The following is a 57671-nucleotide window of genomic DNA, read 5'->3' as shown; positions in this document are numbered from 1 at the left end:
CTTTAGATATTGATACTTTGGGTTTTCATTACAGCAAAGAAATTGATCATATCGAATTGGACGAAGTAATGCGTCAGGAAGAAAATTCTGGAATTTTATACAATGCGACAGAATTACGCGAATTGCTCAAAGAAAGCTTCATTACCGAGTTTCGATTTAATGTAAAGAAGTTTAAAGACATTGTTCGCCTGACGGATGGTTATGACATTCAAGATGCGATAAATTCAGCATACAGCAATTATAGCATTGAAGACACTGCCTTTATTGTCCGTTCTAATAAAAGGGCAAATCAATATAATGAACAGATTAGAAGCCGAATTTTATTTAAAGAAAGCGAACTTTCGGTTGGTGATTTCTTAATGGTAGTGAAGAACAATTATTTCTGGCTAAAAGAAACCGACGAAGCTGGATTTATTGCCAACGGAGATATTATTGAAGTTTTAGAGCTTTTCGGAATTAAAGAATTATACGGATTTAAGTTTGCGAAAGTAAAAATTAGAATGGTCGATTATCCAGAACAAAAGCCTTTTGAAACGGTTTTAATTTTAGATACTTTAACAAGCGAATCACCTTCTTTAACCTACGAAGAATCGAATCGTTTGTACGAAGAAGTGATGAAAGATTATGAAGATGAACCGACTAAATATAAAAGATTCCAAAAGGTAAAGGAAAACGAATATTTCAACGGATTGCAGGTTAAGTTTTCTTATGCTATAACGTGTCACAAATCGCAAGGTGGGCAATGGAATACGGTTTTTATAGAACAGCCATTTCTGCCAAACGGAATTGATACTGATTATATTAGATGGCTTTACACCGCTATGACACGTGCTAAAAATAAGCTATATTTGATAGGATTTAAAGACGAGAGCTTTGAGGAATAGTTTTTTTGATAGCCACGAATTCACGAATTAATCCAAATACTTTGCGTATAGATTTTAAAAAATAAAATTCGTGAATTCGTGGCGGAAAATTTTACCGTTTTAAATGCGAAAAAAATGACAACACTAAACGAACTACATTCGATTTCGTCGACGTTTTCGAATACAGATAAAATGCCAGTTCTGTTTTTGGGACATGGCAGCCCAATGAATGCTATTGAAGAAAATCAGTTTGTGACTGGTTTTCGTAATCTGGCAAAAACACTGCCGCAACCCAACGCTATTTTATGCGTTTCTGCACATTGGTTTACAAAAGGAACAAAAGTGACTTCTATGGAAATGCCAAGAACCATTCATGATTTTGGAGGTTTTCCGCAAGCACTTTTTGATGTGCAATATCCAGCAAAAGGTAGTCCAGAATTGGCAGTTGAAACCAAAAAGCTTTTAGATCCCGTAATGGTCGAATTAGACGAACATTGGGGATTAGACCACGGCGCTTGGAGTGTCATTAAACATTTATACCCAAATGCCGATGTTCCCGTAATTCAATTGAGCATCGATTATACAAAATCGGGACAATACCATTTTGAATTGGCTCAAAAACTGCAGGCACTACGTTACAAAGGCGTTTTAATCATCGGAAGCGGCAATATTGTCCACAATCTAAGAATGGTCGATTTTAGAAATTTTGATAAAGACAATTACGGTTACGATTGGGCTATAGAAGCACGCGAAACGGTAAATAATTATTTATTAGATGGAAATTTCCAACCTTTAATTGATTTCGAAAAACTAAATAAAGCCGTTCAATTGGCGGTTCCAACGCCAGAACATTATCTTCCGTTATTGTATACTTTAGGTTTAAAAGATAAAACAGACGATTTAAGCTTGTTTAATGATAAGTTATTGGCAGGGTCATTAAGTATGACCTCAGTAAAACTCATGTAATATACTTTGTGTATCTCTGCGAAACCTTTGCGAATCTTTGCGGTATAACTATTACACAGAGATTCACCAAGAATTACGCAGAGATTCGCTAAGGTTATTTTTCTTTTTTCAAATTATAAGCATAAAGATAGCCATCTGCACTTCCGTAAAAAATAACATTATTGCTGATGAATGGAGATGAAACAATGGAACCTAATTTGTAAAATTCATTCATGACTTTTTGATTTTCAGCATAAATAGACAAGTCGGCTTTTTTGGCTGCAAATCCAAAATCTAGATGATTATTGTTGAGAGTGCTGGCGGCATATTTGTTTCTGTTTTCTGTTGAAATAGTAGTCGATTCTTTTCCATCAGAAAGCAAGTTTAAGTCAAAGAAATTCCCCGAAAAATCACCGAAATAGATTGTGTTTCCTGCAATTGCTGGCGAAGAATAAACATATCCGTTTCCTTTAAATCTATATTTTTCTTTCCCTGTTTTGGGATCCAATGCCAACAAAGCGTAAGTATCAGATGTTCCAACATAAAGTATATTGTTTTTGATAACAGCTGTACTCAAAATCCAAGAATTTTCGGCGTTGTATTTCCAGATTACTTTTCCTGTTTCGGTATCTAGTGCAAACAAATAAGGATCTCTTGCGCCAAAATAGACGATTCCGTCATAAATAGTGGCAGAAGCTTGAATTCCTGTAAAACCTGTTTTAACTTCTGTAGAAAATTTCCATTTCTCTTTTCCCGTTTTACAGTCCAAAGCATAAAAGACACCATCCCATCCGCCAAAATAAACGGTATTTTTTTCTAGAATCGGGGTACTGTGTATAGCCGCTTTTGTCTCGAAATTCCATTTCAAAGTTCCAGTTTTAGCATCAACAGCATATAGGTTTCCATCACTGCTTCCAAAAATTGCCAAAGCCGATTTATTGTCCAAATAAATAATGGGTGTTGAAAGATAAAAGTCCCATAAATCGGCCATAAGTAAGTCACTTGGTTTCATGCCCCACATTCCAACTTCGCTATACCAGTGCTCGCCTTTGGTTTTAAAACGCCATATTTCTTTTCCTGTTTTGGCATTTACAGCATAATAATGGCCATCAAAACTTCCAAAATAAACAATATTATTATAAAGGCTTGCAGAACTGTGAATTGCGCCATTAGTTTTAAATTTCCATTTTAGAGTGCCAGATTTTTCATTGACAGCATACAAATAACCATCTTCGCTACCGATATAAACTGTTCCGTTTTGAACGATTGGAGAAGAAAAGATTTTGCCCTCCGTTTTAAATTTCCATTTTAAATCTTGTAAAGGCTGATATCCTTTTCCTGAAAAAATGCGATTAGAAAACGGGTTTAAAATATCCGATTTGTTCTGAGAAAAAGCATTGGAAGTAAAAATTAAAAAGAAATAGAGCAGGAGAGAAGTAAAGTTTCTTTTCATAGTTTTTCTTATAAAAGTAAAAATATTTATAAGATATTAAAATACAATGCTTTGAGAAATATGTTATAAATATATTTTAGAAAGCTCTTTGTGAATAGTATATCTGTTTTTTGATTGAAATAGCCAAAGAAGGCCTCAAAGTTTTCCAATCGTTTTCCATTTAATTTGTTTATTTTTGTGTAAGTAATTGTTTGTCAGTTAATTATTTGTTGTATATCTTCTTTTTAAGTAGTTTTTTAATGCCTTTTTGTGATTAACTGGTGATAATTTAAAAAATGATAGAAGATGTTTACAAATTAGGTAAAAGTGCGGCATCAGCACTATAATCACTGATAAAATTAAGATGAATCCAAACAAAGCATTATGGGAAAAAGGCGATTTTACGCGCGTTGCAGAATCTATGAGAGAGAGTGGTGCGGAATTGGTTGCTAAAATTGGAATTAAAGAAAACAGTAACGTTTTAGATCTAGGCTGTGGCGATGGTACTACGGCAATACCTTCGGCAAAATTAGGAGCCAATGTTTTAGGTGTTGATATAGCAAGAAATTTAGTTGAAGCGGGTAATCTTCGAGCAAAAAAGGAAGGATTGGTTAATGTTGTATTTCAAGAAGGTGACGCAACCGATTTGAATGAATTGAAAAATCAATCTTATGATGTTACAATGAGCATTTTTGGAGCAATGTTTGCGCCAAAACCTTTTGATGTTGCTAAAGAAATGGTTCGTGTCACACGACCTGGAGGTAAAATTATTATGGGTAATTGGATACCAGGAGATCCAACGTTGATTGCGCAAATCTTGAAAATTAGCGCTGAATTTACACCTCCGCCTCCCGAAGGTTTTGTAAGTCCAATGCTCTGGGGTATTGAGGATAACGTAATCGAAAGATTCACAAATGCTGGTGTTCCTAAAGAAAGTATTTCTTTTGAGAGAGATACCTTTACATTTAAAGCCACATTCCCGCCTTCGGAGTGGCTAAATCGATTAAAAACTTACTATGGTCCAACGATGAATGCTTTTGAAGCTGCCGAACAAAACGGTAAAACTTCGGATTTGTATGCTAAACTTGAAGGATTAGTTAATAGCCAAAACCAAAGTAATGACAATTCTACATTAATTCCAGCAACTTATCTTCGTGTTACAGTTTCGGTTTAATTTTTTGTCTTAATATTCTTGAACATGATTTTCATCTTTTACAGAAATAGAAAACAGAGAATTTAAAAGTAATTTTTGCATATTTGCAAACACTTAAAAGCAGTGAAAATTAAATTATTAAATTTTGAGTTTTTTAAACTCAGTAAAATATAAGAATGAAAATAATAGCGGTAATTCCAGCCAGATATGCATCAACACGTTTTCCAGCAAAATTAATGCAGGATTTAGGTGGCAAAACAGTAATTCTGAGAACCTATGAAGCAGCAGTTTCGACAGCATTGTTTGATGATGTTTTTGTAGTAACCGATTCTGATTTGATTTTTGATGAAATTGTTTCGAATGGCGGAAAAGCCATTATGAGTGTCAAAGAACATGAATCAGGTAGTGATCGAATTGCTGAAGCTATTGCTGATCTTGATGTTGATATTGTGGTAAATGTACAAGGCGATGAGCCTTTTACTGAAGCAGAACCTTTAGCACAGGTTTTATCTGTTTTTAAAAATGACCCAGATAGAAAAATAGATTTGGCTTCGTTAATGCGTGAAATTAGAGACGAAGACGAAATCAATAATCCTAATAATGTGAAAGTGGTGGTTGATCAGTCGCAGTTTGCATTGTATTTTTCTCGCTCTGTAATTCCGTATCCTAGAGAGAAAAATGTTGGAGTACGATATTTTCAGCATATCGGAATTTATGCTTTTAGAAAACAGGCGTTATTGGACTTTTACAACCTTCCGATGAAATCTTTAGAAGCTTCTGAGAAGTTAGAGCAATTGCGTTATTTAGAGTTTGGAAAACGCATTAAAATGGTTGAAACCACTCATGTTGGAATCGGGATTGATACGGCTGAAGATTTGGAAAGAGCGAGAGCTATGCTAAAGGATCTTTAATTCGTCGTATAGAACGCGGATTTGACAGATTCGCTTTCGCGAAAGCGCGGATTTGAACGGATTTTTTCCAATCCAGTTTTGTCATCCTGAGGAACGAAGGATCACACTCGTAAATAGACAAAGATTGGCGATATTCTTTATGGAACTTCTAGTGTGATCCTTCGTTCCTCAGGATGACAAAATAAAAAAAAGCTCCAAATTCTTGGAGCTTTTTTAATATCTAAAACAATCTAAATTACTGGTATAAAGCAGGGAATTTAGAAGGGTTAACTTCGTGCATCATATCGTAAATTTTCTCATAAATATCTTCTGCAGAAGGTTTAGAGAAATAATCGCCATCAGTTCCGTATGCAGGTCTGTGTGCTTTTGCTGCTAAAGTCTGTGGTTTGCTATCCAAATGTTTGTAAGCATCTTGTTCTTCTAAAATCTGCTGTAAGATGAATGCTGAAGCTCCTCCAGGAACATCTTCGTCAATTACTAAAAGACGATTTGTTTTGGCAATACTTTTTACAATGTCTTTGCTAATATCAAACGGAAGTAAAGATTGGACATCGATAACTTCGCAATCAATTCCTTTTTCTGCTAATTCATTAGCCGCTTGCATAACCAATCTTAAAGTTGATCCGTAAGAAACTAAAGTAATATCAGAACCTTCTCTTAAAGTTTCTACAACTCCGATTGGTGTTTTGAATTCACCAAAATTCAAAGGCGTTTTTTCTTTTAAACGATATCCGTTTAAACATTCGATAACTAAAGCAGGCTCATCACATTCTAACAAAGTGTTATAAAAACCAGCTGCTTGCGTCATATCTCTTGGAACCAAAACGTGAATTCCACGAATCGCATTGATAATCATTCCCATTGGAGAACCAGAATGCCAGATTCCTTCCAAACGGTGTCCACGAGTTCTAATGATTAATGGCGCTTTCTGTTTTCCAACAGTTCTATATTGTAAAGTAGCTAAATCGTCACTCATGATCTGAATAGCATACAATAAATAATCTAAGTACTGAATTTCAGCAATCGGGCGTAAACCTCTCAATGCCATCCCGATTCCCTGACCAATAATAGTCGCTTCACGAATTCCGACATCGGCAACACGAAGTTCTCCATATTTTTCTTGCATTCCTTCTAGACCTTGATTTACGTCTCCAATGTTTCCAACATCTTCACCGAAAATTAAAGTTTCAGGATATTTTGCGAATATAGCATCAAAATTATCGCGAAGTATCATTCTTCCATCTAAATCTGGTTTTGCATTTTCAGCATATTTAGGAAGAACTTTTTGTACAGAATATACATTTTGCTCAGACTCTGAATGCAAATTACTGCTGAATTTTTCCTGCGTTTCGGCTAAGAATTTTGTAATCCAGTTAGATAAAAGAACCTTGCTGTTAGGAACTTCGATAAAACGCAGAATCTTTCTAGCATAAACTAATAATTCCTTTTTTAACGGCGCTTTAATTGCGGCTAATTCAGAAATTAATTTTTTGATTCTTTCTTTATGATTAATGCTTGCTTCGGCAATTTGCTCCAATAAAGCTAAAAGATTCTTTTGCTCATCAATAATTGGATTGATGAAGCTATTCCATGCTTCTTTTTTAGCTTCTAGAACTTCTTTCTTTAATTCGAAATCAAGTTCTGCCAATTCCTCTGGAGAAGCAATATTAATAGCAATCATCCAAAGACGCATTTGGCGAATACAGTCAAAATCTCTTTCCCAAGCCAGTCTTTCTGCACTTTTGTAGCGTTCATGAGAACCAGAAGTAGAGTGACCTTGAGGTTGTGTCAATTCGTTTACGTGAATTAAAACTGGAATATGTTCTTCACGAGCAATGGCTCCAGCTCTTTCATAAGTCGAAACCAATTCGGCATAATCCCAACCTTTTACTCTAAAGATTTCATAACCTTTAGAATCTTCATCGCGTTGGTATCCTTTTAAAATTTCAGAGATATTCTCTTTAGTAGTTTGGTGTTTAGCGTGAACTGAGATTCCGTATTCATCATCCCAAACACTCATTACCATCGGAACTTGTAAAACTCCCGCAGCATTTATAGTTTCAAAAAATAAACCTTCAGAAGTACTTGCATTACCAATAGTTCCCCAAGCCACTTCATTTCCGTTAACAGAAAATTTATCTTTAATGGTAATTCCGTCAACGTTTCTGTAGATTTTTGATGCTTGAGCCAAACCAAGTAATCTTGGCATCTGACCCGCAGTCGGAGATATATCTGAACTTGAATTTTTTTGTTTTGTTAAATCTTTCCAAGAGCCATCTTCGTTTAAACTGTGCGTTACAAAGTGTCCTCCCATTTGTCTTCCTGCAGACATCGGATCAAAAGCTAAATCAGTGTGACCGTATAAACCGGCAAAAAACTGTTTAGCGTCCAATTCGCCGATAGCCATCATAAAAGTTTGATCGCGATAGTATCCAGAACGGAAATCTCCGTTTTTAAAAGCTTTTGCCATTGCCAGCTGCGGAACTTCTTTTCCGTCTCCGAAAATTCCAAATTTAGCTTTTCCTGTTAATACTTCTTTTCGACCTAAAAGACTACATTCACGGCTGGTTACCGCAATTCTATAGTCATTCAATACCTCAGTTTTGAAATCTTCAAATGTCAGTGTAGTATTGTTTTTTTCTTTTATCATAATCTTGTAGGGTCATGTTGTTTATGTCGCGAAATTACTTAAAAACAATCAATAATCATAATTCTTTGAAATAAATATAATTTAATTATTTGTATTCAAATCTATAAACTAAGTACTTTATATGTGTTATTTTTATGTAAAATTTAATTTTATTGATAATTTCGCAAGTTTTTGTTTAAAATTCATTTGATTAAAACCATTTTCGGGTGAAAAGAGTAACTAATGTTTTTGGTGAGAAAGTGATGATAAATCGTATTTTTTCATTGTATTTAGGTTGTGTTATTTCCCATCCATTATTAGAATAAACAGGAAAATAGAGTTCAAAGTAGTCAGGAACAAGGTTTAAGCGCACTCCAGAATCATATGCAAAGAACTCACCTTGATGCTTGTTTTTCAAGAAACCAATATCTCCGTAAAGTTCTACCCAGTTCCATACTGCATAACTTGCATTTAAAGTTGCCATCCATTGATTGGCGTAAGAAGGTTCTAATTGTGATTTAAAACCTCCTTCAGCAATAACATATTGTTGGCTAAAAAAACCTGTACTTTCGGATCTTCCAAACAAATTGTAATCAAATAAATAATCTGTTGGACGGTCTAAACCAAAACTAAAATAGTCTGAGTTTGTTGTGTTGTACAAGAAACTTCCAGCGTATAATCTTAAATTTAACTTTTTGTTGTTTTGAAATAATCTTCTGTATTCTACTTCTCCAGAAACTTTTCCAAATCCGCTAGAAAACTGCAAATCGGTCATAAAACTAAAATGATCGATTAATTCTGTTTTTGTGTTAGAATAGCGTGCATTAAAAATAGAATAATTAGGTGACGAATTGTCCGTAATATAATCGCTTGCTTCACGGTTCACAATAACCTGTCGGAACATAAACATTTGTTTTCTATTATCTCTGAAATCTTTTTCGCGAATGCGGAACACTACCATTGGATTTAATCTCAAATAAGTAGCATCTGGGGCATAATGAAAATAATTCTGACTGAGAGAATATCGAACATTATACAAAGTGCTGTTTCGATAATATTGATTCCATGAAAAAGCTGATGAACCCGAAATTGTTCCTGCTTTTATAGAATATGCGGGATTAATGTCAAAATTAAAAGGCTTGTCTAAAATGGTTTTATTATGAAAACGAACTCCAGGCGTAAAACCATCATAATAATTATAATTTAAAGTCGGGATATATAGAATCTGATTGTAATCTGGGTCTTCTAAATCTTTAGCAAAATTAAATTTTATAGGACGATTCAGAGAAACATGTTTTAGAGATCTCCAGTTATTTCTCTGATTGTATTCTGGAACTTCGTTATCGTAATTAATGACGATTTTGTCCGCATTTTTTCGGCTGAACTCATAAACAGAATCTTTTTTGGTAGGCTCAATCCATTCTTTAAATACGACTTCTTTCTTTTTAATGCCGTAAATCGGAATAGGAGCGTAGATTCCAGTTTTATTTTTAACCGAAAATGTTATGCTGTCTGCAGTTCTCGAAACATTAGAAAATTTATAATCAATAATATCTCTCGAATCGATAATAGTTTTAAAGAACCAATCGATATTTTTTGGACTTTTTTGAGTTAAGATTTTTTCAAAATCGTATCGATTCGATTGTCCAATCTGGTTGAGGTTGTAAAACTCTTTGACACTTTTAGGAACAATGTCATGATTAAGATAATCATCTAAATAGCTCAAACTTAAACCTGCACGATATTTACTCGCAATCTGTTCGTTAAATTTTATCAGCGTATTTTTTGGATCTCCAAGTGGTTGATCTAGATTTTTGCGCGCCATCAGCATATAATAATAGCTGTATTGCTCATTAAAAGTCAGATTTGTGATATTATAACTTTTAAAGAGTTTCATTTCTGAAAGCCTTCCCAGCATTTTTTCGTCCTGATGATGTTCTTCCATGTATTTCATCATCGTATAAATTTGGATGCCGTCATAAATCCAATTGTCTTTTCTCGGATCTAAACGCAGACTATTCTTTAGATAATTATTTAGAAAAGTCTTTAAAAATTGAATCTCAAACATGAAATCGTCCTGAAACGGACTAATAAAAGAGGGCAACTGATTTAGACCATAAAACGGATTTCGGTCATAATCTGCTTGAGAAACCGTAATTTTTTCATGCGGATATTTACCAATAAATTTTTCGGCATAAGAAACCACGCGATCAATAATAATAGCCTTCTGAAAATCGTCTATTTTTTTATTTTTTAAATTCGTCAAGACCTGTAAAGAACCGTTGTCATAGCTTCTAAAACTGTTTTGTTTTTCGATGTAAAGACTTAAATCGGTTCTGTTTTGTGCTGAAAAATAATAAATAGTATAGTTCTGATTTGTTGAATCTTTCGAAACGGAATTTAGATCGGTAGTAATAGAATACTGATTGGGAATTTTAATTTCAACCTCATAATCACTCACCGCATTGGCAATGTCATCCAGATTGAAATTGTTGTACTTTATAAAAAGACCATTTTCAAAACGTGCAGGACTTAAAAACCAATTTTTTAATAACATGCCACCATTTTGATCAAACCCAAAATGAGTGAATTTATCATTCGGTATTTTTACAATATAATTAAGATGTAAATCGATTTTTTCGTTTGGAAGAAGTTTGCGAGTCAATCGAACGGTAATATAATCAGGGTCTTTGTCACTTCTTTCCCATTCCAGAGCTGAAAAATCGGTATCTGTGAGATTTATTATCGTGGTTTTCCCTCGATCTGCTGCTTTTGCCAAATGAAAACCTTTGTAAAATTCATCAGAAAAACGTCTTGCCAGAGGCGTGTTTTTGTCTGCAAAAGCATTGTTCCAATCATTCAAAACAATTGAAGTCAATGTGTCATTTGTAGTATTATGATATGTAATATCCTGTTTGATGTTTAGTGTTTTAAGCTCAAGATTTACCGCCACTTCCATCTTAGATTGATGTTGTGCAGTTAGTTTTATCGAAAATGATAAAACTAAAAAGAGGCAAATAATTTTAGAAAGTGCTTTCAAATAATGGCTTAAAAATTATAAGATGTATTTATACTATAGACATATTGAAGTTACGGATTTTTGTAAAAATAGTATAAAAAAAGCTGTTTAAAAAAACAGCTTTCAATTTTTGCGTATTTGCAGTATATTTTAACCATATAACCTATTTAAGTGTATTTAAGCGTAAAGCTTAAAACAATACTTTTAAATGAACTTATATTGCTTATATGGTTTAAAAATTAAAAATTCGGACTTAAATCGTACTTTTTGTAGAATTTATCCAATGCTTCTACAACTTCGTCTTCTGTGTCTACAATTTTAAATAAATTCAAATCTTCAGGGCTCACTGTATGCATTTTTTCAACCAAAACAGTTTTAACCCATTCGATCAAGCCAGACCAGAATTCAACTCCAACTAAAATAATCGGGAATTTTCCAATTTTCTTAGTCTGAATCAAAGTGATCGCTTCAAACATTTCGTCTAAAGTTCCAAAACCTCCTGGCATAACCACAAAACCTTGCGAATACTTTACGAACATTACTTTTCTCACAAAGAAATAGTCGAAATTCAAGTTTTTATCATGATCAATATACGGATTAAAATGCTGTTCAAACGGAAGTTCGATATTTAAACCAACTGAAGTTCCTCCGCCCAAATGCGCGCCTTTATTTCCAGCTTCCATAATTCCGGGACCACCTCCTGTAATCACACCGTAACCTGCTTTACTGATTTTATAAGCGATTTTTTCTGCCAATTGATAGTACTTATCATCTGGTTTTGTTCTTGCCGATCCAAAAATAGAAACACAAGGACCAATACGCCCCATTGCTTCGTAACCATTTACAAACTCAGACATAATTTTAAAAATTGCCCAGCTATCATTGGTTTTAATTTCATTCCACGTTCTTTGTTTCAAACGGTCTTGAATTACTTTATCTTCATCATTATCAAAATCTTCTAATCTCATTTTAGGTATTTTAATTTATTATTATGTTTTATTTAATCGGAAGAAGGAGCTTCCCGATAGCTATCGGGACTGCCTGTCCGCTATATTCCCGATAAACAAAAACTACGGCTAAAAAGCCTTGTTTTTCTAAATCGGGAGATGCCGCTCCCATCAGGGCTAGGGCATTTGGGTTCAAATAAACATTTGGTTTAATTGGAACATGTTCTCTTTAAAAAGCGTGAATTTTTCAAAAAAAGCGGACACTAAATTAACGCTTTTTTCTAGAATTGTTACAAAAAGCAGTAATTATAATCCAAAAGTAATGTTACGATAATAATCAAATTCGGTTTTTTGATTCATTATCAGGTGTATAGTGTGTATGTAAGCAGGAAGTTTTTTGGACTTAAATCTTTGTCAAAATTTTAAACTTTGACAAAGATCATTCTTACTCTAGCTCTTTTTTCAAAAACTTAGCCGTATAACTCTTTTTATTCTGAGCCACTTCTTCTGGAGTTCCTTTGGCAACCAATTGTCCGCCGCCTTTTCCACCTTCTGGACCAATATCAATAATATAGTCAGCAAGTTTTATAACATCCATATTATGCTCGATAACAAGAATGGTATTTCCTTTATCAACCAATTTATTGATTACTTCGATCAAAACTCGAATGTCTTCAAAGTGTAAACCTGTGGTTGGTTCATCAAGAATATAAAATGTATTTCCTGTATCTTTTTTAGACAATTCACCCGCCAGTTTTATACGTTGCGCTTCACCACCCGAAAGCGTTGTACTTTGCTGTCCAAGCGTAATGTAACCTAAACCAACATCTTGAATGGTTTTGATTTTTCTATAAATCTTCGGAATGTTTTCAAAAAACGGAACAGCTTCATCAACCGTCATATCCAAAACATCAGAAATAGATTTTCCTTTATATCTAATTTCTAAAGTTTCTCTGTTGAAACGTTTTCCTTGACACGTTTCACATTCTACGTAAACGTCTGGTAAAAAGTTCATTTCGATTGTTCTTACACCAGAACCTTCGCAAGTTTCACAGCGTCCTCCTTTTACGTTAAAACTGAAACGACCTGCTTTATAACCGCGAATCATACTTTCAGAAGTCATGGTAAATAGATTTCTAATTTCTGTAAAAACTTCGGTATAAGTTGCAGGATTCGAACGTGGTGTTCTTCCAATCGGACTTTGGTCAATATCAATTACTTTGTCGATATGTTCTAAACCTTCAATCTTTTTGTAAGGTTGCGGTTTTTTTACGCCATTAAAATAATACGCATTTAAAATCGGATATAGTGTTTCATTAATCAAAGTAGATTTTCCACTACCAGAAACTCCCGTAACGCAGGTTAATTGCCCTAGCGGAATTTCAATCGAAACATTTTTTAGATTGTTTCCTGTTGCTCCAGTCAGTTTCAAGAATTTACCGTTTCCTTTTCTTCTTTTCTTCGGAATATCAAATTTCATTTTACCATTCAAATATTGAGCGGTAATAGTGTCTGAAGCTAAAGTTTCTTTCGGAGTTCCGATACTGATGATTTCTCCGCCATATTTCCCAGCTTTTGGACCAATATCAATTACATAATCGGCTGTTTCGATCATGTCTTTATCGTGTTCAACTACAATAACAGAGTTTCCGATATCGCGTAATTGTTCCAAAGAATGAATCAGTTTTTCATTATCTCTTTGGTGTAAACCAATACTAGGTTCGTCCAAAATATATAAAACTCCAACCAATTGTGAACCAATTTGAGTTGCCAGACGAATACGTTGCGCTTCACCACCAGAAAGGGATTTTGAACTTCGACTTAAAGCTAAATAATTCAAACCAACATTCATCAGGAAGTTCAAACGATCTTTAATTTCTTTTACCACTTCAGAAGCAATTAAAAGCTGTTTGTCTGTCAAATGGCTATTTAAATCTTGAAACCAAGCTGTCAAATCCGAAATATCCATATCACACAACTCGGTGATATTTTTTTCATTTACTCTAAAAAATAAAGCTTCTTTTTTAAGACGTGAGCCATCGCAAACAGGACAGTTAATTTCGTCCATAAAATCTTTTGCCCAGCGTTTTATGCTGGTTGTGGCACTTTCGTCATATTGATTTTTAATGAAATTAGAAATTCCCTCAAAATCGATTTTATATTCTCTTGTAACGCCAAGATCTTTAGAATTGATAGAAAATTTATCTTTTCCGCCACACAAAATCATTTGCATTGCTTCTTCGGGAATTTTTTCAATTGCATCGGTTATTTTAAATCCGAATTTTTCTCCAATGGTTTCCAATTGCTTGAAAATCCATGAAGATTTATATTCGCCAAGAGGCGCAAAACCACCAGCTTTTATAGATAATTTCGGATTCGGAATAATCTTTTTAACATTGATTTCGTGTACTGTTCCCAATCCATTGCAATGTGGGCAAGCTCCTTTTGGAGAGTTGAAAGAGAATAAATTCGGTTCTGGATTTTGGTACGATATTCCTGTTGAAGGACACATTAAATTTCTACTGAAATAACGCACTTCATTAGAATCCTGATCTAAAATCATCAAGACATCTTCACCGTGATGCATCGCAGTATTGATGCTTTCAGATAATCTTTTTTGGGTATCAGGATTATCTTCAATTACCATTCTGTCTACAACAATCTCAATATCGTGTGTTTTATAACGATCCAATTTCATTCCCGCAACTAAATCTTGAACTTCGCCATTTACACGAACTTTCAAGAATCCTTGTTTGGTAATTTGTTGGAATAATTCGGCATAATGACCTTTTCTGGCTTTAATTACCGGCGCTAGAATATTGATTCGTTTTCCGTTATAATCCTGAATAATCAGATCTTTAATTTGTTCATCAGAATACGAAACCATTTTTTCGCCTGTGTTATAACTGTAGGCATCTGCGCCACGCGCGTATAAAAGTCTTAGGAAATCATAAATTTCAGTAATAGTCCCAACTGTAGAACGAGGACTTTTACTGGTTGTTTTTTGTTCAATTGCGATTACTGGAGAAAGTCCGTCAATTTTATCAACATCAGGACGTTCCAATCCGCCAAGGAATTGTCTCGCGTAGGCAGAAAACGTTTCAACATAGCGACGCTGCCCCTCAGCATAAATCGTATCAAAAGCCAAAGAAGATTTTCCCGAACCTGATAAACCGGTAATTACAACCAGTTTTTCACGCGGAATAGATATATCGATATTTTTTAGATTATGAACTCTTGCACCAAGAACTTCAATAGTATTGTCTTTATCTAGCATAATTTTGAGCAAAAACGCAAAGTTACCACTTTGATTTGTTCTTTTAGTGCTCGATAGCAAAACTTTATGTTACAATTAGTAACAAAAAACACTAGTTTAAACTAGCGTTTTCTTTTTCGGGTTGCCATGTAGTTTTCTATAGCTTCTTTTGTGGTGTACCAATTTCGACCTTCTTTGTAAGCGTCGATTTTTCCTGTTCGAGCCAATAAACTGACATATTCTTGGCCGTAAGGCGTGTCAGGTTCACTAACGATGTTCTGAATCGATTGATAATCATAAGGACTTCCTGGCATTGCGCCTAGATAAATATTAAGTGTTCTTTCTAGCGCTTGGCACATTAAAAGAGTTAGTTTCTGATAATTGCCATTATTAGCTTGATTGAGTGCTTCGTAATATTTTTTTCTGTCATTTTTTAGAATAATCGCTGGCGGAAAACCACATCGCATCAATAGTAAATTCATGCTTAATCGAACCGTGCGCCCATTTCCATCAAAAAAAGGATGAATCCAGACTAATTTGTGATGATAAATTGTTGCGAGTTCAATATCGTTTAACCCTAACGGATTTGTATTGATAAATTCGATTAATTCATCTAAATAATCGGATACTTTATTAGCATTTGGAGGCATAAAACTAGCTCCTGAAATTCGAACTCCTCCATTGCGAATTCTTCCTGCAAAATCTTCTTCGATAGAGCGCATTACCAAACCATGAATAGACAGAATATCGATACTTCTTAGTTTATAATTCTCATCAACAATAGTGTAGAGGTAATCAATAGCTTTGTCATGATTATGTGTTTCAAAATGCTCACGAAGTGATTTTCCTTTAATGGTAATTCCTTCTTGAATAACCATTTGGGTTTCTCTTAAACTAAGTGTATTTCCTTCAATACTGTTTGAGTTGTAAGTCCATTCTAGAGAAAGACTTTCTCGTATTTTATTCAAGGCAATATTAGGCAATGGTCTGCTGTTTTGCAGTTCTTGCCTTTTTTGGTACAATCGATCAAAGGTTGATTGAAATTCTTCTCCGTATGTTAGGTCAATATTAAACATAATCCTACAAAGATACTTCTTAATATCGGATAAATAAAATTTTTAACGTATCCGATATTAAGGCTATTCAATAGTCATGGAACGAAGTTTTGTTCTGTAAGCTTCGAGTGCTATCGATTTGGAAATGAATCCGTGGTATTTTCCGTCTCGTAAAACAGGAAGAAAGGCAGATTTTGAAGTTTCAAATTTACGCATTACAATTTCCATGCTGTCAAGTGTAGAAATTGTAGTCGCTGGAACTTTCATTACATCTCTAATAAAAGTATACTTTACGCGATATGTATTAAAAATAATCTCTCGAATATCATTAAAATGAACTACTCCGACCAAATCTTTTTCATTGTTTACAACTGCAAAAACAACTTGGTTGGAATGCGAAATAAGATCAACCAGTTTAGTCAAATTTTCATCTGGATGGACGGTCAAATAATCACACTGAATAATCGAATCGATATCTAAAGTTGATAAAATATTTGAATCTTTATTGCTTGTAAAAGCGTGGCCTTTTTTGGCTAATCCTTTTACGTCAAGCGAATACTTTTCGAAACGTTTAGAAATAGCAAAACTGATGGAAGAAACAATCATTAGCGGAATCATTAATCCGTAACCTCCTGTGATTTCTGCAATTAAGAAGATGGCAGTCAGAGGAGCATGAAATAAACCACTTAGAATTCCAGCCATTCCGACCATTGTAAAATTACTGATAGGAAGTTTAGATAAGCCGATAAGTGTAACCAATTTAGAAAAGAAATATCCCAAATAAGATCCTAAGAATAGAGAAGGAGCAAAGTTTCCTCCATTTCCGCCGCTTCCAAGAGTTAAGCCTGAAGCAAATACTTTAACCATCATAGTGGCGCCAATAAATAAAAGCAAAACCCATTGGTTGTTTCTAAAATCGGCAAATAAAGTATTGTCTAGCAATTGTCCCGGATCAGTATTAGACAGGGTTTTGATGCTCTCATATCCTTCACCAAAAAGTGTTGGAAAAATAAAAATCAACAGTGCCAGTAACGATGACCCAATCAACGCTTTTTTATATGGATTGATTTGCTGTTTGGCAAAATAATGTTCTACTCTTTGGAAATTTCTTGAGTAGTAAATAGCAGCTAACCCAGTGAGCACACCTAAAATAACATAAAAGGGGATGTTATGATAATCAAATGTTTCCTGCTTTTTGAAACTTAAAAGTATGCTTTCGTCTAGCACAATTGCAGAAACCAAAGCACCTGTTGCAGCCGAAATCATAATTGGGGTAAAAGCAGAAATACTGACATCTACCAATAAAACTTCGATTGCAAAAAGAACGCCGGCAATTGGAGCGTTAAATGCTGCTGCGATTCCAGCTGCGACTCCGCATCCAATTAATAAAGTTCGATCTTTATATTGCATCTTATAATTCTGGGCATAATTTGAACCAAATGCTGCTCCAGTAATTACGATGGGACTCTCTAAACCTGCCGAACCTCCTAAACCAACCGTTAACGAACTGGTCACAATCTGCGCGTACATTTGTTTTTTTGGGATAATGCTGGCTTTTTTGGCAACAGCATAAAGTATCTGAGAAGTTCCTTTTTGTATACTTCCGTTAAGAACTTTATTTACAACAAAAACGGTTAATGTAATACCAATAATAGGCAAAATACTGTTAATGAAACTCAGTTTTAGAATTCCATTGATGTATGTGGCAAAAGAGAAGACGCTGTGTGCGAATGTTTTAAGGACAATCACGGCAAAAGCACATGATATTCCAGTTAAAACGCTAGATAAAAAAAGGAACTGTTTTGGAGTCATTAAAGATTGAGCCAAAGCAATTATACTTTCAAGTCGTCTGAAATATTTTTTTATCATTATGTTTTAAAAATTATCTGTCTTACAAAATTAGATTATAATGTTAGATTAAAAAAATAAAAACTTAGGACTATTAAAAACCAACTGCTTTATCATCGCCTCTAAAATCGGCTCCTCCTTCTAATGTTTTGTCTGGCAATACTAAAATAGCATCTACTTTTCCGATAATTGGAGTTGGTTTTTCGTTGATAATGTAGTTCTTAGCTTTTAGTTTGTCAATAGTTTTAGTTTCAAAAGTGTTAGGTTCGAAAGTAATCAGATCTGGCAGCCACTGATGATGAAAACGCGGAGCATTTACAGCTTCCTGCATGCTTAAATTGTACTCATAAACATTTAGAATCGTCTGTAAAACAGAAGTAATAATCGTTGAACCTCCTGGAGTACCTACTACCATAAAAAGTTTTCCGTCTTTTTCTACAATGGTTGGCGTCATTGAGCTTAGCATTCGTTTTTGCGGCGCGATGCTGTTGGCTTCATTCCCAACCAAACCGAACATATTTGGAGAACCTGGTTTAGCGCTAAAATCATCCATTTCGTTATTTAAAAAGAAACCAAGTTCGTCACAATAATATTTAGAGCCATAGCCATCATTCAGTGTTGTTGTGGCTGCAATAGCATTGCCGAATTGGTCTACAATCGAATAATGAGTGGTTTCTGTGCTTTCAGCATAATTTACTTTTCCTTCTTTTATTTCGCTAGATAAAGTTGCTTTTTCCGGATTAAAACTTGCCATTCTTTCACGAAGGTAATTTTCGTCTAATAATTGCTTCATCGGAATTTTGACAAAATCTGGATCGCCTAAAAAGTAGCTTCTATCGGCATAAGCTCTTCTTTCCGCTTCAACAATTACCTGAATGGCATCTGCAGAATTATGTCCCATTTTGGCTAAATCATAAGGTTCTAGCATTTTTAAGATTTGAGCCAGACAGATTCCGCCACTGCTTGGGGGAGCCATCGAAGTAATTTTTAAACCTTTATAAGTAAACTGTAATGGTGTTCTCCATTTAGCTTCATACTTCGCTAAATCCTGCATTGTGATAATGCCACCTTTTTCCTTAAGATAATTGACTAATATTTTTGCCGTTTCACCTTTATAAAATTCGTTTCTTCCTTTTTTCTGAATTCTTTTTAAAGTTTTGGCCAATGCTGGATATTTGATGGTGTCGTTTTCTTTGAAGCTGCAAGATAAGAGCGAGTTTTCTCCATTTATTTTTACAATGCTCTCGTGATAATCTTTTAAGCTTTTCTCTTGTTTTTTAGTCACTACAACCCCTCTTTCTGCTAAAGCAATTACAGGCTCAAGGATTTTAGAAATAGGCATTGTGCCATATTTTTTATGAACAGCAAAAACGCCTGCAATTGTTCCAGGCACGCCAATCGCAAGTGCTGTCTGAGTGCTTTTTCCTTTTATTACATTTCCTTCACTATCCAAAAACATATCTTTGGTGGCTGCTAGTGGAGCTTTTTCGCGATAATCCAAAGAACCGACTTCGCCATTTGCTTTTCTATACACCATAAATCCGCCGCCGCCGATGTTTCCTGCAAACGGAAAAGCAACCGCAAGAGCTAACTCTGTTCCGACCATGGCGTCAAAAGCGTTTCCTCCATTTTTCATAATATCAGAACCAATTTTTGAGGCTTCTTCGCGGGCGGAAACTACCATTGCTTTTGTAACAACTAGTCCAGTTGGGTGTGGAGCTGTCTGTTGTGCATTGCTGCTACTTATATATAAGAGGGCGATTAAAATCGTAATTTTTTTCATGTGTAATAAAATTAAATTCACTTAAAGAGAAAGTAGTTTTTCTTTGGCTTTTGTTCTCATTTCTTCAAAGAAAAGTGTAAATTCTTCTTCAAACTCATCATAAAATTCAGTAAGTTCTTCAACAGCAAACTGCATTTGTGAAATGTTTTTAGACCTTCTGTCCATTTGCGTCAAAATATTCTGGATTCCTTCAGTGGTTCGATAACTCAAAAGCCAGTTTCTTTCAATCATATAAGGCATTAAACCTTGTGTTTTTTCGGTTAAAATATCATAATTATCATGCAAAGAATGATAAAAACGTTTAACAAAAAGCTCTAATTCTTCATTAGAATATCGCGTCCAGTTTTTAGCTAAGAAATGATCGTAAACGATATCTACAATAACTCCCGCATAATGATGGTATCGCTCGTGAAGGCGTTTAGTGCTTTTTCTAAAGATATCATGAGAATCGGTGTAAGTGTCAATGAATCGATGCAGTAAAATTCCTTTTTGTACATCTTCGGGAAAATGCTCAAACTGTTTACCGCGAATTCCATCCGCCATAAAATTCCCGATTTTAATTAAATCATTGTCTCCAGAAAGATATATATGGGCTAAGAAATTCATTTTTTGTAAGTTTCTAAGAATCTAAATGCTCTAAAGATTCTAAGTTATTTAGTAAATGTATAAAAACTTTTTTAAATCATTTTGTTATAAAATTGAGTCTTTTTGACCTGAAACGGTATTATAATTTGAAAATCTTAGAGTCTTAGTAACTTAGTAACTCAGCAACTTTTTTATATTTGTAAAAAAATAACCCTAACTCACAAAAATGACTCTAATAAAATCTATTTCTGGAATCCGTGGTACGATCGGAGGAAAAGTAGGAGATAATCTAACTCCTGTTGATGCTGTAAAATTTGCATCGGCATACGGAACTTTCTTGAAAAACAATATTGCTAAAGATAAATTGACTGTTGTAATTGGCCGTGATGCAAGAATCTCTGGACCAATGATTCATAATTTAGTTGTGAATACTTTAATTGGTTTAGGAATCGATGTAATTGATCTTGGGCTTTCTACAACGCCAACTGTTGAAGTGGCTGTTCCTTTGGAAAAAGCTGACGGCGGAATTATCTTAACAGCATCTCATAATCCAAAACAATGGAATGCTTTAAAATTATTAAATGCTAAAGGTGAATTTTTAAGTGGAGCTGACGGAGCAAAAATTCTTGAAATTGCTGAAGCAGAAGCTTTTGATTTTTCTGATGTAGACAGTTTGGGCGAAGTTATTTCTAATGACGCTTACATGGATATTCATATCGATGAAGTTTTAAATTTGCCATTGGTTGATATTGAAGCGGTTAAAGAAGCTAAATTTAAAGTGGTTGTTGACGGTGTAAATTCTTCAGGCGGAATTATTATTCCGAAACTTCTAAAATTAATGGGAGTTGAAGTGGTTGAGTTATATTGCGAACCAAACGGACATTTCCCGCACAACCCAGAACCTTTAAAAGAGCATTTAACTGATATTTCTGAGCTTGTTGTAAAAGAAAAAGCTGATTTCGGTATCGTAGTAGATCCAGATGTTGATCGTTTGGCTTTTATTAGCGAAGACGGTGAAATGTTTGGTGAAGAATATACTTTGGTTGCTTGCGCAGATTACGTTTTGAGTAAAACTCTAGGAAATACAGTTTCTAATATGTCGTCTTCTCGTGCTTTAAGAGATGTTACTAAAGCACACGGCGGAAGTTATGAAGCAAGTGCAGTAGGTGAGGTGAATGTTGTGGAATTGATGAAGAAAAATAATGCGATTATCGGTGGTGAAGGAAATGGCGGAATTATCTACCCAGAATTGCACTACGGACGCGATAGTTTGGTTGGAGTTGCTTTGTTCTTAACGCATTTGGCAAACAAAAAAATGCCAGTTTCTGCTTTGAGAGCTTCTTATCCAGAATACTACATGAGCAAAAATAAAATTGAATTGACTCCGCAAATTGATGTTGATGCGATTTTAACTCAAATGACAGAGAAATACAAAAACGAAGATATTTCGACAATTGACGGTGTAAAAATTGATTTTGCTACAGAATGGGTTCATTTAAGAAAATCAAACACAGAACCAATTATTCGTATCTATACTGAAGCGCCTTCTCAAGATGCAGCAGATAAATTAGCACTTCGAATTATTGATGAAATTAAAGTAATTGCTGGAATCTAAATTTTCAGTTTTTTAAATAACTAAGCCTCTTTGGATATATCTAAAGAGGTTTTTTTTGTAAAAAAACATTCCGTTAGGAATGTCTCGTCGGTAGAAAAAAAATGGTGTTGCGTGGGTTTGTGTCCTGTAGGGACACCTGATTTTATGAATGGAATTGATTTCGTAATTAATCAGACGTTCCTACAGAACGATACCTGATGTACATAATCTGGTTCTACCAACGAGACATTCCTAACAGAATGTATTAGTTCTTAATTATTTTAATTGATTTTTTAATCTTTCCATAGGAAGCATTTACAATGTAAACTCCTTTTGGAAGCTTATCTCCAATTTTAATATCTTCATTTGTAAAATAATCGGTAGAAGAAAAACAAATTGTTCCTTTCATATCAATTACCTTAATGCTCAAAGGTTCTGTTGTGCTAGATTTAATATGTAAAGTGGCTTGCGTTTTTACAGGATTTGGATAAATTGTAAAACTGTCTTTTTCAAGCTCATTATCTTTAAGACCAAGATTGGCAACTGCAAAATCGATGAAATTAAAATTGAAGTCATTTGATTTGAATTTGATTTTCAGATACACTTCGCCTTTTGGCAAAAAAACTTCATTTACCACTTTGTTGGTAAAAGTCTGCCAGTCTCCAGTTGGCGGAAAAGTTTCATCGGCTTTCACCACAACATCATTTACTAGAATGTCAAATTTTCCTGCTAATACAGGTGAAGCCACTCTAAAAGTTAAATTGTAGGTTCCTGCATCGGCGACATTCAGCATAAATTCGTTCCAATCTCCATTATTAATAAAACAAACATTTTGGCCCGTGCCAGAATCTGTCGTTGCTTGTAGGCCAGTTCCTTTTCTTCTATAATGTTTGTTGGCGGTAACACGTCCTGGAACATTCATTTTCTTTGTTGTATAAGGGACATTGATATATTCGGTTCCGATGGGCTTTAAAACACCACTTGTCGAGCTTAATAATTGTCCTTCTAACATATCGGTCCAAGTTGGATCTACTCTCCCAGAAAACCATGAATAGCGAAAAATATCAGGATCATTTTCATAGCTCGTTAAAATTTGTTTCATAAAAGAGGTTTTTTCGTCAGCAGTCTGAATAACTCTGTTTGCAAACTCCGTAATCCAGAGCGGACGATTGAATCTCTTTAAATTTCCAGTAACGCCTATTACAGAACCAGCACTAGCATCATAAGTGTGGAAAGCAATATAGTCTACTTTACAATTAGGACATAATTGAAAAAACTGATTGTGCCAAACAACGGGATCAGAAATTCCTCCGTAATTATTTGGCCCGTTATATGCAGGGGAGGCGCTTATAATTTCTAGATTTTTTGCGGCAGCAATTTTTTCAATATTTACCCACGCGTTCACTGCCTCTTGTGGAGTTAATCTTGCCCCATCGGTAAAATTAGGTTCATTAAAAGCTAAAAGATATTTGGCTCCTGGTTTTATTTTATTTATAAAATCTTGAACTTCATTGTCATTGATTTTTCCCCATGCCATTGGAACAAACTCAACTCCGAGAGATTCATAATTGGCTCGTAAATCGGCATCAGGTTCAGGCGACCAATTGTACCACCAAGAGATTCCTGGTTTTAAGGCTGCCATATCTGCTTGAGAGTGGTATCCGTAAGCGATTCCTCTTTTCGGACTTTGAGCAAAGAGAGGAAAAAAGAGAAATGATAATAAAAATGAAAAAAATAGTTTTTGGATCATGCTTAATTATTTTTTGGTTCTTTATTGGATAATTAGAGAAGAGCCAAATTTAAATTGTTTCCTTTTTTTATCCATTCAAAAAAATCATTACAAAAACACATCAAATCGCATATAAAGAGCGCATTTAGGTAGTATTGTCCAGTTTTAAAAGAAAAAGTCCGAAAAAGCAAATGCTGCTTTTCGGACTTTCTATTGAGTTATTTCAAGACGTTATTCAATACGGTGTTTCCATCTTTTGTGTGTCCACAAATAAAATTCGGGAGCTTCTAGAATTTGTTTTTCTACTTCTTTAAGATACATTTCAGTGATTTTAAAATTTTCAAATTCTTTCGGATTATCAGCAAGAGGAATAAACGTAGCCTCATAATAACCTCTTCTAACTTTTTTAACCTCTACAAAAAGTACTGCCAAATCATATTTTTTTGCTAATGTTTCGGCGCCTGTATGCACAGGAACTTCGACTCCCATAAATTTCATCGAATGAAAAATTCTTTCCATTTTTGGTGATTGGTCGCTTGCTAAACCGTAAAGGCTTAAAATGCCCTCACGCTGGTTTTTTGCCATTGTTGGAATCGCTTTTCTGGTTTCGATCATCTCGGTGTTGTATTTAGAACGGATTTTTCGAATTAATCTGTCAAAATAAGGATTAGCCAGCCTTTTGTAAACCGCAACCCCTTGAAATCCGAGTTTGGGATTAATGGTTAAAAGCCATTCATAACTTGCATAATGTGAAGCCACAAGAATTACGCTTTTTCCTCTTTTAGCATAATCAAGCACAAGATCAATGTTTGTTACATGAAATCTTCTTTCCATTTCTTCAGGAGACATGCTCATGGTTTTCACCATTTCCAGAAACAGGTCACACATATGTTTGTAGAATTTCTTTTCAATTACTTTTCTTTCCGCATCATTTAAATGAGGTAAAGTAAGGGCAAGATTCTCACGAACTACTTTTTTGCGATATCCGATCACTCTATATACCAAAAAACAGACAAAATCTGAGAATAAGTAAAATATCGGAAAAGGAAGTATAGAGATAAGCCAAAGTAATGGGTAGGCTAAAATATAAACAAGAAACTGCATTTAAATTTTTTTGACAAAGATAAATTAAAAATGATTAGCGATCGATATTTTGCATTCGTGCTAACTTATCTTTAAGAATGACTATATTTACAATTCACAATAATTAATACTCATGAATATTATTTTAATAGCGATTATCGTTGCGAACGTTGTTATTAGTTACAAAGGTTTTAATGATCTTTATTTTTTTAGAAAATACGAATTTCACGTAGGAAGCATTCGTTCTGGAGAGCAAATTAGAATGCTTTCGTCTGGTTTTCTGCATGTAGATATGATGCATTTGATTTTTAACATGCTGACTTTGTATTTTTTTGCTCCCGTAGTTTTAGGCTGGCTAGGTAATTTTTCTTTTATCTTGGTTTATTTTGGAAGTTTAATTTTTGGAAGCCTTTTGACCATGTTGTTTCATAAAAACGATTATAGTTACAGAGCTGTTGGAGCTTCTGGAGCTGTAACCGGAGTTTTGTATTCGGCAATATTGCTGCAACCTGACATGATGCTTGGGATATTTTTTGTCATTCCGATGCCGGCTTATATTTTCGGAATTTTGTATTTATTGTACTCAATTTACGGAATGAAAGCTAAAAATGACAATATTGGACATACAGCACACTTTGGAGGTGCTATAGGAGGTTATTTGATCACTTTGATAAAACAGCCATCATTATTTACAGACCATTCATTGATGGTTATTCTGCTTGCGATTCCGATTTTGATACTTTTTGGAATGGCAAAATTGGGGAAATTGTAAGCTTGGCACAACTTTTGGAATGCTCTTGTCAAACATTAAAATTTAACAAAAATGAAAAAACTAGTATTATTTTTAACAATCATGTTTATGACTATGTCTTACGGCCAAGAAATCAAACAAATACCTCTAATTAATGTTAATGGAGAAGGAAAAGTAAAAGTAGCACCTGATCAGGTTTGTATTTCAGCTTCGGTTGAAACAAAAGGGAATAATGCTAAAGATGTTAAAAAACAAAATGACGAAAAGATGGATGCTGTCTTAAAATTCATCAAAAAAATGAATATTCCAACAGCAGATTTCAAAACAAAACAAGTAGCTCTTAATCCGCAGTACGATTATGAGAAAAAGAAAACTTCTTATAACGCTACACAAACGGTAGAAATTGTAGTAAAAGATTTGTCTAAGTATGATGAGTTAATGGAAGGTTTGGTTCAGCAAGGAATCAATAGAATCGACAGAGTTTCTTTTGAATCATCTAAATTAGCGCAATACGAGTCTGAAGCTAGAAAATTAGCGATGAAAGATGCTAAAGTAAAAGCTGAGGAATACGTTTCTGTTTTAGGACAAAAAGTGGGTAAGGCGTTTACAATCTCTGATAACTCTCAAATTTACCGTCCACAGCCAATGTATGCTGCTATGAGAATGAAAGAAGCAGACTCAATGGGAGGAGCTTCAAATGAAACTTTAGCAATTGGCGAAATCGAAATTACGGCAAATGTTAGTGTAAGTTTTGTGTTAGATTAAACGATATAAAAATCCAATAATTAAAATCCAAATTCCAATTTATACTGGGATTTGGATTTTTTTTATTTTGTTATTGAGTTTGGAATTTGGAATTTCAGTATTGGAATTTAATTTAAAATTTAATCAATCTTTAGCGGAAGCGTAAACCTAAATGTACTTCCTTTTCCTTGTTGGCTTTCTACTGAGATTTCTCCTTTATGGATGTTTACAAACTCTTTGCAAAGTAACAATCCGAGTCCGCTTCCGAGTTCGTTTTCTGTGCCTTTTTGAAGCACTTTTCCGTTAATTTTAAATAACTTTTCTTTGATGTAATCAGGAACTCCAATTCCGTTGTCTGTAATAGAGATTTCTGCTTTCTGATTGGTCTTGGCCAGTTTTAGTTTTATTTCTCCATTCTTGTCCGTAAATTTAATGGCATTGCTTAGCAAATTACGCAGAATGGTATTAATCATATTTTTGTCTACTTCTGCCTCAACTAGAAAAGCTGATTCAAATGTGATGTTTATATTTTTATTTAAAGCTGCATTTCTGCTTAGCTCGATATTCTCTTCAATTAAAGCATTTAACAATATGTTTTTAGGATGAAAAGTAATCATTCCGGTTTGGACTTTAGACCATTCTAAAAGATTCTCAAGCAGTTTATAAATATTTTTATTGGAGTCATGCAACAGTTCTGATATCTCTTTTATTTCTTCACGGCTGTACTGTTCTATATTTTCCAGCAAAATTTCAGAAAGAGAAACCGATGATCCTAAAGGCCCTCTTAAATCATGAGAAATAATAGAGAAAAACTGGTTTCTGTCACTTAAAAGCTTCTTGATTTTATTATCCTGCCTTTCTTTTACCAAAAGCAAAAAACCTACAATTCCAATTAAGGTCAGAAGGAAGAGGCAAATGCTGTAAAAGCTATCAAAAGCATCATTGGAAATAATAAGATTTTGAGGATGCAAGTATCTGTGAAATATTCGTATTGCAATTAGAATTTCGAATCCGGTATAGCATAAAACATAGAAAGTCTTGAAAAAGCTTTTTTCTTTTTCTATAAAATAAATAATTGTAGGCAATAAATAGATAGCAAAAACACCAATGCCGCCAATGATAACACGAGTATTCATTGAGGCGTCAAACAGTGTTGAAATATTAAAAAGAAATATTGACGCAGCTGTAATAGCTATTTGAATTTGAAACTGCCTTTTTGCATGTGTTTTAATGAGCGACAGCATTGCAATGGTTTCAAAGCAACAGGCGGCAAAAATCATAGAATTGGCAATATTGATAGAGGCAAAGTCCGGGATAATATTTCGTAGAAGAGCCAGTATCCAAGCAAAAGTCAGTATTAATTTACCTAATCCAAACCATTTTAATATTTTTTTGTTGTCACTATTAGCGTATGAAAACGAAAAACTAAAAATGAGAAGGCAGGTAAAAAAATTACCCCAGAAATAAAGCAGAAAAATGGTTTTTGGATCTACTGGTAAAAGTTCAAACATTAAAAGGATTTTGCTTTTTGGAAATCGATTTTACAAATATACGAATAAAGTAAACATTCAGACCTGATTTGGCGCTTCAAGAGCTGTGTTTCTGCATATTTAACAATTAGTTCTCTTTAGAATTGTTCCTGTTTTTTTACATTTACATAAAGTTAAATTATTCAAAAAAGGAAATAATTAAAAGAAAGAATTAAATTACATATTGAATGATTTCTTAGATTTGTAAAAAGTACCACAAAACTCTTTGTTATGCCACTAATTGAACAATCAGAATATAATTCTCCTTCGATTATTCATCGCAACAGGCATGTTTCTACTATTTATGCTGCCTTGATAAAAAGGTTCGAAGTGCCTGAATATACAAGAGAAAAGCATGAATTGAATGACGGAGATTTTATCAACATCGATTACATTTTAAATGACTCAAAAAAAGCGGTTATTTTATGCCATGGCTTAGAAGGTGATTCTCGCAGAACGTATAATAACAGCTGTGCGGCTTATTTTTTGCAGAAAGGTTTTTCGGTTTTTGCATGGAACAATCGTACTTGTGGAGGAGAAATGAATCGTCTTCCAAGATTATATCATCATGGTGCTGTTGACGATCTTGATGAAGTGGTTCGGTTTGCTTTGAGTAAAGGGATTGAAGATATTTATTTAATAGGATATTCAATGGGAGGCGTGCAGCTTCTTAATTATTTGGGTTGGACAAAAATTGATCAGCGCATAAAGGCAGCGGTTTCAATTTCGGTTCCCACACATATTGCAACAAGTGCAGAAGTGCTTAAGCAAGGTTTTAATAGAGTGTATCTAAAGAATTTTACAATAGATATTAAAAAGAAACTGAAATACAAAGCAGCACAGTTTCCTGATTTTATCAACCGAGATCAAATTGATAATATTTCTACTTTTGATGAAGTCGATCAGTATTTTACGGCACCGCTTCATGGATTTGCGAGCCGAGACGATTATTACGAACGTGTTTCTCCAGAGTTTTCACTTAAAAACATTACAACTCCAGTTTTAATAATTAATTCGTTAGACGATCCTTTTTTGGGTGAAAGATGTTACCCGAGAACTATTGCCAAAGACAGCGCCTATGTTTATCTAGAAACGCCTAAGTATGGTGGGCATTGTGCTTTTCCGCTTCGTGATTCTGAATATTCTTATGCCGAGAAAAGAGCGTTTAAGTTTTTTGAATCTTTTAGGTCTAATAATACTTTGGTTTAAAAAATAAATTTATTCATCGCCCGAATTCTCAATTTCAGAAGGTGCTTTTTTTCTAATGCTGGTACTCAGATAAAAAAACAATCGTATCGTATGATTCATGTCATATTGATATCCAGAATATTTTTGCTGATATACATTCATATAACCAAAATCGTAGCTCCATTTTGGATTTATATTTTTTTTGATTCCGATAAAAAAGCGGTTTTGATCAAAAGTATTGTAAACCACTTCTTCTCCAAAATGTAGCAGAATCTCATCTGAAAGAACCATTTGTGGCCACGATTTTTTATCAGAAATTCGGAAAGTGAAACTCATCAGATAGCGAATTCGATTGGTAAAACGCCAATCACCACTGGGTTTATCGTTAACGATTTTTTCCTGCCAGCGCTGTTCATTTCGTAAGCGCTGCAAAATGCTTACATTCCCAAATTTTGTGTTTAATTGTGCCTGCTGATAAATCCTGTTTTCGTCAGAAAAAGTACTCCAATCGGGATTTGACGGAGCAAGCCACATATGCGCATATCCTAGATTTAGAGAAATATTTGAATTTGGAATATAGCTGATACCTCCTCTTATAAAATAAAAACTCGGGTCGGAAACAAAATCATTTCGTCTGATATGAAAGTCACCAATCATACCCCAATGATCTGCAAATTTGGTAACAGTATTTATAGAAACCCAGGTTTGAAGCTGCTGGTTAATTCCTTTTTCCTGTCCTTGTCCCAATACATTTAAAGAAAGCAAGAAAATCAGGATTCCGATAAAATTGGTTTTCATAAAAAGCACGATAGAAATTAATTAAAAAAGTAAATTTCTTTAAAATCGGTAATAAGTAATGAGTTGTTAAAGTAAAGATATTCTTTTTTAACGAGAAATTATGTCTTATATTTAAGTTTTAATTTGTTTTATATCAGGTTTTTATGTGTTTTGAATCAAATATATTAAACACGTTAAACAAAATTTTTAATCAAATGATTAAAAATTTTGTTTAACGTGTTTGTAAAAAACTTAACTTTGCCTTTAAAAATATTAAATATGAGTGCTTCAGCATCTGAGAAAAAAGATTCTACTACAGAAGAAAAGATAAAAACAGCAGCCAAAACTGTTTTTTATAAAAAAGGTTTTGCAGCAACGCGAACGAGAGATATTGCTGAGGAAGCAGGTTTGAATCTTGCTTTGCTTAATTATTATTTTAGAAGCAAGGCTAAACTTTTTGAAATCATTATGGCAGAAACTTTTTCTGGTTTTATAGGAAGTATGAAAGTGATTTTGGATGATGAGAAAACTTCTTTGGAACAAAAAGTAATAACTATTGCCGAGCGATACATTGATTTTATCAGTATAGAACCTGAAATTCCAACCTTTATTTTAACTGAAATTCGTAATAATCCAGAAGAACTTTTAAAAAAACTGCCCATTAAAGAAATCGTAAATGATTCTGTTTTTATTAAACAATTTCAAGAAGCAGTTCAAAATAAAGAAATAACAGAACCTAATCCGTTGCACTTTTTGATGAATCTGTTGGGATTGGTCGTTTTTCCATTTATAGTCAAACCCATTATTATGGGAAGCAGAAATCTGGAAACAGAACAGTTTGATGCGCTAATGCAAGAGCGCAAGAAAAAAATTCCGATCTGGATCAATATGATGTTTAAAGCCTAATACTAACCAGAAGTTAATTTATACTGTAATGAGAAGGAAATTATACTTTAAATATATTGGAATCTTGTCCTTTATAACAGCTCAAGCTCAGACTTTGACAATTGACCAAAGTTATCAGTTGGCTGTTGAGAATTATCCTTTAATAAAACAATATGAACTTATTGAAAAAAGTAAAGAATATACTTTGAGTAATGCCAATAAAGCTTATCTGCCTCAAATAAGTCTAACCGCAATTGAAGGATACGTTTTTGGAGATTTTCCGACTTTGGGAAGTTCAGGAAACGACAGCAAATTTAAGTTTATTGGTCTCGGACAAGTCAATCAGACTATTTGGGATGGAGGCGCTACGAAAACACAGAAGAAGATTATTGAGGCATCTTCAAATGCAGATAAGGCTTCTGTAGAAGTTTCGCTTTATGATTTACGTTCTCGAGTAAATCAGCTTTATTTCGGCGTATTGCTTATTGACGAGCAATTGAAACAGCTGCAGATACAAAATGCCATTATTGCCAATAATATTGATAAGGTTAAAAAACTTCACCAAAATGGTTTGGCGTATAAAACGGATGTTGATGAAATGAAAGCTGAACAGCTAAATCTTAGCAGACAGAAAAAAGATTTTGAATATACTAAAGCAGGTTACCAAACGATGCTTTCTTATTTGATAGGGAAAAACATCAGCCAAGAAAAATTTGGAAAACCTTTCAATTCTTCTAGTCTCGACACCATTATCAAACGTCCAGAACAATTGCTTTTTGCTAGTCAGCGCAATCTGGTAAATGCACAGTCCGAAATGCAGAAAGTCAGCCTTATGCCTAAAGTTGGATTATTGGGTGCAGGAGTAGTTTTGGCACCTGGAATTAATTTGGGGACTAATAAAATTTCTACCGTTGGAGTTGCTGGAGTAAGTGTTGGATGGGATATAAAAGGATTGTATAAAAATTCAAACGAAAAACAGCTGACACAGCAGAATTTGAAAAAAATAGAAGTTCAAGAAGAGACCTTTTTATTTAACACCAGATTTCAGATGAATCAAAAAACGGCCGACATTGAAAGACAGAAAGCCATTTTGAAAGATGATGATGAAATTGTAAAACTTCGTCAGACCATTCGAGAAGGATATCAGCTGAAATACGACACTGGCGCTGGCCCGTTGATCGATTTATTGAATGCGACAGAAAAAGAGGGAAATGCGCGAGCAGAAAAAGCATTGCATGAAATTCAGTTGCTTATGGCAGAATACGAGTATCAAACAATCAAAGGAAATTAATACTATACACTATGAAAAAGATAAAGCTTTTATATTTTCTTATTCCAGCAATATTCATGTTTTCATGCAATAATAAAGAAAATGATTTTGATGCTTCGGGATCTTTTGAAGCAGTTGAAACCATTCTGTCAGCAGAAGCAAATGGTCAGATTTTACAATTGAATGTAGAAGAAGGCCAGCAATTAGAAGCAGGACAGAAAGTAGGTTTTATAGACAGTACACAGCTTGCTATTAATAAAATGCAATTGCGCCAAAATGAAAAAGCAATTTTGAGCGGAAGACCGCAAATACAGATACAGACTGAAAGTTTAAAAAGACAGCTTGATAATGTGATTTTAGATCGTAACAGGACTGAAAAATTAGTAAAAGGCGGAGTAGCTTCTCAAAAGCAATTGGATGATATAAATTCTAAAGTAGCCGCTTTACAGTCTCAAATTAAGGCTCAGAAAAGTTCGTTGGAAACCACAACTGAAAATTTAACTCAGCAGGGGAATACAGTTGGAGTTCAGTTAAAAGGAATTGAAGATCAGTTAAGCAAGAGTATGATTGTAAATCCGATTAAAGGAACCGTTTTGGCAAAATATGCAGAACAGTATGAAATGGCGGTAATTGGAAAACCATTATACAAAATTGCCAATTTGGAAACACTTGATTTGAGAGCGTATATAACGGGAACGCAACTGCCACAAATTAAAATAGGACAGCAGGTTAAAGTGCGCATTGATCAGGGAGAAAAGAAATACAAAGAGTATCAGGGTACAATTGCATGGATTTCAGATAAATCAGAGTTTTCTCCAAAAACAATTCCGACTAAAGATGAAAGAGCCAATTTGGTTTACGCCATAAAAGTAAGAGTGAAAAATGATGGCTATCTGAAAATTGGTATGTACGGAGAAGTGCTTTGGTCAAAATAAAACAATAGTTTATGTCTGCAGTTACATTAAAAAATATTACTAAAAAATATGGTGATTTTGTCGCTGTAGATGAGGTGTCTTTTGAAGTGCAGAAAGGAGAACTTTTTGGGTTAATTGGTCCTGATGGCGCTGGAAAAACTTCGATTTTTAGAATCTTAACGACATTACTTTTGGCAGAAGGAGGAACTGCTTCTGTTGAAGGACATGATGTTGTAAAAGAGTTTCAGGAAATTAGAAACAAAGTAGGCTATATGCCTGGAAAATTCTCCTTGTATCAAGACTTGACAGTGAAAGAAAATCTCGAGTTTTTTGCCACTATTTTCGGAACTACAATTGAGGAAAATTATGAATTGATCAAAGATATTTACGATCAGATAAAACCTTTTAACGACAGACGTGCTGGAAAACTTTCGGGAGGAATGAAGCAAAAACTGGCTTTGTGCTGTGCGCTAATTCATAAGCCTGAAGTACTATTTTTAGATGAACCCACAACAGGTGTAGATGTGGTTTCTCGAAGTGAATTTTGGGAAATGCTGGGAAAACTTAAAAAGCAAAATATCACAATCGTAGTTTCGACTCCTTACATGGACGAAGCAAAATTATGCGATCGCATTGCGCTTATCCAAAACGGAAAAATAATGACAGTTGATGAACCGCAGGAAATTATAAACCGTTTTCCTAAAATGCTTTTTGCCGTAAAAGCAAAAAATATCTATAAGCTTTTACAAAATCTTAGAACCGAAAAAGAGGTGGAGAACTGTGATGCATTTGGAGAATTTCTTCATCTGACATTAGTCTCAGAACAACCAGATGTAGAGAAAGTAAAAGCGATTGCCCAAAAATACAATCCCGAAGATTTAGAAGTAAAAAAAATAGAACCCACAATCGAAGACAGTTTTATTCGTCTAATGCGGGAACAAAATCATTTGAATGAACCAAAAGAAATGCTGAATGGAAAATAAAGCTATAGTTTGTAAAGATTTGACCAAACAATTTGGCGATTTCAAAGCGGTTGACAAAATTAGCTTTGAAGTGAGCGAAGGCGAAATTTTTGGTTTTTTGGGTGTCAATGGAGCTGGAAAAACAACCGCTATGCGCATTCTCTGCGGACTTTCTTTTCCGACTTCTGGAGAAGCCCACGTGGCGGGATTTGATGTATACAATCAGCAGGAAAAAATTAAAAAGAATATTGGCTATATGAGTCAGAAGTTTTCGCTGTATGATAATCTGACCATTCTAGAAAATATTGAATTTTTTGCTGGAGTTTATGGAGTTTCAAGACCTGAAATTAAAGAAAGAAGTAAAGATTTGATTTCGACTTTAGGTTTGGAGAAAGAAGCCAAAAAACTGGTTGGAGGATTGCCATTAGGATGGAAACAAAAACTGGCTTTTTCTGTTGCGGTATTTCATCGTCCAAAAATTGTATTTCTAGACGAACCTACAGGAGGCGTTGATCCAATAACCAGACGTCAGTTTTGGGAAATGATTTATCAGGCAGCAGCCGATGGAATTACGGTTTTTGTGACCACACATTATATGGACGAAGCCGAATATTGTGACCGAATCAGTATTATGGTTGACGGGCATGTTGCAGCAATAGATTCTCCATCAGCATTAAAAAAACGCTTCGATGCCGTTTCTATGGATGGCGTTTTTTATGAATTGGCGCGAAATGCCCAAAGAACATCAGATTAGTATGAAAAGATTATTGGCTTTTATTCGAAAAGAATTTCATCATGTTTTTAGAGATCAAAGAACACTTTTGATTCTCTTTGGACTTCCTGTTGTGCAGATTATTCTTTTTGGTTTTGCGCTGAGCAGCGAAGTCAAAAATATCGGAATTGCCATTCAGGATAATTCACACGATATTCATACCGAAAAAATGATTCGAAAGATAGAATCCAGTTCTTATTTTCATGTACAAAATCCAATCTTGAATTACACTGATATTGAGAACAGATTTAAAGACGGAAGCATAAAATGCGCAGTCATTTTTCCGTCCAATTTTGGTTCTGATATTCAACGTCTCGGAGGAGCAAAAATTCAGGTAATTGCAGATGCATCAGATCCTAATACGGCAACAATTGTGACCAATTATTTAAACGCCATTATTAAAGACTATCAGCAGGAATTAAATCCGACAACGAAATTAAATTACCAAATAATTCCAGAATTAAGACAGCTTTATAATGAACAGCAGAACGGTTCGCTTAACTTTATTCCTGGCGTAATTGCCTTGATTTTTATGATTGTAAGTACAGCTTTGACTTCGGTTTCTGTTGTGCGTGAAAAAGAACTTGGAACGATGGAAATTTTGTTGGTATCGCCTTTCAAACCCATCATGGTTTTAATCGCAAAAGCAATTCCGTATTTAGTGCTTTCCATAATTAATTTTGTTATTATTATATTTCTTTCAGTATATCTGCTAGATGTCGAGATTAAAGGAAGTTTTCTGCTCCTTTTCGCAGAAAGCATCTTGTTTATCATTACTTGTCTTTCTCTAGGTTTGCTTATTTCAAATGTAACCGATTCACAACAGACCGCGATGCTGATATCCATGATGGGAATGATGCTTCCGACTTTACTGCTTACAGGATTTATGTTTCCGTTAGAAAATATGCCTTGGATATTTCAGGCTATTTCGCATTTAATTCCGTCGCGCTATTATTACATCATTGTAAAAGCTGTTATGCTCAAAGGTTTAGGTTTTTCTTATATCTGGAAGGAAACTTTAATACTTGTTGTAATGACGATTCTTCTGCTGACGATTTCTTTGAAAAAATTTAAAATTAGATTGTCATGAAAGTGCTGGGTTTTATATTACAGAAAGAATTTCGCCAGATATTTCGAGACAAAACGATACTGGCAATGATGTTTTTCGTTCCGATTTTTCAGCTGATTATTTTGCCTTTGGCGGCTAATTTTGAAGTGAAAAGCGTAAATATTGTTTATGTCGATCACGATCATAGTTCGTATTCGCAAAAACTAATTAATAAAATTGGTTCTTCTGGATATTTCCATATTGTTGGAACCCCATCTTCTTATCTAGAAGGCCTGAAATTTATTGAAAGAGCAGATGCTGACTTGATTCTAGAAATACCTTCTGGATTTGAACGAAACTTGGTAAGAGAAGGCAGCCAGAAAGTAAATATCGCCGCAGATGCCATTAATGGGACGAAATCTAATATCGGAAATGCTTATTTAAATGTTGTGCTGGCAGATTTTAGCAATGATTTGGATATTCGGTTTAAATTGCAACCACAATCGGCTTCTGTTTCGCCATCCTTGATTACTTTAAATAGCACAAATTGGTACAATCCGAGAGCAGAATATAAATACTATATGGTTCCTGGAATTCTAGTTTTATTGCTCACCTTGATTGGCGGATTTATTACAGCATTAAATATTGTAAAAGAAAAAGAAATAGGTACAATTGAACAGATTAATGTGACGCCAATTCAGAAATGGCAGTTCATTTTAGGCAAACTCATTCCGTTTTGGATTGTCGGAATGACTGTATTTACAGTCGGTCTTATTGTAATGTATCTGATTTACGGAATATTTCCACAAGGTAGTTTTTTAGTGCTATATCTTTTTGCAGGAGTTTATCTAACCGCTCTATTAGGATTAGGACTTTTGATTTCAACATTTGCCGATACACAATTGCAAGCTATGTTTATTGCTTTTTTCTTTATGATGATTTTTATGCTTATGAGCGGTTTCTTCACCAGTACCGATAGCATGCCGAATTGGGCAAGAACCATTTCAGAGTTTACTCCTGTAACGCATTTTATAAAAGTGGTTCGACTTATTGTTTTAAAAGGAAGCGGTCTGCAAGAAGTTGGAAGAGAGCTTTTATACTTATTTATTTTTGCTATTGTTTTAAACTCATTGGCGATTTATAACTATAGAAAAACAAGTTAGTATTTTGCATAAAAACATATAGGGTCTTTATTACGTAGCTTGAAAATTTTAAACTTCGGGCGAGGCAATTCCTATTTAAAAAAGATATTCTTAACATGATTAAGCGTTTTTTTTTTATTAATTTTCATAAGCTATAAATCGAGTTTCTATCTAAAACTATATGATGCTAGATATTAAAGAAGAAAAAAAAGAGCAAAATGCGGTTCATCTGCTTCCTTGGGTAACAGCAATTGCCATGTTTATACAATCATTAGACGGTACAATTCTTAATACTTCACTGCCTTCAATAGCTGGAGATATGGGATATTCACCAACAGAAATGCATTCTGTTATTGTGACTTATACTTTGACCTTGGCTATGTTTATTCCTCTTTCTGGGTGGTTAGCAGATAAATTTGGCACTAGGACTATGTTTATGATTGCTGTGTTCTTGTTCATTATGGGGTCTTTATTTTGTGCACTTTCTACCGATTTAAAATTGTTTAATTTAGCTCGTGTTTTACAGGCGGTGGGCGCTTCTATGATGGTGCCAGTTGCACGGCTGGCTATTTTATATCAATATCCAAAAAGTGAATTGCTTAAAACAATGAATTTCATAACCGTTTTCGGATTATTAGGAATGGTAGCTGGTCCAAGTTTAGGAGGTTTTCTTTCTGATAATCTAAGCTGGCATTGGATTTTTTTGGTAAATATTCCAATTGGTCTTATCGGAATTTCTATGGCGTACAAAATTATGCCTAATTTCAAACATGCAGTAGGAAGGTTCGATTTTAGAGGTTTGATGTATTTCAGTCTAGCATTGATTTCTATTACTTTGGTTTTAGAACTTATAGGAGATGAGAGGACTCATATGATTGTGATTTTGAGTTTACTATTTCTGTCGGGACTTCTTTCTCTTTTTTATTATATCCATTATAAAAGAACCGAAAAACCTATAATCGACTTGCATCTTTTAAATATTAGAACCTTAAAAATTGGGTTAGTTGGAAGTTTGATCACAAGACTCGGAATAGGCGGATTACCCTTATTATTGCCGCTAATGCTGCAAACTAGTTTTGGCTATTCGGCTTCTGTCTCGGGCTTACTGTTATTGCCTTCTGCTTTATCAAATGTAGCGGTGAAACCTTTTATGGTGAGCATTATAAAATTTTTCGGTTATAGAACAGTACTAATAAGCAACACTATTTTATTGGGAATTATATTGATTATTCTTGGTTTTGTAACAAAAGAAACACCAATTGGCTATTATATTTTGCTGATGATATTCTATGGAACTTTTACTTCTATACAAATGTCGGCAATGAATACCATAACACTTTCAGATTTAGACCAGGATACGGCAAGCGGCGGAAATACAATGCTGGTGATAATGCAGCAGCTTTCGGTAAGTTTTGGAGTTTCGGTTTCAAGTCTTGCGCTTTCGTTGTTTCAGTCAGGTATTTTTAACTTAAATACAGACAAAGCATTTAAATATACTTTTATTACATTGGCGGTATTTACTATTTTATCTAGCTATACTTTTTCTAAGTTAAGCAAAACAGATGGGGAAGGGTATATGTAAAACTGCCAGAGTTTTATGCAAGTATTTTATTTTCGTTGAAACAGTTTTAGAAAAAAGACTTGTCGAAGTTGTTTTTTATAAAAGTATGGAATCTTCACATATAACAAATCTGTACTATATTAACCCTAAATTGACCTATATTATCTGGTTTTAGGTGAAATAGTATTGCGATGAAATAATCTTCTATTTTTAATGAAATTTCAACAAAATACATGGAACCAATACAATTTATTTCAGATCATTTCATTGAAGAAAAATGCAATTTTAAAGAACTTATAGAAAGACTTCGGGCAGGATTTTCGACCTCAGATATCAATGTGCCCATGCGTCATCATCACGATTATGCTAATCCAGAAGAAGGTAAAGATTCTACACTGCTGTTAATGCCAGCATTCCAGGCGGGTAAAGATTTAGGCGTAAAAATAGTTACAGTAAGTCCTGATAACGGCAAATATGATTTGCCTTCAATTCAAGGAACTTATATTTATCTTGATGGTCACAAAGGAAATATAAAAGCAATTCTAGAAGCAAAATCACTGACTGGTAAACGCACTGCGGCAACATCTGCTTTAGCGAGCAGTTACCTCTCACGAAAAGATGCCTCGTCTATGCTGATGATTGGTACAGGAGCATTGGCCATTAATTTAATTCAGGCACATGCAAGTGTTAGACCAATAAAAGAGGTTTATGTTTGGGGAAGAACGGTAGAAAAAGCACAATTGGTTTGCGATGCGCTTAAAAACTCTTCACTGATCTGCAAACCAGTTTCAACCATAGAAGAAGTTATTTCTCAAGTTGATATTATTTCGACGGCAACTTTATCGCCAGTTCCGCTTGTTTTTGGTAAATGGCTCAAACCAGGACAGCATTTAGATCTCGTTGGGGCATATAAAAAAGATATGCGTGAAGCCGATGATGAAGCAGTCTTAAAATCAAGTCTGTTTCTTGATACCTATCAAGGCGGACTAAAGGAAAGTGGCGATATCTTGATTCCGCTTACGAATGGAATCATTTCAAAAGAAACAATCAAAGCAGATTTATTTGAACTGTGCAGTAATGCAAAACAAGGCAGAACTTCGGATACCGAAATTACCTATTTTAAATCCGTTGGACATGCGTTAGAAGATCTTGTTGCAGCTGGATATTTTTATGAAGAGTATAATTTAAAAACACAAAAAAATGTCTAATACCTACCAAAATATTTGTAATAATACTGAATATAAAGCAGATGCCTCTGTACTGCAGATCAAAACAATCGATATGCATACAGGCGGTGAGCCCTTGCGCGTTATTGTTTCTGGTTTTCCAGAGCTTAAAGGAAATACCGTTTTAGAATACCGAAGAGATATAAAAGAAAACTACGATTATTTAAGAACAGCATTGATGTTTGAACCTCGCGGTCATGCTGATATGTATGGTTGTGTATTACTTCCTCCAAATGATGAAGATGCAGATTTTGGAATTCTTTTCATGCATAACGAAGGTTATAGCAGTATGTGCGGCCATGCGATTATTGCGATAAGCACGCTCGCGGCAAAAATGAATTGGATAAAAGTACAAGAAGGTGAGAATGAATTAAAAATTGATGCGCCTTGCGGTCGAATTTTTTCATTTGTGACCGTATTAAATGGAGAAGTAACAGGAGTGAGGTTTCATTGTGTGCCAAGTTTCGCCGTAGGTTTAGATCGTGTTGTCGATGTTCCGGGCATCGGTGATGTTGTTTATGATTTGGCTTATGGTGGCGCTTTTTATGCTTATGTAGATTTGAGGAAAAATACACATTTGAATTTTGGCCTAACCGAAGAGAATTACCGAGCAATTATTCAAAACGGCATCGACATAAAACATGCTGTAATGAATCATGACAAAGAAATTAAGCATCCGTTTGAAGAAGATTTGAGCTTTTTATACGGAACTATTTTTATTGATGAACCGATGAATGTTTCAAATCACAGCCGAAATGTTTGTGTATTTGCCGATGGAGAAGTTGATCGTTCTCCAACAGGTTCTGGTGTTTCTGGAAGAATTGCGATTGAAAAGGCTAGAAATGCTATAAATGTAAATGAACCCATTACGATAGAAAGTATAACTGGAAGTACTTTTATCGGATCGCTAGTTAGGGAAGAGAAATTTGGACCTTTTAATGCCGTAATTCCGCAAGTTGAAGGAACGGCTTTTGTAACAGGAGTAAATACATTTTTAATAGATCCGAAAGATCCTATGAGGAATGGGTTTATACTTCGATAATAAAAAAGTAAAAAAATGCTATAGAATCGTTTATAAGAGATTTTATGTGGTTTTAAAAGATTAAAACTACTGTTAAATAAAAAGCTGCAAATCCTAAGATTTGCAGTTTTTTATTTTACTTCTATCCTAAAAAAAAATCCTAATCAAAGATTAGGACTTTTGTGGGGAGAGCAGGATTCGAACCTGCGAAGTTCACACAGCAGATTTACAGTCTGCCCTCGTTGGCCGCTTGAGTATCTCCCCGATCTCAGCTTGTTGTGCTTTGTTGTTCTAAGCGGTGGCAAAGATAGGAACTCTTTCTACATATCCAAACAAAAAAAGGACTTAATTTTAGGTTATTTTAAAGTTGTTTTTTAATTCGCTGGAATTGAATAAAATAAAAAGGCTATAAAATGTATTTTTTTTATCTCATTTTAAAAAGTAGGATTATGGTTACGTTTTGGGTGATATTTTTTTGAGCTTAGTCATTCATAAACGCATCAGTTATTGCTATTACAGATGTTTTGAGTAAATATTGAAGAAGAAGAAGTTTTTATGAACTGAGTTTTTATTTCGTTTTTGATGAATTTTTGTTTCTAAGTTTATGGCATACCATAAAAACAAAAAAATCTCCACTAGGGAGATTTTTTTATTTATTTTAAATGTGAATTATTTAGCTAACAATTCTTGAATTTTTGCCTTTAATTCAGCACCTCTTAAATCCTGAGCTACTACTTTTCCTGATGCATCTAGAATGAAAGTTGCAGGAATCGCTTCAACATGATATTGTTTAGCAATTGGTTCTTCCCAAAATTTAAGATTTGAAACATGAGTCCACGTTAAACCATCTTTTGCAATAGCTTCTTTCCATTTCGCGGCATCTTTGTCCAAAGATACTCCAACAATGTTTAATCCTTTAGAATGAAATTCTTTATAAAGAGCTACCACGTGAGGATTTTCTTGTCTGCATGGTCCACACCAAGAAGCCCAGAAATCGATGATAGTAACTTTGCCTAAGCTTTCTTTAAGAGAAACTACTTTTCCTTCTGGATTTGGAGCCGAAAAATCTGCTCTTCATTTAGCGCTGCCTACCGCTGGAGCTGTTGCACCAACAGATGGCATTTTTGCTTGACCAAATCTAGTTTTGATTTCTTTTCCTGGAGCAGTATTTTTTACAGACTCATCCAAACCATTGTAAAGTCCTTCTAATTTTTTCATATCAGCTGTTGGATCATTCAATAAACTTTGGATGATTAAAGCTGTAATGAAAGATTTTGGGTGATTTTCAGCATAAGCTAAATATTTCTTTTTGCTTCCTTCTTGAACTTCTTTTTGAATTTCCATGTATTGTTTCATCAAGCCATTGATAGTTGCTGTATCTTGAGCTTGTTGAGCTTGTTTCATTTTATCGTTGTTCTTTTTCTGGAAATCAATTAAACTTTTTTGAGTTTTGTTCATATCTTCCATAAAAGTCACATACTCATCATTGTTGTAAGTTCCAGAGATTTTAGATTTGTGGATACTGTCTTTATCAACAGCAATTTTAATTTCTCCAGTTTCTAAGATAAATGGAATAGGTCCATTAGCACCTTGTAATATTAATGTATGGAAAGCTGGTTCAGTAACTTTTCCTTTAATTTCAAATTTTCCGTTTTCAACTTTTACTGTATCAAGAGAAACTGGCATTCTCGTAGCAGGGTCTTGACCTTGTAAGATGATAGTTTTTCCATTTTCAATTCCTGTAGCAGTACCTGTAATTAGGTATTCTCCATCTTTAACTTTGCTGCAAGAAATGATAGCCGCAGAAGCTGTAAGTACAAAAAGTATTTTTTTCATTATAAAAAATTAATTAGTTAATTGATTTGTGTGACAAAAGTATCTAAAATTATAAAACATACAGAATTTTGTAACCTAAAATTTTGTTATAGTTTTTTTGAGTATAAAACACATGAAATCAGCTTGTTTGTTGACTTAATTTGATGAAAAACTATTAATGTGAAACATAATTCAAAGTTCTATATTTAATTTTTTAAATTTTAAGCATAAAAAAAGCACTCGTTTAACAGAGTGCTTTTTTGTAAAATATAGTATTGTAAAACTATTCTTGATTTGTTTTCTTTCTCCAAGTAAAAGAATTTAAAATATGTCTTTTAGCAAATCTTGCTGGAGAATCTGCATTTACCATTTTCACGTAAGTTGCTTTAGGAACACTGATGTATTCGTAAACACTTCCGTTAGAAAAATCAATAATTAAACGACCTTCTACAAATTTGTAATCTGTGATAGAACAAGTTGAAATTGTTTCTGTGTATTCAGGTAAATTTAGTTTGATAGTATCAGGGTGAATACTTACTAAAAAGTGGTAAGCTTCGATAATCGTTTTACTTTTTTCTTCAGCTTCTTTTAAACCAGCTTCATTTCCCACAAATTTATCAGGATGAGATTCTTTCATCGCATTACGATAAATTGTCTTTAAATCTTTTAACTCTGCAGTTTTTTCTACGTTTAGTAACTTGCGGTATTCAACTATTTTTTTCATAAATAAAAGGTAACTACTTGTCTATTAGTTTGAAATCGTTTTGTTTTGGTTCAAATCGACAAATTTTTTGCAAAGGTACACTTTTTTTTAACTTTTTAGTTTTGATAGAAAAAATATTGAGAAAAGTTAACGGTAAGTTTATTTAACCGCAAAGGATACAGGGATTTTTTTTAACCGCAAAGTTCGCAAAGAATTACGCAAAGCACGCAAAGATTTTTCTTTTGAGATTCACTAAAATGAAAAGTTCGTAAAGCTTTATATAAAAACTTTGCGAACTTTGTGTAAACCTTAGCGTTCTTTGCGGTAAAAATTATGCGTTCCAACAAAAACCTGAAACTTGAAACCTGAAACAAGAAAACTATTCCGGCTTATGATTTGCTTTGTCGAAGTTTCTTGATTTTTTAGGGTATTTATCGTAGCTCATGTCGCTTGGATTTTCGATAACAGACTTTATGGTAATCCAATCGCCAACATTAAATTTGGCTTGAACCATTTTGTAGTCTAAAAGATATTCTCCGCAGAAATAATTATTGTTTTCATCTTTTTCGATAATGCCGGTAAAAACTCCTTTTTGTGGCATTTTTTGTTCTGTATCTTTAGACATGATTCTTTTGTTTTGAATTAAAGTGCAAAGGTAAGCAATTTAGGTTTGTTTTAGGGAGTTCGTCGTAATCTGAGTATATTTGCAGCATGCAGAAAAATTTTAAGCCACATCCTAATTCTTTTAAAAATACCTTTTGCGCTTTTAATGAAGTGCTTCCAGATTCAATTCAAGGATTGAAAAAGCAGTTTGAAAGCAAAGCAGGAAGTACGTATTACTATACCGAAGAAGGAATGTACCGAGTTTCGAACCATTGGGGAAGGCTGGCCAACAGCAAATGGCGCTTGATTGCCCGTGATCCAGAAACAGAATCGAAGACTAAAATTGGTTTTGCAAAATGGACAGAATTTTACCCAGATAATGCAACTGATAAACTGTATTATATAGAAGCCGATTTCGAAAAGAATCTGGCCAATTATCAGCACAAAAATAATCCTGAATATGACGGAAAAGCAATTTTAAGAACAAGTGCTGAAACTACAAAAAGATTAAAACAGATTAGAAACTTGCAGCAGCTGACCAATTGGGCAAAGCATTTTGATTATGATGATATCGATGACCTTAGAAAGCAGCTTATTAACGAACTGATTTTTACTGAAAAAACGTTAGAACAAATTAAAAGAGAAGTGTAATGGGACGTAATAACGAAAAGAACATCAAAAAGCACAACGACAAATTGCATAAAGCCCAGGCAAAAGCAAAGCAAGCTGAAATTGCCCGAAAAGAAAAACTCAAAGAAATAGTAAAGAAGTACAACGAAAGTAAAGAGTAAATATAAGTTGCCACGAATTTCACGAATTAGCACGAATTTTATTTAAAATTTGTGTTCAATGCATTTTAAAATTAGTGAAAATTTGTGTAATTCGTGGCGAAAAAAAACACAAACAAATGAATTCAAAATTCGAAACACTAAAAGCAAACGTACAGGAAATCATTGATTTGATTGCGGCGAAAAACGACAGAGAAGCAAACAACAAATTACTTGAAGTAAGTGAAACACTTGACGAAATGATTGATTTTGCTGAAGAAGACGAAGAGGTGAGAGAAATTACTCGTTACCAAGTTTTGTTAAATCAGCTTCATGTAAAAATTAATGGAGAAGAACCAGTCGATGGCGAATAAAAAATGTTTCTGCGACACAGGATTGCCTTTTGATGACTGCTGCGGATTGTATCTCAGAGGTAATCAAAAAGCGTCTTCAGCATTAGCTTTAATGCGATCAAGATACTCGGCATATGCCACTTATAATGCCGATTATTTAATGGAAACGACTTATGTTTCAGAAAGAAAATATTATTCTAAACCTGAAATATTGAGATGGGCAGTTTCTAATAAATGGCAGAAGTTGGAAATTTTGAGTTTTACAGAAAACACAGTAGAATTCAAAGCTTACTTTTTGGATTCAGACAATAAACCACAAGTGCATTATGAATTTTCTACTTTTAAATTTGAAAATGGCGCTTGGTATTATGTAGACGGAAAGTTTGAATAATTATTATATCTAACACTGTTAGTTGGGATTTTTGGTTAAATATTTTAACTAAAAATTAATAAACGATTCGTTTTTCATAATTCCAAAATGATGTAATTTTAGATTTATGAAAAACGAATTTAAAAAAGGCTTTTATTTTAAGACTTACGAAGCTCCTTTTCAGTCTCCGTTTGACAAACTTTTTACGATTTTTAAAGAGTTGATCACCCATACTTCGGGCGATTTTGATGAAGCAATAAACTGGCTTCGGGAACTGGACAAAGAATATAAACTTACCGACGAGAATTATACTATTGACGATTTTATAGAAGACCTTAAGAAAAAAGGATACATAAAAGATGAAGTTAAAGGAGATGGAAGTTCTGGTTTTGGCATTACAGCTAAAACCGAAAGAGCGATTAGACAGCAAGCTTTGGATCAGATTTTTGGAAACTTGAAAAAATCTGGAAACGGAAATCATAAAACAAAATACGCTGGAAGCGGTGATGAGCACACAGGAGAATTCCGTGAATATAATTTTGGTGACAGTCTGGAAAGAATTTCTTTAACTGAAAGTCTTCGAAACGCTCAAGTTAATAATGGTGTCGAAAGTTTTATGCTAACTGAAAACGATTTGATCGTAGAAGATGCTCAGTACAAAGCTCAAATGAGCACGGTTCTAATGATCGATATTAGCCATAGTATGATTTTGTATGGCGAAGACCGAATTACGCCTGCAAAAAAAGTTGCCATGGCATTAGCTGAGTTAATCACAACAAGATACCCAAAAGATACGTTAGATATATTGGTTTTTGGTAATGATGCTTGGACAATTCCGATTAAAGATTTGCCGTATTTGCAAGTTGGTCCTTATCATACTAATACCGTTGCTGGTTTGCAATTGGCGATGGATATTTTGCGGAGAAAGCGAAATACCAACAAGCAGATTTTTATGATTACGGATGGAAAACCAAGTTGCGTTCGCGAACGAGATGGCTCTTATTACATGAATAGTAATGGTTTGGATGAATACATTGTCGATAAATGCTACACTCAGGCACAGCAGGCGAGAAAGCTCCATATTCCGATTACGACTTTTATGATTGCACGTGATCCTTATTTACAGCGTTTTGTGAATCAGTTTACAGAAGCTAATCAGGGAAAAGCATTTTATACCGGAATTAAAGGTTTGGGTGAAATGATTTTTGAGGACTATGAAGCGAATAGGAAGAAGAGGATTAAATAGATAGGTGCAAAGGTTCTGAGGAACAAAGGTCTTCTAAACACAACGCATATCGTAGAGACGCACTGCAGTGCGTCTACGCAAAGTGAAGACACAATGCTTTGCCTTTTGAAAAAAAAAATAAAAATCTATATTTCAACACAATGGAAATAAATACTATAAAGACATTAGGTCAATTAAAAGCCGCTGGATATAAAACTACAAGTATTAAAGATGAATTGCGAAATAATCTTCGCGAAAAAATCAAATCGGGAAAACCTGTTTTTGAAGGCGTCCACGGATTTGAAAACACGGTAATTCCTGAATTAGAAAGAGCAATTTTATCTCGTCATAATATTAATTTACTAGGACTTCGCGGACAGGCAAAAACACGTTTGGCACGCAAAATGGTCGAATTATTAGACGAATATATTCCGTTTGTGGAAGGTTCAGAGATTAATGACGATCCGTTAAATCCGATTTCTCGTTTTGCAAAGGATTTAATTGTGGAAAAAGGAGATGAAACACCAATTTCGTGGTTGCACAGAAGCGAACGTTTCTTTGAAAAATTGGCAACTCCAGATGTTACGGTTGCTGATTTAATTGGTGATGTTGACCCAATTAAAGCTGCAAATTTAAAATTATCTTATGCAGACGATCGCGTAATTCACTTCGGAATGATACCGAGAGCAAATCGCTGTATTTTTGTAATTAACGAATTGCCCGATTTACAGGCTAGAATTCAAGTAGCCTTATTCAACATATTGCAAGAAGGCGATATTCAGATTAGAGGTTTTAAATTGAGAATGCCTTTAGATATGCAATTTGTTTTTACTGCAAACCCAGAGGATTATACCAATAGAGGAAGCATTGTAACGCCTTTGAAAGATAGAATTGGTTCTCAGATCCTAACGCATTATCCGGAAAGTATCGAGATTGCCAGAACGATTACAGAGCAAGAATCTAAATTAGATCAAAATCAGACCGATGTGGTTTATGTTCCGCGTTTGGCGAGAGATATTTTAGAACAGATAAGTTTTGAAGCTCGCGAAAGCGAATATATCGACAATAAAAGTGGTGTAAGTGCGAGAATGAGCATCACAGCTTTCGAAAATTTAATCAGTACAGCAGAACGCCGAGCTTTGATTTCTGGAGCTGATAAAACGACTTTACGTTTATCAGACTTCATTGGAATTATTCCAGCCATTACAGGAAAAGTAGAATTGGTTTACGAAGGAGAACAGGAGGGAGCCAATGTGGTTGCTGAAAGCCTGATTGGTTCTGCGATTCGAACTTTATTCCCAGAATATTTTCCTAAAATAGAAAAACTAGAAAAACCAGATGAAAAGACGCCATATTCAGATATTGTAGAATGGTTTTTTGCAGAAAGCGGTTTTGAATTATTAGATGATGCTTCAGACAAAGAATATAAAAGTATTTTGGATGAAGTAACTCCATTAGACGATTTATTGAAAAAGTATCAGCCGCAGTTGGTAAAAGAAGATGTATATTTTATGAAAGAATTCATCCTTTGGGGATTGGTAGAATATAGAAAGTTGAGTAAAGACCGTTTTGCAAAAGGAAATCAGTTTAGAGATATTTACGGAAGCTATATCAGTAAATTCTAAAAAATGATATTAAGATTTTTTAACACATAGAAACATAGTTTTTGCAAACTGAGAAAAAGGCGTTTCACTAATTTAAATTCACATAGCTATGTGTTAAAGCTAGCTTTTTTTGTAATCTTAAACAGAAGCATTAAAATCTATGTTTCTATGTGTTTAAATTAAATTTTATTGAATTTGTATTAAAACTTAATCTGGTCTAATCGGTTTTTCAAAACCGGTTAGACCTTTTTGTTTTGAATAGTTTACTTTTACAATCCAAATATAAATTTATGTTGTTTCTTATTTTAAGCATTCTATGCAGCGTTACAGTTGGCGTTATATTCAAAATATCAAGAAAATATAATGCTAATCCTTCTCAGATAATTTCATTCAATTATATAGCAGCAATTGCACTTTGCTATTTTACTTTTAGTCCTAATCTCCAAGAATTAGATCATAATGCGCCATTAGAAATTTATACCTCTGTTGGAATTTTGCTTCCAATATTATTTCTGTTTCTCGCACTTTCTATAAAATATATGGGAATTGCAAAAACAGATGCAGCGCAAAGATTATCATTGTTTATTCCGATTTTAGCGGCTTGGCTGTTGTTTAATGAAGGATTTAATACTTATAAAGTTATTGGCGTTTTAGTTGGTTTTGCGGCACTTTTATTCATCTTAAAAAAGCCATCAGACAATGCAGAAAACAAATGGATTTATCCAGCAGCAGTTTTACTTGGTTTTGGAATTATAGATATTCTGTTTAAGAAAATTGCCTTATATACGGTTGTCCCTTATACAACATCTTTGTTTTTTGTTTTTCTAATTGCTTTTGCAGGTTCTATTTTAATAGTGCTGTATAAACTGTTTATCGCGAAGGAAAATTTTGTATTAAAAAGCATTCCTTTCGGAATATTGGTTGGAGTTTTTAACTTCGGAAATATATTGTTCTATTTGAAAGCGCATAAAGCCTTTGCAGAGAATCCATCAACTGTTTTTGCGGGAATGAATATGGGAGTAATTATTTTAGGAACTCTTATTGGTGCTTTTTTCTTCAAAGAAAAGCTTTCCAAAATCAATATTTTAGGTTTGTTTTTGGCTCTTATAGCAGTTGTTTTCATATTTTTATCGCAATTGAAGTAAATTTTTTTAGTTTGTAAACTTTTAAGTTACAGTTGTTTTTGTAAGTAAATAAAAAATCTTTTAAATTAACTCTACTAATTCTATAGAATTTATAAATATAATTTTGTAGCTTTGTCTCAACAATGAAAAACTTTAGTCAAAATATAAGAACGTCTTTTCCGTGCTGCTTTGCGATGTGCTGCATGATGAATCACGTTTTGAAATGGCGTTAATAGAGAAAGTACTTGTTAGTTATTTTTTTTTTTAGCCTTTCATTGCACCATGAAAGGCTTTTTTTTGAATCGTTAAAAAATCAAGATATGAGAACCAACAGAAGTATGAAAATTTTGATGCGTTGCTGCCTAATTAAGATTCCGTGTTGCATCAAATTTGAAAAATAAACAGAGAAAATGTCTTCAGAAGAAGATCGATAAGCATAAAAAAATAACCCAAACCTAAAACTATATAGTATGAGTTCAGAAATTATAAAACATAATCCGTTTCAGTCGATGATTGATCGCTTTAATATCGCTGCAGATATTTTGAATTTAGATGATTCAATCAAACAAAAACTGCAACGCCCTGAAAAACAAATTACGGTAAATTTTTCTATTACTTTAAATAACGGAAACGTTCAAAACTTTGAAGGATATCGTGTAATTCACAACACGGCTTTAGGCCCTTCAAAAGGTGGAATTCGTTATGATACGGCTGTGAATTTGGATGAAGTAAAAGCACTTGCCGCCTGGATGACCTGGAAATCTGCTGTAACTGGAATTCCGTTTGGGGGAGCAAAAGGCGGCATTATTTGCGATCCGAGAAACCATTCTAAAACAGAATTAGAAAAAATTACAAGAGCGTATACCAAAGCTTTAGCTGATATTTTTGGACCAGAAAAAGATGTTCCTGCACCAGATATGGGGACAGGTCCAGACGAAATGGGATGGCTAATGGATGAGTTTTCAATACTGCACGGAAGACCAATTCATGCAGTAGTTACAGGAAAACATTTACATTCCGGCGGATCTTTAGGCAGAGTAGAGGCAACGGGAAGAGGCGTAAGCATTATTACACTTTTGGCACTTGAAAAATTAAAAATCAGACCTGCAAGAGCTACTGCAGCAATTCAGGGATTTGGAAATGTTGGATTGCATTCTGCCTTATTTCTGCATGAAAAAGGAGTGAAAATTGTAGCAGTAAGTGATGTTTCGGAAGCATTTTACAATCCGAACGGGATTAATATTCCTGAACTTATTTTGTATTACAATTTGAATAATAAAACCATAAAAGGTTATCCAAATTCAGTTGCTATAAAACATGAAGATTTATTGCTTTTAGATGTTGATGTTTTAATTCCTGCTGCAAAGGAAGATGTTATTACACAGAAAAACGCAGGAGATATTCAAGCCAGAATTATTGTGGAAGGTGCCAATGGGCCAGTTGCTTCAGATGCAGCTCAAATTTTACATGATAAAAATATATTAGTTGTTCCTGATATTTTAGCCAATGCAGGCGGTGTTACCGTTTCTTATTTCGAATGGCTTCAGAATTCGCTTTTGGAGTCTTGGAGAATCAGCCAGATTAATAAACGTCTGGAGGATATTTTAGAAAAAGGTTTTGAAACTGTTTTTAGAGTGGCAGTAAAACACAACGTAACGCCTCGTATTGCTGCTTATATTATTGCTTTGAAAAAAGTAGCCGAAACACAATCGGTTAAAGAAGTGGCATTGGAAGCTCCTTTGTTTAAGCAGAATTAAATCAGGTTTACTTCGTAAAAGATCATTTTCGTTGATTGCGTTTTTTGTCTGCTAAAAACGTAATTGATGGAAATGTCTTTTTCGTTTGATTTATTAAAAGAGAAGAAAATTTTAAACACATAGCAACATAGTTTCTGCAAGTCTATAAAAGACGTTTCACTAATTTTAATTCACATAGCTATGTGTTAAAGCTTGCTTTTTTTGTAATCTCAAGCAGGGCAGAAACAATAAAAATCTATGTTTCTATGTGTTATAATTAAACTACTCAACACATAATTTTTAGAATCGAAAAGTATCATATTAAATGAAAAACATCAATTTTCTAGCATTTGCTATGCCGGCCTTTTTTCTTTTTTTGTTTTTAGAATATAAGCTTGCTCAACGCAGAAAAAAGCCTGAAATTTTTAATTATGAAAGTTCTGTTTCTAACATTTCCATCGGAATTGCAGAACGTTTGATTAACCTATTTGTTGCGGCCAGCTTTTATCAGTTATATTATTTGATTTATGACGATTATAGAATATTTGAGATTCCGAGTAATGCCCTAGTTTGGTTTGCACTGATTCTTGCAACCGATTTTGTCTGGTATTGGTACCATCGATTAGGGCACGAAGTCAATTTTTTCTGGGCAGCGCATATTGTGCATCATCACAGTGAAGAATTTAATTTTACTGCTGCAGCTAGAATCACAACATTTCAAGCTATAATTCGAACGGGGTTTTGGTGTATTTTGCCCTTTATTGGTTTTCATCCAAGCATGGTCATTACAATGCTGATTGTTCATGGCGCCTATTCTTTCTTTACGCACACACAGCTTATCGGAAAAATAAAATGGTTAGAATATGTTTTTGTAACACCTTCTGTTCATGGAGTGCATCATGCTTCTGACGAAAAATATTTAGATAAAAATTACGGTGACATGTTCACTTTTTGGGATCGGCTTTTTGGAACTTTCCAAACCGAAGAAGAAAAACCAAAATACGGATTAACGCATCCGCTGAAAAGCTATAGTTTCTTGTGGCAGCATTTTCATTATTACTTCGAAATATACGAATTATGGAAACGCTCCAGCGGATTCAAAGCCAGATGGAATGCCGTTTTCGGAAGTCCAGCCGATATGGATCAGGATATTCGCCCAATTCTCGAGAAACGTTTTCTGCAAGATAAAGCAGCGCCAAATCAACGACTTCGATTTAAAAATTACCTTTATATTCAGTTAGGAATCTGTACGCTTATTTTAACTGTTTTTACTTATTATTTCGATTATTTGGAAAGCTACGATAAAATATTTGTGCTTTCGCTGGTCATTATAACTTTAATAAACTGCGGTGCTTTGTTAGAACAACGCAAATGGATTTACTATTTAGAATATACTCGTCTAGCCATGATTTCGACTTATTTTCTATATGAAGAAGATTTAATCGCATTTTTCTTTGTTCCAATTGCTGTAATGATTTTTGCAGAGCAATTGTTTTCATTGAGTAGGATTTATCAGAATACTATTTTGCAGTTGGAATCTGCGGAATAATTTTTTTTAGCCACGAATTCACGAATTTTTATTGAAAATGATACGTGAAATTTATGCGCAATAATTACACGAATAGATAATAAAAAAATAATTCGTGAATTGCTTCGCCAGTCGCTATCGCTCGAGTCGTGGCTAAAAAAAACTTAGAATCTTAGCATCTCAGAACCTTAGCAACTTTTTAAATTGTCTTAATCTCCATAATCTTCTGTTCAAAAGTATCTTTAAAATCAGATTTGCTTTTAATTCTGGTTTTGTACGTATAGATTGTAGCTACAGAAAGTTCTAAGAATTCTGCCATTTGGCTGCTGTCTTGAATTCCTAATCTGTACAAGGCAAAAATTCGCAATTCCGTATTTAAAAGCTCGCCTTTTTTGACAATGCATTTATGATCGTTTGGAAACAATTTATTGAAATCGGTTACGAATGTCGGGAACAGTTTCAAGAAGATTTCGTCAAACTGATGAAACAGATTTTCACGTTCTTCCTTTACATTATAGCGTTTTAAACTTGCAATAACTTCATCGGTTTTTTTAGTAATGATTTTATGCAGCGTACTTTTCTGAATATGATCTATCTTATTAATGAAAGCCGAAGTTGCTTTGATAAAATAAGTAATATATTCTTCTTTAATGGCATTAGCTTCACTCAAACTCACATTCATTTCCTGCAATTGCAAATAAGAATCGGCCATGATTTTTCTCGCTTTATTTTTCTCTTTCAATTGTTTGAAAATGATACCAAGAAAAACAAAGATGATAACTGTGAGAATCGTCAATAGAATAATAATCTTTTCTAACTTATCATTCTTATCTTTTACATTATTAAGCTGTGCTTTTTCAATAATGGGCAAAATCGACGAAATCTCAATTTTTCGATGCCTTGCATTATAAAACGTAGCATCATCCATTGCAATATTGATGTATTCGTTTGCTTTATCCAAATAGCCCATTTTAAAAAGTTCATTGGCTAAATTTCTAAGCGCAACGGTTTCTTTCGTCGCATTTTTAACATCTGCAATGGCAGCGAGAGCCAGATATTGAATGGCTTTTTTGGTATAACCTCTTTCAGAATAAATATAACCAAGACTCGATGTTGCAATTCCGTAATAGTCTGGAGGCAGATTGTAGTTGTTTATCCAGTAACTAAATGCAAATTCGGCGCCACGCCAGTCCTGCTGTTTCAGGCGTTTCAAACTTTCGGCAGCCCAATATTCATTGGTATTGGTTCCGATTAATTCTAGAGCTTTCTTTAAGAAATGATTTCCCTGCTGCACATAATGAATATTAAAACGCTGATCACTGCTATAATCGGCCAAATCATAATAAGCACGTGCTTTGATACTATAGTACTCAAATTTATTTTTGATATCTAATTTGCTTTCATCAACCACATTTAAAGTATCAATTGCTTCTTTAAAAAGTCCAGAAGAAAGTAGAACAAAACCTTCTTTTATTCTACTTTTGGCCAAATGTTTTGGATTTTTTAAAATTTTAGCTTTGATTTTTGCTTCATCTAAATAATAATAAGCTGAATCATATTTAAAAGATTTGTATTCATCAAACAATGCCATATAGCAATTGTACAATTCTTCATTATTCTGACTAAGGGTAAACTTTGATATGTTTTTCTTTAAAGATTGAATTTTTCGATATTTCTGGTTCAGGTAAACCTCTTTTTTTAAGAGCACCTGATCTAATTCTTCTAAATAAGGATTTGTCTCTTTTGCAGTTAGAGAAAAACCGACTAGGAAGAAAAGCAGCATCAATATTCTTTGCATGATTTTGTTTTGGTTTAGGGAAAAAGGTCGGTTGATAGATATAATTAGTTAATACGTTTTAAAAATAAGAATAAGTTTGAGATTAAGCTAGACCTGTTTTTCAAGAATCTTGTATGTTTAATAACATAGCCTTTGAAGGAGATTTTCAGAGTGAAAATGAGCTGTAAATGTTAAAAACAGGTAATTTATTTGCAATTATACAATAAAAACTAGTTATATATATGCATAGTGAAAAAAATATACTGATTATTTTGCATATTGTCATTTTTACCATATAAAAACTGCTTATTTTTATCTAAACAGCATCTTGATTTTTTACTCATACTAAAAATAGTAAATATCTGTAAATCAGATTGTTGTATTTATTTTTATTTGAATTTCATCTTGATTTTTCTCGGATTTTTTTTTTAGGATTTATTTAACGGCTAGTTTCGCTGTATCCTTTTGAAGGGGATAACAAACTAACAAAAACCAAAAATTTATGAAATGTAAAAGTCTTTATTGGCTAGCTTTTATGATGTGTTTTTTTGCGATTGGATGCGATAACACAGATGACGGAAGCTACGTAGCACCAATTACCCTTTATGAAAAAGTAAATGGAAATTGGGGATTAACAAATCTGAAAATGGTTGATGAAGTTGCGAAAGCAAATAATATCGAACCAAACGAAGAAAACTTGAGTACTTATTTTAACTACGAAGATTTTAAAATCAAATTTAACGTAGATGAAAAGAACAATCCAACAAGTTATGAAGTAACTGGAGATGTCCCTCCGTTATTTGCTCCTAAAGGATATTGGTCATTGAGTTCAGATTTTCAGCAGACCAATGGTGTTGGAACAAAAATCTATTTGTACAGCGATGCGCAAAAAACGCAAAAAACTGATGAATTGAGATTGGCTTCGGTTCCAGGTAAAAACAAAGAAATGCAGATTCAATTGGTGCATTCTTCTGGCGGTGTTGCTTTCGTGTCTTACGTGTTTAAATTAAATGCTATTAATTAAAAAGTAATATGAAAAAGTTTATATATACAATTTTACTTGCCTTTTTGATGGCTCCTAATTTTATTCAGGCACAAGAAGCCGCTGGAGCTGTAGGGCCAATATCATCTTTTCCTGTTATCTACAAATATGATGAACAAGTTACCTGGTACTTTGATATGTCGGCATCGACATTTGCAGAAACAGAAGATTTGTACATCTGGATCTGGTCTCCATCTGAACCAGACGCTGGAAACTGGGAAAACTCTTCAGATTTTGCAAAACTGAAATATGAAGGAAATAAAATCTGGAGTTTTACTTTAACTCCAACCAGTTATTTTTCTAAAACTCCAGATGAAATCGCGGCAAGTGCTGGATTTTGGTTTCGTTTGAAAAACAAAAACGGATCTAAACAAAGTGATGTTGCCAATGTGCCTTATACTGATTTTTCATCTTTCTATACTTCTGGTGAATTATTTAGATCATATCCAACAAAACCTTTAATTGATAAACCAGTAAGCATCATATTTAATGCAAATCTTAATCCAGCATTTGCGGGCACTCCGAGTGTGCACATGCATGCTGGTATGAACGACTGGGCTATTCAGCAAATGTATGAAGCGGCAAAACCAGAAATTGCCGAAAAAACAAAATTGAAAGATCTAGGTAACGGTTTTTATAAAATGGATTTTGTTCCTAAGCAGTACTTCAATGCTCCAGATGATTTTGTAATGGAAAAGATAAATTTTCTAATGGTAGCAGAGAATTGGACAGCAAATTCTGGCGATCAGGTTATTTACGCAGGAGAATTTGTTCCGCCGCCACCGCCAACTTTTGCTTTCTTCCCATCTCAAATCAGTCAAAAGGATTTTCTTGGAATGTCAAGAAAAAATAATGAAACAGGTGTAAACAAATTGATCTACACGATTACAGCTGGACCAAAAACAATTTCTGGTGAGTTTACTGGAGGGACTGCAGAAATTAAAGGTTTTGTGAATTTAGTTTCAGAGTTAAATGGAGTTCCAGGTTTAAGTGAAATCCATGTTTTGGTAAAAGACAATAAAGACAAAACAATTTCGGATACGACGATTCCGCTTAAAACTTTAGATAAATAATCACTATTAAATTAAAACACCAATTCTAATGAATAGTAAAAATACAAAAAGCGTCCTGCATCAAATGTGGACTGCTAAGGGAGCGGTATTGATGATTTTTATGCTTTTTCTTTCTGCCAGTACTTTCGCGCAGACGAAAAAACAAATCTCAGGAACCGTTTATGACAATACGGGTACGGTATTGCCGGGAGCTTCTATCATTGAAGTAGGAACAAAAAACGGAACTACAACAGATTTTGATGGTAAATTTAGCCTTCAGGTAGCCGTAGGAGGTGCAATTGAAGTTTCGTTTATCGGATCGACAACACAAAAAATCCAAATTACGGGAAGTACTTCTAATGTTGAGGTACGTCTTCAAAATGACGGATATACATTGGCAGAAGTTCAGGTAGTTTCTGTAGGTTATGGAAAAGTGAAAAAATCAGATTTAACTGGAGCAATTTCTACAGTTGGAGCAGATGATTTAGTAAAAGGAACTATTTCTTCGACAGAGCAGGTTTTGCAAGGAAAAGTAGCGGGATTGAATATTATTCGTCCTTCTGGAGATCCTGCGGCGGGTTCTACAATTCGTCTTCGTGGAGGAACTTCTTTAACAGCAAGCAATAGTCCGCTAATTGTTGTGGATGGAATTGCAGGTGTAGATATTAACGTGGTTCAGCCTTCAGACATCAAATCGGTTGACGTTCTTAAAGATGCTTCGGCAACCGCAATTTACGGTTCGCGTGGAGCAAACGGGGTAATCATGATTACCACAAAATCTGGAACAAAAGGAGTTTCTGTAGTGTACAGCGGATTAACTAGTGTTGGATATGTTAATGATAACTTAGATTTATTATCTGCAAATCAATGGAGAGGTTATGTACGTCAGAACGGACTTGCCGATGCGGTTGATTATGGTGCAAATACAAATTGGCAAAAAGCAATCGAACAGACCGCAATTTCTCAGTCACATACTTTAAGCATCAATTCTGGAAAAGCAGATAGCGGTTTTAGAACTTCGCTGTCTTACTTAAACAACGAAGGAGTTATTAAAAAATCTGGTTTAGAAAGATTAAGCGGAAATGTTAGCGCTTACCAATTCTTGGGAGATAATAAAGAAGTAAAATTTGATATGGGTTTATTTGCAAACATTGACAAATGGCACCCAATTGATTATAGAATTTTTGAAAGAGCATACAACTTGAATCCGACAATTCCAGTTTATGATGCAAATGGGAATTTTAGTGTTGTAACAGGAAATCTTTACGAAAATCCAGTTGAGATTTTAACTAACAGAACTTTTGACAACGAAAGACACAGACTTTTAGGATATTTTAAAACAGATGTAAA

The 57671-nt window shown here is 34.1% G+C and carries 47 protein-coding genes, 1 tRNA gene and 1 pseudogene (2 of these 49 running past the window's edge); 30 read left to right on the top strand and 19 right to left on the bottom strand.

Annotated elements, in window-relative coordinates:
• Together DM397_RS09025 and ygiD are read left to right on the top strand one after the other, a co-directional pair.
• Positions 1-884, top strand: partial view of an ATP-dependent DNA helicase gene (locus DM397_RS09025; RefSeq protein WP_111377219.1) — the 3' portion only. Its footprint begins 526 nt before the window's first position; 884 of the gene's 1410 nt are visible here — the last part of the coding sequence; the start codon falls outside the window, past its left edge; it ends in the stop codon at positions 882-884.
• A gap of 114 nt (positions 885-998) precedes the next feature.
• On the top strand, positions 999-1829 hold the full coding sequence (gene ygiD, locus DM397_RS09020; RefSeq protein WP_111377250.1) for a 4,5-DOPA-extradiol-dioxygenase: 831 nt from the start codon (positions 999-1001) through the stop codon (positions 1827-1829).
• A gap of 94 nt (positions 1830-1923) precedes the next feature.
• Here ygiD and DM397_RS09015 read toward each other — a convergent pair whose 3' ends face one another.
• Positions 1924-3261: an outer membrane protein assembly factor BamB family protein gene (locus DM397_RS09015; protein WP_111377218.1), complete on the bottom strand. Its 1338-nt coding sequence runs from the start codon at positions 3259-3261 to the stop codon at positions 1924-1926.
• 343 nt (positions 3262-3604) lie between these two features.
• Here DM397_RS09015 and DM397_RS09010 point away from each other — a divergent pair, with 343 nt between their 5' ends.
• On the top strand, positions 3605-4414 hold the full coding sequence (locus DM397_RS09010; protein ID WP_111377217.1) for a class I SAM-dependent methyltransferase: 810 nt from the start codon (positions 3605-3607) through the stop codon (positions 4412-4414).
• 155 nt (positions 4415-4569) lie between these two features.
• A complete protein-coding gene (kdsB, locus tag DM397_RS09005; protein ID WP_111377216.1) occupies positions 4570-5304 on the top strand; it encodes a 3-deoxy-manno-octulosonate cytidylyltransferase in 735 nt (244 codons plus the stop codon).
• A 235-nt stretch (positions 5305-5539) separates the two neighbouring features.
• Here kdsB and DM397_RS09000 read toward each other — a convergent pair whose 3' ends face one another.
• The 8 genes from DM397_RS09000 to DM397_RS08965 form a co-directional block, all read right to left on the bottom strand.
• Complete coding sequence (locus DM397_RS09000; RefSeq protein WP_111377215.1) at positions 5540-7954, bottom strand: alpha-ketoacid dehydrogenase subunit alpha/beta; 2415 nt, start codon at positions 7952-7954, stop codon at positions 5540-5542.
• Positions 7955-8144: 190 nt separating this feature from the next.
• Positions 8145-10892, bottom strand: a complete 2748-nt coding sequence (locus tag DM397_RS08995; protein ID WP_111377214.1) for a gluzincin family metallopeptidase — start codon at positions 10890-10892, stop codon at positions 8145-8147.
• 299 nt (positions 10893-11191) lie between these two features.
• Positions 11192-11920, bottom strand: a complete 729-nt coding sequence (locus DM397_RS08990; protein WP_111377213.1) for an LOG family protein — start codon at positions 11918-11920, stop codon at positions 11192-11194.
• A gap of 424 nt (positions 11921-12344) precedes the next feature.
• Positions 12345-15176 carry an excinuclease ABC subunit UvrA gene (gene uvrA / locus DM397_RS08985; RefSeq protein WP_111377212.1) on the bottom strand — a complete coding sequence of 944 codons (2832 nt, stop codon included), beginning with the start codon at positions 15174-15176 and terminating at the stop codon, positions 12345-12347.
• Positions 15177-15277: 101 nt separating this feature from the next.
• Positions 15278-16231 (bottom strand): Fic family protein, encoded by a 954-nt coding sequence (locus tag DM397_RS08980; RefSeq protein WP_111377211.1) that lies wholly within the window; start codon positions 16229-16231, stop codon positions 15278-15280.
• A gap of 63 nt (positions 16232-16294) precedes the next feature.
• Complete coding sequence (locus tag DM397_RS08975; protein ID WP_111377210.1) at positions 16295-18079, bottom strand: chloride channel protein; 1785 nt, start codon at positions 18077-18079, stop codon at positions 16295-16297.
• A 73-nt stretch (positions 18080-18152) separates the two neighbouring features.
• Entirely contained in the window at positions 18153-19841 is a 1689-nt protein-coding gene (gene ggt / locus DM397_RS08970) for a gamma-glutamyltransferase (protein ID WP_111377209.1), read from the bottom strand.
• A gap of 21 nt (positions 19842-19862) precedes the next feature.
• On the bottom strand, positions 19863-20447 hold the full coding sequence (locus DM397_RS08965) for an acyl carrier protein phosphodiesterase (protein WP_111377208.1): 585 nt from the start codon (positions 20445-20447) through the stop codon (positions 19863-19865).
• Positions 20448-20652: 205 nt separating this feature from the next.
• On the opposite strand from DM397_RS08965, the gene glmM reads away from it, so the two are divergent.
• Entirely contained in the window at positions 20653-22041 is a 1389-nt protein-coding gene (gene glmM, locus DM397_RS08960; RefSeq protein WP_111377207.1) for a phosphoglucosamine mutase, read from the top strand.
• Between the two features lie 244 nt (positions 22042-22285).
• Here glmM and DM397_RS08955 read toward each other — a convergent pair whose 3' ends face one another.
• Both DM397_RS08955 and DM397_RS08950 read right to left on the bottom strand, forming a co-directional pair.
• The gene (locus tag DM397_RS08955; protein ID WP_111377206.1) at positions 22286-23770 is read right to left on the bottom strand and encodes a glycosyl hydrolase; all 1485 of its coding nucleotides are present in this window, start codon (positions 23768-23770) and stop codon (positions 22286-22288) included.
• Between the two features lie 210 nt (positions 23771-23980).
• Positions 23981-24853 carry a lysophospholipid acyltransferase family protein gene (locus tag DM397_RS08950; RefSeq protein WP_111377205.1) on the bottom strand — a complete coding sequence of 291 codons (873 nt, stop codon included), beginning with the start codon at positions 24851-24853 and terminating at the stop codon, positions 23981-23983.
• A gap of 112 nt (positions 24854-24965) precedes the next feature.
• Between DM397_RS08950 and DM397_RS08945 the strand changes: the two genes are divergently transcribed.
• A complete protein-coding gene (locus DM397_RS08945) occupies positions 24966-25604 on the top strand; it encodes a rhomboid family intramembrane serine protease (RefSeq protein ID WP_111377204.1) in 639 nt (212 codons plus the stop codon).
• A gap of 51 nt (positions 25605-25655) precedes the next feature.
• A complete protein-coding gene (locus tag DM397_RS08940; protein ID WP_111377203.1) occupies positions 25656-26348 on the top strand; it encodes an SIMPL domain-containing protein in 693 nt (230 codons plus the stop codon).
• 119 nt (positions 26349-26467) lie between these two features.
• Here the strand turns inward: DM397_RS08940 and DM397_RS08935 are convergent, their stop codons facing one another.
• Entirely contained in the window at positions 26468-27838 is a 1371-nt protein-coding gene (locus DM397_RS08935) for a sensor histidine kinase (RefSeq protein ID WP_111377202.1), read from the bottom strand.
• Between the two features lie 249 nt (positions 27839-28087).
• Between DM397_RS08935 and DM397_RS08930 the strand changes: the two genes are divergently transcribed.
• Positions 28088-29065, top strand: coding sequence for a YheT family hydrolase (locus tag DM397_RS08930; protein WP_111377201.1), 978 nt, complete (start codon positions 28088-28090; stop codon positions 29063-29065).
• A 9-nt stretch (positions 29066-29074) separates the two neighbouring features.
• On the opposite strand, the gene DM397_RS08925 is transcribed toward DM397_RS08930, so the two are convergent.
• On the bottom strand, positions 29075-29842 hold the full coding sequence (locus tag DM397_RS08925; RefSeq protein WP_111377200.1) for a DUF2490 domain-containing protein: 768 nt from the start codon (positions 29840-29842) through the stop codon (positions 29075-29077).
• A gap of 258 nt (positions 29843-30100) precedes the next feature.
• Between DM397_RS08925 and DM397_RS08920 the strand changes: the two genes are divergently transcribed.
• The 10 genes from DM397_RS08920 (at position 30101) to DM397_RS08875 (ending at position 40643) form a co-directional block, all read left to right on the top strand.
• Positions 30101-30727: a TetR/AcrR family transcriptional regulator gene (locus tag DM397_RS08920; protein WP_111377199.1), complete on the top strand. Its 627-nt coding sequence runs from the start codon at positions 30101-30103 to the stop codon at positions 30725-30727.
• A 28-nt stretch (positions 30728-30755) separates the two neighbouring features.
• Positions 30756-31997: a TolC family protein gene (locus DM397_RS08915; RefSeq protein ID WP_111377198.1), complete on the top strand. Its 1242-nt coding sequence runs from the start codon at positions 30756-30758 to the stop codon at positions 31995-31997.
• Between the two features lie 11 nt (positions 31998-32008).
• On the top strand, positions 32009-32911 hold the full coding sequence (locus tag DM397_RS08910) for an HlyD family secretion protein (RefSeq protein ID WP_111377197.1): 903 nt from the start codon (positions 32009-32011) through the stop codon (positions 32909-32911).
• Positions 32912-32922: 11 nt separating this feature from the next.
• Positions 32923-33873: an ABC transporter ATP-binding protein gene (locus tag DM397_RS08905; protein ID WP_111377196.1), complete on the top strand. Its 951-nt coding sequence runs from the start codon at positions 32923-32925 to the stop codon at positions 33871-33873.
• Positions 33863-34606: an ABC transporter ATP-binding protein gene (locus DM397_RS08900; protein WP_111377195.1), complete on the top strand. Its 744-nt coding sequence runs from the start codon at positions 33863-33865 to the stop codon at positions 34604-34606. Before DM397_RS08905 ends, DM397_RS08900 begins: the two co-directional genes overlap by 11 nt.
• Before the next feature lies 1 nt (position 34607).
• A complete protein-coding gene (locus DM397_RS08895) occupies positions 34608-35714 on the top strand; it encodes an ABC transporter permease (RefSeq protein WP_111377249.1) in 1107 nt (368 codons plus the stop codon).
• Positions 35711-36835 (top strand): ABC transporter permease, encoded by a 1125-nt coding sequence (locus DM397_RS08890; protein ID WP_111377194.1) that lies wholly within the window; start codon positions 35711-35713, stop codon positions 36833-36835. Before DM397_RS08895 ends, DM397_RS08890 begins: the two co-directional genes overlap by 4 nt.
• 163 nt (positions 36836-36998) lie before the next feature.
• Positions 36999-38396: a DHA2 family efflux MFS transporter permease subunit gene (locus DM397_RS08885; RefSeq protein ID WP_111377248.1), complete on the top strand. Its 1398-nt coding sequence runs from the start codon at positions 36999-37001 to the stop codon at positions 38394-38396.
• A 212-nt stretch (positions 38397-38608) separates the two neighbouring features.
• Entirely contained in the window at positions 38609-39583 is a 975-nt protein-coding gene (gene lhpI, locus DM397_RS08880) for a bifunctional Delta(1)-pyrroline-2-carboxylate/Delta(1)-piperideine-2-carboxylate reductase (protein ID WP_111377193.1), read from the top strand.
• The gene (locus DM397_RS08875) at positions 39576-40643 is read left to right on the top strand and encodes a proline racemase family protein (RefSeq protein ID WP_111377192.1); all 1068 of its coding nucleotides are present in this window, start codon (positions 39576-39578) and stop codon (positions 40641-40643) included. The genes lhpI and DM397_RS08875 overlap by 8 nt, the downstream gene beginning before the upstream one ends.
• Positions 40644-40805: 162 nt before the next feature.
• Here the strand turns inward: DM397_RS08875 and DM397_RS08870 are convergent.
• The 5 genes and pseudogenes from DM397_RS08870 to DM397_RS08850 all read right to left on the bottom strand — a co-directional run bounded on the left by DM397_RS08870 (position 40806) and on the right by DM397_RS08850 (position 43765).
• Positions 40806-40886, bottom strand: a tRNA-Tyr gene (locus DM397_RS08870).
• A gap of 405 nt (positions 40887-41291) precedes the next feature.
• Positions 41292-41678 (bottom strand): annotated as a pseudogene (locus tag DM397_RS08865) (TlpA family protein disulfide reductase); the annotation flags it as partial.
• Positions 41679-41696: 18 nt separating this feature from the next.
• Positions 41697-42458 (bottom strand): DUF4369 domain-containing protein, encoded by a 762-nt coding sequence (locus DM397_RS08860; protein WP_111377190.1) that lies wholly within the window; start codon positions 42456-42458, stop codon positions 41697-41699.
• Between the two features lie 262 nt (positions 42459-42720).
• A complete protein-coding gene (locus DM397_RS08855) occupies positions 42721-43161 on the bottom strand; it encodes a KTSC domain-containing protein (RefSeq protein ID WP_095931645.1) in 441 nt (146 codons plus the stop codon).
• Positions 43162-43519: 358 nt separating this feature from the next.
• Positions 43520-43765, bottom strand: a complete 246-nt coding sequence (locus tag DM397_RS08850; protein ID WP_111377189.1) for a hypothetical protein — start codon at positions 43763-43765, stop codon at positions 43520-43522.
• Between the two features lie 86 nt (positions 43766-43851).
• Here DM397_RS08850 and DM397_RS08845 point away from each other — a divergent pair, with 86 nt between their 5' ends.
• From DM397_RS08845 to DM397_RS08810, 9 genes are all read left to right on the top strand, one after another.
• Positions 43852-44394 carry a hypothetical protein gene (locus DM397_RS08845; RefSeq protein WP_111377188.1) on the top strand — a complete coding sequence of 181 codons (543 nt, stop codon included), beginning with the start codon at positions 43852-43854 and terminating at the stop codon, positions 44392-44394.
• Positions 44394-44534: a hypothetical protein gene (locus DM397_RS23900; protein ID WP_167511672.1), complete on the top strand. Its 141-nt coding sequence runs from the start codon at positions 44394-44396 to the stop codon at positions 44532-44534. The genes DM397_RS08845 and DM397_RS23900 overlap by 1 nt, the downstream gene beginning before the upstream one ends.
• A gap of 116 nt (positions 44535-44650) precedes the next feature.
• Positions 44651-44884 (top strand): hypothetical protein, encoded by a 234-nt coding sequence (locus DM397_RS08840; RefSeq protein WP_111289368.1) that lies wholly within the window; start codon positions 44651-44653, stop codon positions 44882-44884.
• Positions 44874-45254 (top strand): YchJ family protein, encoded by a 381-nt coding sequence (locus DM397_RS08835; RefSeq protein WP_111377187.1) that lies wholly within the window; start codon positions 44874-44876, stop codon positions 45252-45254. The genes DM397_RS08840 and DM397_RS08835 overlap by 11 nt, the downstream gene beginning before the upstream one ends.
• A gap of 106 nt (positions 45255-45360) precedes the next feature.
• On the top strand, positions 45361-46479 hold the full coding sequence (locus DM397_RS08830; protein WP_111366997.1) for a vWA domain-containing protein: 1119 nt from the start codon (positions 45361-45363) through the stop codon (positions 46477-46479).
• Positions 46480-46619: 140 nt separating this feature from the next.
• Entirely contained in the window at positions 46620-48083 is a 1464-nt protein-coding gene (locus tag DM397_RS08825; RefSeq protein ID WP_111377186.1) for a MoxR family ATPase, read from the top strand.
• Between the two features lie 269 nt (positions 48084-48352).
• Entirely contained in the window at positions 48353-49207 is an 855-nt protein-coding gene (locus tag DM397_RS08820; RefSeq protein ID WP_111377185.1) for an EamA family transporter, read from the top strand.
• 449 nt (positions 49208-49656) lie between these two features.
• The gene (locus tag DM397_RS08815; RefSeq protein WP_185957089.1) at positions 49657-50943 is read left to right on the top strand and encodes a Glu/Leu/Phe/Val family dehydrogenase; all 1287 of its coding nucleotides are present in this window, start codon (positions 49657-49659) and stop codon (positions 50941-50943) included.
• A gap of 304 nt (positions 50944-51247) precedes the next feature.
• A complete protein-coding gene (locus DM397_RS08810) occupies positions 51248-52471 on the top strand; it encodes a sterol desaturase family protein (protein ID WP_111377183.1) in 1224 nt (407 codons plus the stop codon).
• Positions 52472-52649: 178 nt separating this feature from the next.
• Here the strand turns inward: DM397_RS08810 and DM397_RS08805 are convergent, their stop codons facing one another.
• Positions 52650-54248 (bottom strand): DUF6377 domain-containing protein, encoded by a 1599-nt coding sequence (locus tag DM397_RS08805; RefSeq protein WP_111377182.1) that lies wholly within the window; start codon positions 54246-54248, stop codon positions 52650-52652.
• A gap of 481 nt (positions 54249-54729) precedes the next feature.
• Between DM397_RS08805 and DM397_RS08800 the strand changes: the two genes are divergently transcribed.
• The 3 genes in view from DM397_RS08800 to DM397_RS08790 are tightly spaced (at most 28 nt apart) and all read left to right on the top strand, a layout consistent with a single transcriptional unit that may run on beyond the window.
• Positions 54730-55251, top strand: coding sequence for a DUF5004 domain-containing protein (locus DM397_RS08800; RefSeq protein WP_111377181.1), 522 nt, complete (start codon positions 54730-54732; stop codon positions 55249-55251).
• An 8-nt stretch (positions 55252-55259) separates the two neighbouring features.
• The gene (locus DM397_RS08795) at positions 55260-56342 is read left to right on the top strand and encodes a hypothetical protein (protein ID WP_111377180.1); all 1083 of its coding nucleotides are present in this window, start codon (positions 55260-55262) and stop codon (positions 56340-56342) included.
• A 28-nt stretch (positions 56343-56370) separates the two neighbouring features.
• Positions 56371-57671 carry the beginning of a SusC/RagA family TonB-linked outer membrane protein gene (locus DM397_RS08790; protein WP_239457821.1) on the top strand. It continues 1717 nt past the right edge of the window, so only the first 1301 of its 3018 coding nucleotides appear in the window; it begins with the start codon at positions 56371-56373; the stop codon falls past the right edge of the window.

This window comes from Flavobacterium nitrogenifigens (assembly GCF_003254565.1).
Taxonomy (GTDB): Bacteria; Bacteroidota; Bacteroidia; order Flavobacteriales; family Flavobacteriaceae; genus Flavobacterium; species Flavobacterium nitrogenifigens.
The sequence above is the reverse complement of the archived record's forward strand: the minus strand, read 5'-3'. Positions and strand labels throughout refer to the sequence as shown.

Coding starts and splice junctions, on each gene's coding strand:
- ygiD (WP_111377250.1), top strand. CDS start 999: ATGACAACACTAAACGAACTACATTCGATTTCGTCGACGTTTTCGAAT.
- DM397_RS09015 (WP_111377218.1), bottom strand. CDS start 3,261: ATGAAAAGAAACTTTACTTCTCTCCTGCTCTATTTCTTTTTAATTTTT.
- DM397_RS09010 (WP_111377217.1), top strand. CDS start 3,605: ATGAATCCAAACAAAGCATTATGGGAAAAAGGCGATTTTACGCGCGTT.
- kdsB (WP_111377216.1), top strand. CDS start 4,570: ATGAAAATAATAGCGGTAATTCCAGCCAGATATGCATCAACACGTTTT.
- DM397_RS09000 (WP_111377215.1), bottom strand. CDS start 7,954: ATGATAAAAGAAAAAAACAATACTACACTGACATTTGAAGATTTCAAA.
- DM397_RS08995 (WP_111377214.1), bottom strand. CDS start 10,892: ATGGAAGTGGCGGTAAATCTTGAGCTTAAAACACTAAACATCAAACAG.
- DM397_RS08990 (WP_111377213.1), bottom strand. CDS start 11,920: ATGAGATTAGAAGATTTTGATAATGATGAAGATAAAGTAATTCAAGAC.
- uvrA (WP_111377212.1), bottom strand. CDS start 15,176: ATGCTAGATAAAGACAATACTATTGAAGTTCTTGGTGCAAGAGTTCAT.
- DM397_RS08980 (WP_111377211.1), bottom strand. CDS start 16,231: ATGTTTAATATTGACCTAACATACGGAGAAGAATTTCAATCAACCTTT.
- DM397_RS08975 (WP_111377210.1), bottom strand. CDS start 18,079: ATGATAAAAAAATATTTCAGACGACTTGAAAGTATAATTGCTTTGGCT.
- ggt (WP_111377209.1), bottom strand. CDS start 19,841: ATGAAAAAAATTACGATTTTAATCGCCCTCTTATATATAAGTAGCAGC.
- DM397_RS08965 (WP_111377208.1), bottom strand. CDS start 20,447: ATGAATTTCTTAGCCCATATATATCTTTCTGGAGACAATGATTTAATT.
- glmM (WP_111377207.1), top strand. CDS start 20,653: ATGACTCTAATAAAATCTATTTCTGGAATCCGTGGTACGATCGGAGGA.
- DM397_RS08955 (WP_111377206.1), bottom strand. CDS start 23,770: ATGATCCAAAAACTATTTTTTTCATTTTTATTATCATTTCTCTTTTTT.
- DM397_RS08950 (WP_111377205.1), bottom strand. CDS start 24,853: ATGCAGTTTCTTGTTTATATTTTAGCCTACCCATTACTTTGGCTTATC.
- DM397_RS08945 (WP_111377204.1), top strand. CDS start 24,966: ATGAATATTATTTTAATAGCGATTATCGTTGCGAACGTTGTTATTAGT.
- DM397_RS08940 (WP_111377203.1), top strand. CDS start 25,656: ATGAAAAAACTAGTATTATTTTTAACAATCATGTTTATGACTATGTCT.
- DM397_RS08935 (WP_111377202.1), bottom strand. CDS start 27,838: ATGTTTGAACTTTTACCAGTAGATCCAAAAACCATTTTTCTGCTTTAT.
- DM397_RS08930 (WP_111377201.1), top strand. CDS start 28,088: ATGCCACTAATTGAACAATCAGAATATAATTCTCCTTCGATTATTCAT.
- DM397_RS08925 (WP_111377200.1), bottom strand. CDS start 29,842: ATGAAAACCAATTTTATCGGAATCCTGATTTTCTTGCTTTCTTTAAAT.
- DM397_RS08920 (WP_111377199.1), top strand. CDS start 30,101: ATGAGTGCTTCAGCATCTGAGAAAAAAGATTCTACTACAGAAGAAAAG.
- DM397_RS08915 (WP_111377198.1), top strand. CDS start 30,756: ATGAGAAGGAAATTATACTTTAAATATATTGGAATCTTGTCCTTTATA.
- DM397_RS08910 (WP_111377197.1), top strand. CDS start 32,009: ATGAAAAAGATAAAGCTTTTATATTTTCTTATTCCAGCAATATTCATG.
- DM397_RS08905 (WP_111377196.1), top strand. CDS start 32,923: ATGTCTGCAGTTACATTAAAAAATATTACTAAAAAATATGGTGATTTT.
- DM397_RS08900 (WP_111377195.1), top strand. CDS start 33,863: ATGGAAAATAAAGCTATAGTTTGTAAAGATTTGACCAAACAATTTGGC.
- DM397_RS08895 (WP_111377249.1), top strand. CDS start 34,608: ATGAAAAGATTATTGGCTTTTATTCGAAAAGAATTTCATCATGTTTTT.
- DM397_RS08890 (WP_111377194.1), top strand. CDS start 35,711: ATGAAAGTGCTGGGTTTTATATTACAGAAAGAATTTCGCCAGATATTT.
- DM397_RS08885 (WP_111377248.1), top strand. CDS start 36,999: ATGCTAGATATTAAAGAAGAAAAAAAAGAGCAAAATGCGGTTCATCTG.
- lhpI (WP_111377193.1), top strand. CDS start 38,609: ATGGAACCAATACAATTTATTTCAGATCATTTCATTGAAGAAAAATGC.
- DM397_RS08875 (WP_111377192.1), top strand. CDS start 39,576: ATGTCTAATACCTACCAAAATATTTGTAATAATACTGAATATAAAGCA.
- DM397_RS08860 (WP_111377190.1), bottom strand. CDS start 42,458: ATGAAAAAAATACTTTTTGTACTTACAGCTTCTGCGGCTATCATTTCT.
- DM397_RS08855 (WP_095931645.1), bottom strand. CDS start 43,161: ATGAAAAAAATAGTTGAATACCGCAAGTTACTAAACGTAGAAAAAACT.
- DM397_RS08850 (WP_111377189.1), bottom strand. CDS start 43,765: ATGTCTAAAGATACAGAACAAAAAATGCCACAAAAAGGAGTTTTTACC.
- DM397_RS08845 (WP_111377188.1), top strand. CDS start 43,852: ATGCAGAAAAATTTTAAGCCACATCCTAATTCTTTTAAAAATACCTTT.
- DM397_RS23900 (WP_167511672.1), top strand. CDS start 44,394: ATGGGACGTAATAACGAAAAGAACATCAAAAAGCACAACGACAAATTG.
- DM397_RS08840 (WP_111289368.1), top strand. CDS start 44,651: ATGAATTCAAAATTCGAAACACTAAAAGCAAACGTACAGGAAATCATT.
- DM397_RS08835 (WP_111377187.1), top strand. CDS start 44,874: ATGGCGAATAAAAAATGTTTCTGCGACACAGGATTGCCTTTTGATGAC.
- DM397_RS08830 (WP_111366997.1), top strand. CDS start 45,361: ATGAAAAACGAATTTAAAAAAGGCTTTTATTTTAAGACTTACGAAGCT.
- DM397_RS08825 (WP_111377186.1), top strand. CDS start 46,620: ATGGAAATAAATACTATAAAGACATTAGGTCAATTAAAAGCCGCTGGA.
- DM397_RS08820 (WP_111377185.1), top strand. CDS start 48,353: ATGTTGTTTCTTATTTTAAGCATTCTATGCAGCGTTACAGTTGGCGTT.
- DM397_RS08815 (WP_185957089.1), top strand. CDS start 49,657: ATGAGTTCAGAAATTATAAAACATAATCCGTTTCAGTCGATGATTGAT.
- DM397_RS08810 (WP_111377183.1), top strand. CDS start 51,248: ATGAAAAACATCAATTTTCTAGCATTTGCTATGCCGGCCTTTTTTCTT.
- DM397_RS08805 (WP_111377182.1), bottom strand. CDS start 54,248: ATGCAAAGAATATTGATGCTGCTTTTCTTCCTAGTCGGTTTTTCTCTA.
- DM397_RS08800 (WP_111377181.1), top strand. CDS start 54,730: ATGAAATGTAAAAGTCTTTATTGGCTAGCTTTTATGATGTGTTTTTTT.
- DM397_RS08795 (WP_111377180.1), top strand. CDS start 55,260: ATGAAAAAGTTTATATATACAATTTTACTTGCCTTTTTGATGGCTCCT.